A 53,137-nucleotide genomic window follows, 5' to 3' on the forward strand; every position below is an offset into this window, starting at 1 on the left:
ACGTTCAGCTCCAGCTCGTCTCCTACCACGCGGCGAAACTGCTCGACCGACCGATCGACAAACCTCGAAACCTCGCAAAGAGCGTCACGGTCGAATGACGCACTTTCGGTTCCGCTGAGTGATCGACTTCGAAGTGCCATGTTCTCGAACTGATATCAGCGTTTCTCAGCTACGGCTGTCCTCGAGCAACGTGCTCGACGATTCCCTGAAATTGGGGATTCGGCCTACAAGCACCACAATACGCTTCGAATAGTGGTTTCTGTCGTCTCGAGCCCTTCGAGACGGAGTCACAAGGTTGCGAAGAGCCACGCCGATATCATCGGTCTGCGGATAACTGTTACCGATCACACCCGCTGAACTCACGTCGCGATCAGTCTGCTACAGGTTAGCGTCTACGACAACCAGCGAGACTCGAAAGAAGTCGATTCCGACACGAAGCGTATCGTCGAACAACACGCCCGTTCAGTTCGCACACGTGAATTTACGATGCCGTGCGGATCGACGTCGGCGCGACGCGAGCCTGACCCGACGGTGATTAGCGCCTCTTCCGTCGAAACAGGCACAAAACCTCGCCGTCGGCGGGTGACGCCCGACTGCTTGAGGGAGCTTCGGCCCCTCTCCGTTCACGGCACAGAGAATGTCAAAGAAGACATTACTGACGCTTATTACTTCCGCAGAAATCAGTGGGTGGAACCGTAAATAGGATTGGACGGGGAGAGGAAATCTATCCGATCAGCGAGGAACGGCGATAGTGTGTGGAAAACTGCGGCCAGGCCGATCAACGGCTGGCCAAACGCAAACCACCGTCACGCCGGTTACTCCGGTTCGAGTTCGAGCGTGATCTCTTCGTCGTCGCCGTCTATCTCGACCGCTTGTTCGACTTCTTCGTAACCGTCCGCCTCGGCTGTAACGATATATTCCCCGTTTTCGCGTTCGAATTCGGCTTCGCCGTCGTCATCGACGTCCTGATTTTCGCCACTGAACGCACCGAAGAAGTCGTCGTTGGCAACTTCGACCGTTGCATTGTCGAGCGAATCGCCATCGTCGTCCTCGACGACAGTCGTCAGGGTGTGTGGCCCTGCTTCTTCATCCTCATCGTCGTCCTCCGCCTCGAGTTCGATCGTTATCGATTCGTCGTCACCGTCGATTTCGATTTCTTCGTCCGCTTCCCCGTACTCGTCTGCGGAGGCAGTGATGGTGTACTCTCCGTTCTCGATGCTGAACGCCGCTTCGCCATCGTCGTCGGTCGTCGTCTCCGCGGTAACGCCGGGCCCGCCGTCGACCTCAACAATGGCGTCTTCGATTCCGTCTCCGTCATCGTCTTCGACCGTGGTCGTCAGCGTCTGTTCTTCGTCTTCGCTCTCGTTGGCTTCGTCTTGGCTATCGGATTCGTCCTCGTCATCGGATTCGTCAGCGTCGTCCTCACTATCGTCCTCATCTGATTCGCCATCGCCGTCGTCCTCATCACCCCCGTCGTCCGCTTGTTCGACCTCCGTATCGTCTCCGTCACTCTCGTCGCCGTCAGCTTCATCGTCATCTGCCGGCGGAGAGTCACCAAACCGGTCACTGACCGAATCGATCGCACTGTTGACCGATACGCCGCTGGCAGCGAATACGAGCCCTGTCAGCAACAGGAGGACACCGACGACTGTCAACAGAATTTGAATACTACTCTGGATCGAACGGGTATTTGAACCCTGTTGTCGAGCGTTAGGAGACATAACTCTCGGTGGCGATTACCGACTCAGACGGTTTCCCGTCCGTGAACTCCCGCCCCAATTCATTTCGAACGCAAGGCAACCTGAGAGTGCCGATGGAACCGCCCGTCGCCATCTGTTTTCCAGCCACTGGTCTGAGACTGAGTGTCGAAACTTCGACCGAACCCCCGGTTCGATCGGCGATGGCGTAGATGGATGCATTACGAATATGGTTTCTCCTCTGGGCGGTTCACTATACTGAATATAAGACCGTTCCAAACGGACAACAGAATCTAATCCCGGCGGATATTGCCAATAGAAATATCAACAATGGCCATTTCAGGGCTCTGTTTCCGTCATTTCACGACTTTGCAAGACACCGTTGTGAAGAGAATTAAGTGATGAGCAAACGAGCATGTTAATTCCAATAGTTGCAGCTGTCCGGCAGTGAAGTATCGTCTCCCTCGTTCTGAAACCTCGTTGGGCGTTTAACAGGTTCATATTATCGGTGATAGATGGACTTCGTTCAACTATGAGTGACTATACGCTTGCTTTCAAACCCGCAATTGGTCTGTACGGGCAACACGACCCTAGCGCAGTCCTCTTCGAAGACGAGACACCCGTGTTCGGTGTCGAAGAGGAACGTCTTACTCGACAAAAACACGCCCCCAACACCTTTCCGACGAACGCGATCAATGCCTGTCTGCGTTACCGCCAGCTCGATCTCAGCGACCTTGAGTCAATCCTCCTTCCGTACGATCCCAGTCTTCGATCTCACATCCGATCTCACTACTTCGGCGATGCGATTCGTGCACCGGGAATAACGAGAAAGATTTCCGCGCTCGAAGAAGCCGTCGTCACCGAGTTTCAGAGTCAATTGTTCCCGACCAGAAAGATCGAATCCCGGCTCGAAGAAATCGGCACGCCCGTCCCACCGATCGAACGACTCTCACACCACCGATGTCACGCAGCAAGCGCATTTCACCCATCAGGATTCGACGAGTCACTCGTCCTGACAATCGATGCGAAAGGTGAGTATGACTCAACTGTCGTCTGGCGGGGCGGTCAAGGGGGTCTAGAACGCGTCAAGACCTACGAACATCCGAACAGCCTCGGACTATTCTTTGCGATCATTACGGAGTATCTCGGCTATCGAATGTTCAACGGCGAAGGAAAGGTGATGGGATTGGCTCCCTACGGGAGTGAGAACCCACAGATCGAACACACGTTACGAACCCTGATCGACGTCGAAGAATCATACGACGTCACCGAACTCACGAAGCGATGGGGAACTGGCCACGGCGTGGAACTCCTAGAGGAAGTCTTCGACCGACCGCGAAAAGCGGAGCCGGAATCGTTCAACCAGTGGGAGAAAGACCTCGCCTACACCGCACAGAAACTGCTCGAGGAGATCGTTCTCGAGATCGTACAGACGCACACGAAAACCGTCGGCTCGAACAATCTCGCACTCGCCGGCGGTGTCGCCCTCAACTGCAAACTCAACAAGCGTATTCGGGAAGCAGAAAGCGTCGATAACGTGTTCGTCCAGCCGGTCGCAAACGATGCGGGACTCGCGCTCGGGGCTGGATGGGTTGGCCAATCACCAGCTACCGTCGACCAGCTATCTACGGTGTACCTCGGCCCCCAGTACGACTCCGACGAAATCGAATCACAGCTCCGGACCACCAAGATCGACTACAGCGAACCGGACAACCTCGAGCGGTACGTCGCCGAACGACTCGCCGACGGTGCGCTGGTCGGATGGTTCCAGGGACGAATGGAAATGGGTCCGCGAGCGCTGGGTTCCCGAAGCATTCTCGCAGACCCTCGAACTATCGATTCGCGCGACCAGGTTAATCGGTTCGTCAAGCACCGTGAGGAATGGCGACCCTTTGCACCCTCTTTACTCGAAGAAGCGGCTGAGGAGTATCTCATCGACGGGCAGCCGTCTCCGTTCATGATCGAAGCGTTCGACATTAAGCCCGAGAAAGAAGACGAGTTGGGTGCCGTCGTTCATCCCTCGGATAGTTCGACCCGACCACAGACCGTTCGAGCGGATCAACACGAACGGTATTACAATCTGATCGAAGCATTCGGTGATATCACGGGTGTTCCAGTCCTCCTGAACACGTCGTTCAACGACAACGGCGAACCGATAGTCAACACGCCGATCGAAGCGGTCAAAGATTTCTACGGGATGGGACTCGACCTCCTCGTGCTCGAGGATTACATCGTCGAAAAAACGTCCACGCAATCGCACCAATCACAGCATCTGGCTGAACCAGCCAGATCCCGGTCAGAAAACTACAGTTCGGGGCACGAACAGACGACACCATTACAGAACTGATGACAAGCGTCCCGTAGTGACCTCCGCCTCGCCGTAAGCGGAGAGAGCTTCGCGCTCTCGTCATCAAGCGTAACCGACGTTTCGCGGACAGCGAGGGATCTCCGATCCCTCGAGCAGTCGGCGTAAAGCGCCGGCGACCTCGCGGAACTTCGTTCCGCTCCTCGCAAAATCTCTGATTTTCGAACGACATTGGGTAGCATCCAGTACGGTCACCGGTCACGTGAGCATATCGTGCAGCGATTCACGCCCGGTCGTCAGACTACGTCTGACGGGCAATCAGAAATCTCCGATTTCTGATGACGGCGTGAACGCTGGGATTCTCTTGCCGAAGAAGATGCGAATTACTGATCAGGAGTCGGATGAGAGACGTTGATACCCCCTCGAAACGGATATCTTCGGTCGAAGCGTAGTATCTGCATGAGGATTTCTTCACGGGCCAGTTCGAAACGAACTCCGTCATGGAGGCGGCAGTTGGCAACCGCTATTCTAGTACTTGCCGCGTTCGGGGCACTCTATGCCTTCATTGCGGCAGTTTCATCCGTCTTGACCGCAGGACCCGAAACGTTCGTCGTCGAAAGTTGGCGCCTATTCGGCTTTCTCGTGTTCGCCGGATTGTTCCTCCTACTAGCCTATCGCCCCAATCAGTATCCGGGCGTCTGGGAACTGGTTATTTTTCACAAAGCTGCGATCGCAATATTTCTCGTCGTCGCCGGAAGCGATGCCGTCGACGGGACGGCGACCGCCGTCACCGACGGCGTACTCGCGATCGGGCTCATCGTCGCCTATCTGCTCGTCGAGGGGTATCGAAACTGGGACGTTCCGAAATCTAGCTCCTGAGCGGAGCGTCTGATGCGAACGTGGACCAGAGCCGAAGACGGCACGCTCTGCGAGATCATACCCAGAGTGTCGTGTCCCCATCGTGCCCAATCGAACCCGAAACGGGTGCCTCGAGAGCGAAACCAAGCAGTTGGGTGAGTGCCACTATCCGTCAGGTACTGCCATTCTGTGCACTACCGTCGTTCACAATATTGGTCGCAATAGAAGTGCTCCGACTGGGATTCGAACCCGATGCAAATTCTCGCTTCACTCGGATTTCCGCAATTCGAACTCAGGGTCGCATTTACGACTCACCGTTTGTTCGTCGTAAAATGCTCCGACTGGGATTCGAACCCAGGTCATTGCCGTGAGAGGGCAATATGATTGGCCGGACTACACCATCGGAGCGCGTACATATTCCTACTGCCGACTGTTGTTTAAGCATTCCGTTTCGATACAGGAGTGGCGTCCAGTACCACGCGTCAAGCTTTGTCTATTCGTCGAACGGCGACTTCGTCGCCTCCGGCTCGTGCCCCTCGAGACTGATGATGTTCTCTCGGCCGACGCGAAGTTTGCTGATAGTTCCACTGTCTTCCATCTCCGACAGGAGCATGCTTACCTTCGATTTCGACCAGCCGGTTTCGTCGACGATCTGGACCTGTTTCATTCGACCACCGTTTTCCTCGATAAGGTTCACGACGCGGTCCTCGTCGGTGAGAAGTTCCGTTTCCTGAAGCCCCTCTGTAGGCTCCGTACTATTCACACTTGCAGCCGCCTCTGTCGGCCGTGGTTCTTCCTCGACAGTCGATCCCCTCGATCCGTCGGCCGTATCCCGGTATCGGACGAACGTCCCGGCACCGATCAGCACGACGATAATGACAATGATAGCAAAAAGCGGACTGACAGTTCCGTTCTCGAGCGTCTCGAACGAACTCAAGAATCCGCCTTCATTGGATTTCTCCGTATTGTCGAGAACGATGCGCGGTTCACCGGGGATAAACTCTATCTCCCCGGACCAGGTGACCTTGTTCGCATTCTCGAGTGACTCCCGGTTATATCGACCGTCTTCCTGAACTGATTGGAACTCGAGGGCATCGTCGGTACTAACGGTCAGTCGTTGATCCTCCAGAAGGACCCATTCATCGAATACGTCACCGGCTCGCACGGTTCCATCATCGTCGATAGCCGCAAACCCTTCCCAGACGAACGACATTTCGACGACGCCTGTGTTGTTTCCGGTCTGGCTGATTCCTTCCTGGTCGACGTAGGCTTCGCGCTCGAAGTTCGTTGCCGCTCCCTCTCGGCCGGAGCTTTCGACGCCGGATTCGGTCAGGTTCTCCGCCTGGTACTGGAACCCGTCGTAGAGATCGGTGTTTTCAGACTCGAACTCCTCGGCCCATTCTTCGAACTCCTCTCGCTCGTCGTCTTCGAGGGCGCGTTCGTACTTGAACGTCCAGGTTGCGCTGCCGTTCTCGTGGATCGTTATCTCGAAGGCAGTATCATCGAATTCTTGGCTCGTTCCAACGGAATCAGTACCCGGCTCGACGCTCTGTTCGGTCGCCGCGTGATCGGCCTCTGGATTGGCCGTGGCCGCCGTCGTACTGCTTACCAACAGCGCACCACTGCCACTCAGAGTACCTATCACGACAAAGAGGACAAGGAGTCCTACCAAGGGCGACCGAGTCATTCGTCTATTACTTCGTGCCAGTGCTAAAAATCCTTGTGAATAGCAGTCTGTGTACACTCATAGTATCCTATTCATCTGCTTCGAATTCAACTCGAGTCAGTTGGAACGTGCTCAAAAACGCTACTGCTTGCCGAGAAAACCGACTCAGTCGGGAACGTCCATCCATCTAATCGAGTCAGCATTCAATGAGCAGATCAAGTAACCGATGTCGACATACACAACATGGACCAACACGTATTCCCGGTATGGTCGAAAACCTCGCCGAAGGCGTCCATGCATTCACGAGCAACGTGTTCCTAGTGACGGGCGAACGAACGGTCGTGGTCGATACCGGTGCAAATTTCGATGCGGTCTCCGAAATCGAATCACGCGTCGACGATCTCGACGCCGTTATCCTCACGCACACCCACAAAGACCACGTCGGGAATCTCGAGGCGATCAAAGACGCCTTCGACGTCGACGCGTGGGGATTCGATTCATCAATCGACGGTGTCGATCACGATATCGTCGACGAAGAGATCGTGACGCTCGGTGACCACGAGTACGTCGCGATGCACACCCCGGGCCACAAAAACGACCACCTCTGTTTCTACGCTCAAGAGCCTGGGATCCTTTTCGCGGGGGATCTCATCTTCCAGAAAGGAAGCTACGGACGGACCGATTTGCCGGAAGGGGATCACGGAAAGTTAGTGCTGAGCATCCACGACGTTTTCGACCGCATCGACGAGGATCTTCAGGCCATGCACACGGGCCACGGTCCGAGCGTCACCGAACGACCGTACAAACACGTCGAACTCACGGCGGGTATCGTCCTCGACGAAGCGGAGTGAGTCCCCTTACGGACGATATCCGGCCGTCTCGAGAAGTCGGTTGTAGGCCCGCTCGTATGCAGTAGCAACCGCTTTTGGATCCTGGCGTTGCACTTCCGGCAGCGGGGATAAGGGCACACGAGCGACGGGATCGATCGATCGGATCACGTCGGGAACGCGTTTCTCGAGCGTTCCCTCTCCCGGACTCGAACTGGCGACTGTACAGGCACGGTAAAACCGGGCGCCTCGATAGATCCGGACTCGACCGGGTTCGACGACGGCAACCGCCGAGATAACGTCTTCGTCGAGCGACTCGAGCGGTCGAGCGATGTCTCCGTAAGATTCGACGACGGCCAGGTCGGTTGACGTGATTTCGTCCGCCAGCGTTTCGAACGCCGGAAGATAGCTCTCCCGCATCACTTCGTTGAGTTCCTCGACCGACTCGACGGCTACCGAATCGGCTAACGGAAGCGCCTCGGCGACGGGGTCGGGAATGTCGGTAGTCCCATTGTGAACGAACAGCGGTTCGTCATCACCGGGTCGGCTGATTCGATCGACGACGAACTCTCGATCGTCTCGTCCGAGCATGCCCGTCGAACCGTCGGGGGCCGGTTTCCACAGCCTGTGAACCGAATTGAGAGCTTCGGGGGGCCTATCGGCTCCGTCCGCGTTGGACAGTTTTGTCGCGTCTTTCCCGTACAGTCGACCGTCGGCGAGCGCGTCGAGACAATCGTCGTGATCGAACCAGTAGTCGTTGCCCGCTCGAGGTTTGTACGCAACCCCACCGGTTCGTTCGACGAGGCCAGTCGAGAACGTTGTTTTTCCTGCATCCACGTGATCCGAACCAACGACGAGGAAAATCATCGGTCGCGGCTACACCCCGTTATCGTCTCTTGAATACCAATTCGACACGAGAAATCGCACTGATCGGCAGACTCGAGTCGTCGTAGCTGGGTCATACTGTAGTCCGTACTCCCGACTCTGTCGGCCGACGTGATCAGTCTTTCAGTCCGTAATAGCCCGGTTCGTCCTCGTCTCGCGGCTCTGCGACGACGAGTTCCTCGGCGTTCGTCATCACCCACGGAATCGCCCAATCGAGAAGAATATCCTCGGTGTCTCGATCGATATCCGCGTCGACGTCGAGTCCTTGCAGGAGACGCGCGATTTCGTAAATCGTGTACATTTGATCCGTCTCGAGAAGTTCCGTTGGCGTGTAAAAGTCACAGGGCGGTAAGCTATCGAACTCCGATTTTGGGACAGGCATACCTCGCCATAGGTCAGTCTCGCGGGTAAACTGTATGGTTTGTTTCTAAACGTGACGGAGGTCTTTTCGAGAGTGGGAAGCGGTCTGGAGGCGACGAACCAACTGCTGAGGGGAAGTGAACTGCGCCGCAAAAATAAACGGTGTTACTGGCGACTTACTCGAAGTGGTCGAGACAGGTTTCGTACTCTTCTGCAGCGCTGTCCCAGTTGACGACGTCGAAGAAGCCGTCGATGAAGCTTCCACGATCTGGTCCGTAATCGTAGTAGTAGGAGTGTTCCCAAACGTCCAGTGCGAGGATCGGGTGCGAGCCCCAGAGTGCGCCCTGGTCGTGTTTGTCGACGGCGACGTTACGGAGCTGTTTTGCGACCGGATCGTACACCAGTAGCGCCCAGCCGCCCGCTGCGCCGGCAGCCGCCTCGAATTCGCCTTTCCAGCCCTCGTAGGAACCGAAGTCTTCTTCGATTCGGTCGGCGAGGTCGCCCGACGGTTCGCCGCCGCCGTCGGGGGACATGTTCTCCCAGAACAGCGTGTGGAGATAGTGCCCACAGCCGTTGTGAGTGACGTTGCCGAGTGCGCCCGGCGTCGAGCCGAAGTCACCGTTTTCGCGGTTCTCCGCGAGTGTTTCTTCTGCGCTGTTGAGACCGTTGACGTATCCCTGATGATGGGTGTCGTGATGCCAGGTCACGACCTGTTCGGAGATCGCCGGTTCGAGTGCGTCGTAATCGTATGGAAGTGGTGGAAGTTCGTGATCAGTCATAATTGCACACCTCTAACTGGTCTGTCGGTCGCTCACCTGTTAAGTTTTAAGGAGTGAAACGATACCACACCTCACGAAACGCTTGGTAGTAGTATCACAGGTGGTCACTCCTGAGGGAATCAACGACGGTCGTTCTGTTAAAGCTTTCAGGGAAATGTCGGTCCCGATTGTACGATAGGTCTCTGGTTGACGGAACGGACAAGATGCCCGAGGAGACTCACTGGTCGATGAACTCCTTGTGATGTGCATGCTCGAGCCACTCCTCGAGCGTCGGTTGTTCCCAGTAGCGAACGGTATCGCTGCGAGCATCGTATTCCAAAATTCCCGCGTCCTCGAGTCGCGGTAAATGAACGTGTTGCAAGGCCGTTTGAATCTGTAATCGATTGTCGTCTCCACTCTCATCTTCTCGCGTGTAAATACTGTCGACGAGTTCGTCGAACGTCGCGATTCCATCGTTCTGATCGGCGAGGTGATACAGCGCATACCGCCGTCGCCGGACCGAAAGTAGGTCGAATACCAGATCTAACGATGGTGCTGACGTCGTTTCGACGGCTGTCGGTTCACGTTCTGTTTCACCCATCCATCAACCACCTACCGTACGTTACCATTCGAAACCACCACTAGCCCTTATTGCAGCCGACACATTAGATGTTACGCTCTTCGAGAATATTATGTGTTAAGAACAATACCATTCAAATAGTAAACCATTCGGAGAGATATTCCCAACTGAGGGAGTTCACAGCTATGTTTTGGGTTCCCAATTCGGAACTTCTGGCACATATTAGTCGTGACCTGACCTATCAATAGAGATGGTTGTTTGAACCTGGTTCGAAAAATAAACACCGAAAACGAGCGATCAGCTGTCCCGGCGACGGCTAGATTACTCGTACAACCAGCCTGCGTCGTGCTGATCGTACTCGATCAGTTCGTCTTCGTCGAAGTGAATTCCGATCTCTCGCTCGTTTGCACCGTCGTCTTCGTGGTCAGCCGCGTGGACGACGTTTCGACCGAGATCGAGCGCAAAGTCTCCGCGGATCGTTCCCGGATCAGCTTCGAGCGGATCGGTCTCGCCGATCATCTGACGGACCTGTCGGGTTGCGTCTTGGCCCTCCCAGACCATCGGGACGACCGGACCAGCCGTGATGAACTCGATGAGCCCATCGAAGAACGGCTTGTCCGTGTGCTCGGAGTAGTGCTCTTTTGCACGCTCTTCGGGCATGTTGATGACCTTAATTCCGACGAGTTTGAGGCCGCGATCCTCGAGGCGGGAAACGACGTTTCCGACGAGACCACGTGCGAACGCGTCCGGTTTGACCATTACGAACGTGCGTTCGTGGTCGCTCATTGGTCGTCCTCGTCTTCCTCGGCGGGCGATTCGTCAGAATCGGCTTCGTCCTCGGCGGTTTCCTTCCCGCCAGCGGTGCCCTCGAGCTCCCCTTGGGCGGCCGCTTCGGCTTCACCTTCGACGGTCTCGCCTTCGGCGACCGCTTCGTCGCCTGCTGGCTCGGAATCGTCTCCGTCCTCGGTCTCGAGTTCGGATTCTTCGACGAGGTCTTCGTCCTCGCTCGCTTCGACCTCGTCGCCGGTTTCGGTCGTCTCTTCGGCGGGAGTCTCAGCCTGAGCGGGCTCCTTGCCGCGTCGACCTTCTTCGGTCCACTCGAGGTCGCGCGGTTCACGACCGAGCTTGTAGTTCTTCTCCGCTTTCGAGTCGACGAAGTGGAGCACGCTGCCGTCGTTGCGAACGTACATGATGCCCGTTCCGGGCTCGATCTCTTCGCCGGTGTAATCGCAGGTTCGTTTCTCGACCATTGTTACTGTCCTCCAATCGAGTCGGCCTCGCGGGCGGTCTCGCGGAGTTGGAGTATGTCCCCTTCGCGGACCGGTCCGAGGCAATTTCGGGTGATGATGCGACCTTGGTTCTCGCCCTCCTTGATTCGGCACTTGACCTGCATGGCCTCGCCATGCATTCCGGTCTTGCCGACGACTTCGATAACTTCGGCGGGCGTCGAGCCGCTTTCTCCCTCTTCAGCACTCATCTTGAGTCACCTCAGTCGAGATCCTCGATCTTCCCAGCGATGTCCTCGACATCGTCTCCGGCTTCGCCGGCGTCGACGATTGCCGCGGCGGCCGAGCCGACCTCGAGACCGGCGGCGTGTCCGACGTCGTCCTGCGTTTCGACGAAGACGACGGGGATGCCTTTCTCGTCTGCGAGTTCGGGGAGGTGCATCACGATTTCCTCGGGGGTGACATCCTCCGCGACGAAGACGAGATCGGCGTTGCCGCGTTCGATCGCTTTGGTGGTTTCGTTCGTTCCTTTCTTTACACGTCCTGTGTCTCGTGCGACCTCGAGCGCCTCAAGGGCGTCGTCGGCGAGGTCGGCTGGAATTTCTGTAGTTACGTAAACTGCCATTGGTTGTTCACCTCTCCTACGCGCGGGCTCTCGCTCCCCTGCCGTCCGGGCGCTGGGTCGCTGTCGAAGTATCGGTTGTATCCGATCCCCTGACAACCCGGGCCGGTCGATCCGGCGAAAGTCCTGTGGGGCTAGGAGCATCATCAACCCCGCGTAGGGTGTACACTCGAGTAGCGTAGCCCCCCTTAAAAGCGTGTTCAAACGAACGGGGCTGTGCCAGCCACTCGCAAGCACTGAGTCGGACGGGACGCGGAGTCCGCGGTCGGGAGCTTTTACCCCGGCGAACGCCACAGCAGAACCATGAACGCCGTCTCTCTCGCGAGCGCACTTCGCCGCGAGGCCAGCGCGACTAACGAGCGGCGGGCACTCGTCCTCGCCGGCAACCGCGAGCGCGGCTACGAGGCCCTCGAGTCGATCCTCGACGCGCTCGAGGTTGGGATCACCGAGACCACTCTCGTCGGTCCCGAAGATCGGCTTCGCTGTGAACAGCGTTCGCAGGTCAACGCGGACGAACTCCTCGGGACGACGCGGGAGGTTATCGTTCTCGACGCGCATGACGATCTTCAGCCGAACGCCCTCGGGCAGATCGTTGGTGCCGTCAACGGCGGTGGCCTACTGATACTACTCGCTCCCGACCGGGAGGAGTGGTCGAACCGCCGCGGTCGATTTTCCCGATCGCTCGCAGTTCCGCCGTACTCGCTCGGGGACGTGACGGGCCGGTTCGTCGACCGTCTCGGCGAAACGCTCCTCGCCCACCGGGGTATCGCCGTGCTCGACCTCGAGGCGGACACGATCGAAGACGACGGCCTCCTCGAGCCCGCGCCGAACCGGTCGGCGGTCTCGGGGCGAGCCGCTACGGACGCAGATGGCGCCCGAACGCAATCATCGATGAACCCGCGGTTTCCAGCGGCCGCCTACGAGACCTGCCTTACCGACGATCAGGCCGATGCGGTTGCCGCGCTCGAGTCGCTCTTCGAGACCGAACAGGCCGTCGTCCTCGAAGCGAATCGAGGGCGGGGCAAATCGAGCGCGGCGGGAATCGCAGCCGGTTGTTTTGCACTCGAGGGACTCGACGTGCTCGTCACCGCACCCGACGCTCGGAATACGATGGAACTGTTCGACCGCGGGCGGGAACTCGTCGAATCGGTCGAGGACGACCGGATTGACCGAACCGAAGACGGCCAGATTGACCAAACAGCGGGCGACGGGACGCCCGAGACGAGACGAAGCGATCGGGAGATTCGAACGAGTGCAGGCGGTCGCGTCCGATACCTCGAGCCGAGCGCCGCCGCCGAGGCGATTTTGGGCGCGAACGCCTCGCTCACTTCTGACTCGAGGTCGCACTCGAGCGGAGATTTCGATCCCGACATCGTCGTCGTGGACGAAGCCGCCGCCCTGCCGGTCTCAGTGCTCGAGGGGTTCCTCGACGCCGACCGCGTGGCCTTCGCAACGACGATCCACGGCTACGAAGGTGCGGGCCGAGGGTTCTCCGTCCGATTTCGCGACCGACTCGAGGAAAGCAGACACGACGTAACCGACTGTTCGATGGCGGACCCGGTCCGCTACGCCGCCGGGGATCCGATCGAGGTATGGTCCTTTCGCGCCCTCGGGCTCGACGCCCGTCCGCCCGTCGACCAACTCGTCGCAGAGGCAACGCCGGCGACGGTCGAGTACCGCCGACTCGAGCCGACCGACCTCCTGACGGACGAGTCCCTGCTCCGCGAAGCGTTCGGACTGCTCGTCCTCGCCCACTACCGAACGGAGCCGAACGATCTGGCCCGCCTGTTGGACGCGCCGAACCTCAAGGCGCGTGCGCTGATCCACGACGGCCACGTCGTCAGTATCGCGATGCTCGCCAGGGAGGGGAACCTCTCGAGTGAGACGCGCTCAAAAATGTACGAAGGGAGCCGCGTTCGCGGGAACATGCTTCCGGATATTCTCACCAGCCAGTTTCGCGACGAAGATGCCGGACAACCGGCGGGGGTTCGCGTCGTCCGGATCGCGACCCACCACGCCGCCCGTTCGCGCGGGCTGGGATCGGAACTCCTCGAGCGAATTCACGACGAGTTCGAACCCGACGTCGACTGGCTCGGCACCGCCTTCGGCGCGACCCCCGGACTCCTCGAGTTCTGGGCCCAAAATGGGTACGGGTCGGTACACCTGTCGGCGACGAGAAACGATACGAGCGGCGAGCATTCGGTGCTCATGCTGTCGCCCACGAGCGATCGCGGACGAGCGCTCGCGAAACGGCACGCCCGTTGGTTCGCAAAGCGATTCCCAGCTATCTGCTCGGACTCGCTCGCCGCCGTCGATCCCGATGTCGTCCGTGACGTCCTCCAAACCGTCGACGCGACCCCGGAACTCGATCTGTCCGATCACGAGTGGCGAGTGGTCGCGGGGGCCGCTTACGGCCCGGGCCGATTCGACGTGAATCCCGGGCCGTTTCGAGAACTCGTTCTTCGACACGCCGTTGCTGACCCGAAGCAGGTCGAACTACCCACGCGAGAAGACCGTCTCCTCGTCTCCCGAGCCTTGCAGGGGCTGGAGTGGGAAACGATCGCCAAGCGCCTCGAGTACCACTCGGCGGGCCAGTGTCGACGCGCCCTCGGAGACGCCCTGGTTCCGCTGCTCGAGGAGTACGGGACGGAGCCGGCACTCGAGGTTCGGGATCGGTTCTCGAAATCCAACGCGGGCCACTCACCCAAATAAACGACGAAGCACGAACTCGGGTAACAGCTTGACGACCCACGCGACCAGCCGCCAGCGGCGGGTGACGTAGGCGTGGCGCTTCTCTCGTCGAACCGCGCTCGCGATCTGACTCGCCGCTTTCTCAGGAGACGCCTTCCAGAACTCGCCCATCGTGAGCTTCGTGTCGACGTACCCGGGTTCGATCGTCGTGATCGTCACGTCCGCATCACGACCCGCCTGGCCGTATCGAAGCCCTTCGAGGTACCGCGAGACGAACGCCTTCGAGGCGTTGTACGCCGGAATGGCCCCGTTTCCGAGGTGGGCTGCGACCGACGAGACGCCGACCAACTGACCGTCTACTTCTCCCTCCGGCGTTGGATTCGATTCGAAGTACTCCAGTGCCGCAGTCGCGAGGGCGACGAAGCCGCTGACGTTCGTCTCGATGGTTTCGCGTTCGGGGTCCCACTCGAGGTCTCGGTTGACGACTCCGACGCCCGCGTTGACCACGACCACGTCGACCGAATCCATCGCCTCCGCGAGTTCGAAAAAGCCCTCACGGGCGTCCTCGGTGTCCGTGACATCCATCGTCGCGACGTACGATTTCGTCGGAAGCTCAGCACCGATCGCTTTCAGTTTCTCGGTCCGACGCGCCGTCAATCCGAGTTCGTACCCCTCGCTCGCCAGTTCTCGAGCGAGCGCTTCCCCGATACCCGACGACGCGCCGATCACGATCGCTCCTTTCGTCATACCCGCTGATTCTCGCTCGAGCGTATAACGGTACGGGAGGACGACCGGACGAGCTCAGAGACTCGGACGGGCGATAGTACTTTGTCGACTCCCACCTCGATCCGAGTATGGTCGACGCGCTCGCGCTCATCGCGGTGGCGTTGCTGATCGGCGGCGTCGTCGGAACGGTCGTGCCGCTCGTCCCCGGAGGAGTGCTCTCGCTCGTCGGCGTCTATCTCTACTGGTGGCAGTCCGGCTTCGCCGAACCGGGAACGCTCGCGCTCGTCGTTCTTACCGTCCTCGGCCTCCTGACCGTCCTCGCGGAGTTTTTCGGCGGCGCAATCGCCGCTCGTGCTGGCGGTGCATCGTGGAAGACGACCGCGCTGGCGGCCGTCGTCGGCATCCTGTTGATGATCGTCACCGGCCCGCTCGGACTGCTGGTCGGGCTCTTCGGAACCGTCTTCGTCCTCGAGTTCGCGCGGAACGGTGCGCTCGATCGAAGCGCTCGCTCAGCGACGTACGCCACCGTCGGTATTCTCGCTTCGACTGCAGTACAGGTGTTGCTCACGGCGTCGATTCTGTTTGGATTCGCCGTCGCGGTGGTCCTGTTCTAACCCATTTCGGGGGAAACACTGAAAGTGTGGCCGTTATTCTCTCACATATGATCTGTTCAGAAGACGAGTGCGACCAAATCGCCGCGGTCGTGTTGCACATTCCCTGGGATGACAACCGAATCGTCTGCGCCCCACACGCGCGCGTGCTCGGCAGAGAAGACGGTATCGTCACGGACCCGCTGCCAGACAGCGCCGATGATTTGATCGAGTAACCGGGCGAAAGCGGGTGCAAAAACAGTGCAAGTCGACCCGAACCGACGACTACGGGTGCGCGTAGTAGGTCACGGTCTCGTCTTCCTCGTGACGATCGATCCGTGCGAAGCCGACGCGTTCGAACTGAACCATCTCGTCGGGCTCGAGTTCCCCGACGGCCGGTTCCGCGCGGCCGGTGACGTCGCCGTCGATGGTCCGCATGCGAACCGGGACGCTTTCGGCGGCGGGCACCCAGTGGATGACGTCGACGTCGCCCTCTCTCACCACGTCGATATCCTCGCCGGTGTACTGGAGCGTGTCTCGAGTGTACTGGAAACAACCCAGTCCTTTGAGCCAGATGCGTTCCTCTCGGTCCGGGAGGTCCTCGGGCTCGAGAAGGACCGAGTCGCCGACCGGGATCTCGCGAACACCCCGATCCTCGTGGTTCGGGTGAAGCGGCGGGTTCGCCTCGTCGGGCGGACTGCCGCCGAGGGGGATCTGGTTACCGTCGCGAACGAGGAACCGGCGGTCGGTCTTCTCGTCGATCCGATCCCGGTTTGCCGCGTACACCGAACTCATCGCGAGGTCGACGTCGCTCGTCGAGGTACCCAACTGCACCATCGCATCGGTGATCGCCTCGCCGCGGATTCCGCGCCGTCGGAGACTCTTGAGCGTCGGTGCGCGGGGGTCGTCCCAGCCGTCGAGCTCGCCGTCCTCGATCAGTTGCTTGATCGTCGACGTGCTCATCTGCAGATCGTACTCGTCGACGTTGACGTGACCCCAGTGGAGTACTTCGGGATACTCCCAGCCGAAGTACTCGTAGACGAAACGCTGGCGTTTCGCCGAATCCTGCAGGTCGATCCCGCGGATGATGTGGGTGATATCGACGATGTGATCGTCGATCCCCGACTGGAAATCGAGCATCGGCCAGCACCGGAACTCCGCGGCCTCCTCGCGGGGATGTGGGGTGTCGACCATCCGGAACGCGACCCAGTCCCGAAGCGCTGGGTTCTTGTGTTCGATGTCGGTTTTGACCCGGAGGACCATCTCGCCGCTGTCGTAGACGCCCGCGATCATGTCCTCGAACTCGTCGAGCACCGTTTCGGTGTCCTTGTCCCGGTGGGGACACGCTTTGCCGTTGTTCTTCAATTCGCTGAACTCCTCGCCGGAACACGAGCAGGTGTAGGCTCCGCCCATCTCGATCAACTTCCGGGCGTGGTCGTAGTAAATCTCGAGGCGGTTGCTGGCCTTGAACGTCGCGTCCGGTTCGAACCCGAGATACTCGGTGTCCTCGAGTATCGCATCGTAGGCGTCGAGATCCGGTCGTTTCGTCTCGGGATCGGTGTCGTCGAAGCGGACGCAGAACCAGCCGTCGTATCGCTCCTTGTAGGTCCCGATGACCGCAGGCATGCGTGCGTGACCCATGTGCCACGGACCGTTCGGGTTCGGCGCACACCGCATCCGGATCTCGTCGTACTCCTCGACGTTCGGCAGGTCCGGGAGCGGGTGATCCTCCCCCTCGTCTTCGGCCTCGATTTCCGCCAACTCCTCGGGTGCCAGCGTCTCGAGTCGGTCCCGGCGCTGGTCGTGCTCGAGTCCGTTGACCTTGTTGATGACGCCGCCGATCACGCCGGGTATCGAATCGGCGTGTTCTCGGAACGCCGGATTCTCGCCCATCAGCGGTCCCATCACCGCACCGACGTTCGCATCGCTTTCGTGTTTGACCGCGTTCAGTAGCGCGTGTTTCTCGGCTTCGCGCTCGACGCGTTCGCGTAGATCGTCGTCCATTAGGGAGACGTATTCACGGCCGACCCAAAACTGTCGCGGTGTCGGTTCGTTGGCGGTTGCTCTCCTGAACTCGGCGAACTGCGCCGCTAGTCGATGACTGTCGAGGAAGAAGAATAGCTCGCAAAAAGGCCGACGCGTTAGTAGCCGCGCTCGATCAGGTAATCGGCGAGGTCACACAACTGCTCGCGCGCCTCGTTGTCCGGCAGTACTTCCAGCCGGTTCTTTCCCTGTTCGACGAGATCTCTGGCCGTTTCGTTCGCGTACGAGATTGAACCGACGTCTTCGAGCTCGGCGACCGCTTCGTCGATTTCCGCTTCGGTCACGTTCTCGACTGTCACCGTATCGACCAGCCCTTCGATGTCGACACCCTGTTCGCGGGCGTGGACGGTGATGAGCGTCTGTTTGTTTTCGACGAGGTCGCTTCCTCGCTGTTTGCCGAGTTTGTCGCTCGGAACGGTGAGGTCAAGCACGTCGTCTTGAATCTGAAACGCCCGACCGATGTCCAGTCCGTAGCCATACAGAGCGTCGACGGCTTCCTCGTTAGCACCCATTAGCACGGCCGGAAGACACGCCGAAGCGGCGTACAGCACTGCGGTCTTATGCTCGACCATCTCGAGGTACTCTTCGGGCGTCACGTCTTCGCGTTGCTCGAAGGTCACGTCGAGTGACTGACCCTCGCAGATCTTCGTACAGGTCGTCGCGAGTATATCGAGCGCTTCGACGGTTCGGTCCGGCTCGGCACCCGCCTCGAGCATGATCTCGAACGCTTTCGAGTACAGCGTATCGCCGGCAAGGATCGCCGTCTCGACGTCGTACTCCTTATGGACCGCCGGGACCCCGCGTCGGAGGTCGTCGTCGTCCATGATATCGTCGTGGATCAGGGTGAACGACTGAATCACTTCGACGCTCACGGCGGCTGCCATCATATCGACGACACCGTTCGTCAGCGTCGGGAACTCCCGGTACGGTGTCGAGAGGGGGTCGACATCTGCGAGCGCCTCCGCAGTGATCAGCAAGACCGCGGGACGGAGTCGCTTGCCACCCGCATCGATCAGGTACCGGGATGCTTCGTAGAGTCGTTCGGGGCGTTGAACCGGTAGTTCGTCGGGAACTGCCTCGTTGACCTGTTCGCGTCGCTTGCGAATCCCCTCGAGCACGGCTTGTTCTCTCGCCTCTGAAGTGGTCATATCAATCGACTAGCTGGATGAGGTTCCCGTTGCTCGAGACGTGGAGATCTCGACCGAGTTTGTAGCCCTCGCTCTGGCAAAGGTCGACGTATCCCGACAGCCCTTTGAGATTCTGGTGGGCGGGGATGATGTTCTGTGGCTGGAGCGCGTCGAGCATCGTGTAGTGGCCCTCCTGGTTCAGGTGACCGGAAACGTGGATGTCGTCGTAGATCCGAGCGCCCTGCATGCCAAGCAGGCGTTCGGCCTGGTAGCGCTGTCCTTCGTTGGTCGGTTCCGGAATAACGCGAGCGGAGAACACGACCTTGTCGCCGCCGTCTAGTTCGTACGGCGTCTCGCCGCGGGCCATCCGGGTGAGCATCGCGCGTGGCTCGCCCTGGTGGCCGGTGACGACGGGAAGGAAGTTCTCTTTACCCTCGTTCATAATTCGTTTGAAGGTTCGATCGACGGACTTTCGGTGACCGAACATCCCGAGGTCGTCCGGGAAGTCGACGAAGTCGAGTCGTTCCGCGGTCCCCGAATACTTCTCCATCGAGCGGCCGAGCAGGACCGGCTGACGGCCGATGTCCTTGGCGAATTCGACGAGGCTCGTGACACGTGAAATGTGACTCGAGAACGTCGTTGCGACGATGCCGCCGTCGTAATCCTCCATGCTGTAGAGGACGTCCCGCAGGTGTTCGCGAGCGACGTTTTCCGACGGCGTCCGTCCCTTCTTGTTCGCGTTGGTACAGTCCTCGATATAACAGAGGACGCCTTCGTCCTCGCGACCGATCTCTCGGAACCGCTTCATGTCGATCGGGTCGCCGACGACGGGCGAGTGGTCCATCCGTTTGTCGAGTCCGTAGACGATCGCGCCTTCGGGCGTGTGGAGGACCGGGTTGATCGCGTCGATGATCGAGTGGGTGACGTTGACGAACTCGAGTTCGACGCCACCGTCGCCGATGGTCATCGTCTCGCCGGCGCTCATCTTCACGAGGTCGTTCTCGACGCCGAACTTCTGCTCGCCTTCGATCTGTTGTTTGACCAGTTCGATCGTAAACGGCGACGCAACGACCGGCGCGTTGTATCGGTGTGCGAGTTTCGAGATCGCACCGATGTGGTCTAAGTGACCGTGAGTCGGGACGATCGCTTGAACGTCGCCCTCGAGTTCGGACATGATCCGGTCGTCGGGAATCGCACCCATGTCGATCAGGTCGAGGCTGTGCATCCGTTCGGTCTCGACGTTGTCGTGGATGAGAACCTTCGAGAGGTTCAGGCCCATGTCGAAGATGACGACGTCGTTCCCTGCGCGAACGGCAGTCATCTGCCGTCCGACTTCTTCGTAACCGCCAATAGTTGCAATTTCGATTTCCATGATTGTAGCACTGAAAGTCGTGTGGACTCTCATCGAAACGGTCCGCGGACCCCTTTTCGTCGGCCCCGGCGTCTTACAGCTCGTCGGCCATCCCGCTATGCGCTCGCGGAGGTTATTTCCTCCATCCGACTCACAGCACCGCTGTGAGACGCGAACGCACTTGCCCGCGGGTTTCGCTGTTTGGGTGTACACGCCCGGGTGTTAAAAACGCAGTGGGTTAGAAACAAGCGTGCTCGAAACGCCGACAGCCGTGAGCTGTCACTCTCGAGCCAGCCCGTCCCCAGAAGAACCCAATGTTTGTCTAACTTTTCTCGAAATTAGTTACTCGATCGTACTTCCGCCGACGTTCTCCAAACACTCAATTCCGAAATCCGAACTTTTCTAACCCACCGTCCGAAACGTCCCCGTATCTAATGACGAAAGACCTCGAGCGGGACCTCGGACTTTTTGCCGTCATCGCAATCAGTATGGGCGCGATGATCGGCAGTGGTATCTTCATCCTGCCCGGCATCGCGATGGCGGAGGCGGGACCGGCCGTTATCCTGGCGTTCATCATCGCGGCGATACTCGTCGTCCCGGCGGCGCTCAGTATCGCCGAACTCGGGACGGCGATGCCGGAAGCGGGAGGTGACTACGTTTTTATCGAACGGGGAATGGGTCCAGCCGTCGGGACCATCGCGGGCCTAGGGACCTGGCTCATGCTCATGTTGAAAGGATCGTTAGCTCTCTACGGCGGCATGTTCTACATCAATTTCGTCTATCAACTCCCGACCTGGGAACTCGCGCTCCCCGGACTCGAGTTCGTCCTGACGATTCCGGGTGTTCGAGCCCTCGGGATCACGTTTGCGATTTTGCTCATCGCCGTCAACCTCGTCGGTGTCAAACAAACGGGCGGACTCCAGTTGATCATGGTAATTGTTATGCTCGTGATCCTCTCTGGGTTCGTTATCACCGCGATCACGAGCGTCGAGGCCGCCAACTACGACCCGTTCTGGCCCGGTGACGATCAGGAGGGCGTTCTCAGCGCGACCGCTCTCGTGTTGGTCTCCTATGCCGGCGTGACGAAAGTCGCGGCCGTCGCCGAAGAGATCGAGAATCCGGGTCGAAACCTCCCGCTCGGCCTCCTCATCTCGCTGATCGCGACGAGTTTTCTCTACGCTCTGATCGTGTTCGTTCTGGTCGGCGTCGTCGAAGGAGAAGCGTTGCAAGGAACCGAAGAACCCATGGCCGAAGCGACGGAGATTCTCTTCGGCGGTCTCACCGCTACGATTCCGGCGATCGGTGGGGAGTTCCCGGTCGGCTGGGCCGCGGTTATCGCGATTGTCTTAGCTGCCCTCCTCGCGCTCGTCAGCACCGCCAACGCAGGCATCCTTACCGCCTCGAGGTATCCGCTCGCGCTCAGTCGTGACAACCTCTTCCTCCAGAAGTTCGAGTACATCCACCCCCGATTCAACACGCCCTTTATTGCCATCCTCTCGACGGGTGCGTTCATCATCTTCATCGTCGCGACTCAGGACGTCGACGAGATCGCCAAGATGGCCGGCGCGTTCCAGATTCTTGTCTACATTCTCGTCTGCGGCGCGCTGATCGCGTTCCGCGAACGCGACCTCGAGTGGTACGATCCGGACTTCTTCACGCCCGGCTATCCCTGGGTGCAGTTGTTCGGGATCGTCTCGGGGGTCTTCATCATCACGCAGATGGATCCCCAGGAGATCCTCGGAACGATCGGAATCGTCATCTTCGGCTTCGTCTGGTTCAAGGTGTACGCCGAGAGCCGCGTCGAACGCGAGGGTGTCGCGAAGGGCCTCGCTCGGCGCGAAGCCGGGAAACAGTTCGTCCGGGACACCGAGGAACAACTCGAGGCCGACGACCGATACGAGGTCCTCATCCCGATTCGACAGGACGTCACGCGCGAGCAGGAGGACGCGCTGATCAACGCCGCTGCGCCGATCGTCAATCGCCGCGGCGGACGCATTCGCGTGGTTCGATTCGACGAGGTTCCGGATCAGGTCCCGCTCGATACGGCCGCCTCGGAGCTCACCGAAGGGGATGTCGAGTTCGAAGAGCGAACCGACGAACTCGTCCGGTACCTCGAGGCACCGGTCGAAGTCGGCGAAATCGTCAGCCACGACACGCGCCACGCTGTCGTCAACTTCGCGGAGCGGACCGACGCCGATCTGGTCCTCGCACGGGAAGAGCCGACGAGCCGACTCGGGACGCTGTTCGGCCGGGACACCGACTGGATCATGGAACACGCCCCGTGTGACGTGGTGTTCGTCCAACACGAGGAGCCCGTCGACGTCTCCGAAATCGCTATCGTCACCGATCGGAGCCCGTTCAACGATCCGCTCAAGGTCGAACTCGCCGACGCGATGGCCAACTCCGTCGGAGCGAGCATCCGATTCGTCTACCCCGTCGGGGAGGACGCTCCGGAGGAGCTACTCGAGACGGTCGAGGAGTATCACGACCAGCTCGACGACCTCTGTACCGTTCCCGTCGAATCGACGATCGTTCGCGCTGACGACGCCGTCGAAGGCCTCCAATCGGAGCTCGAGACCGCCGACGTCGTCATGTTGAGCACGGTTACGCACAGACGGCTCCCGGACCTGCTCGTCGAACAGCGATCCGACCGAATCGCCGCCTCGCTCGACGCGCCCGTCCTCCGAGTTCACTCGAAAGAGACTCGACGTGGATCGTTCCTTCGACCAATCCTCGATCGAGTTCTGTTCGACTGAGTGGCGGTCCAAGCCTGAACTGATGGGTGAAATCGATGGCGTGTTCCCGATTTCACTCGTCAGTCGACGCTTGGAACGGTACTAAGCGATCGTCGGTTCTCGTCGACCGCATCTGAGAAACAAGTCTACGAAACGCGAGTGCAGGACGAACGAGTCAGGACGTGTTATTCGATGCTCGTTCCAACAGCTTCGCCGGTAAGGAACGCGTCGATCGACTCCAGTCCGAAAATCGAGGCCGGGACATCGAGCTCGAGCAGTGTCCGTACCTTTCCTGCCATGCCGCCGGTGACGTCCGTCGACTCGCTTTCCCCGAGAACCGAGTCGACATCCTCGAACGACGTGATTCGATCGACGACCTCCTCGTCATCGTCGAGGACGCCGGGAACGGTCGAACAGAGGCCGACGCTGTTTGCCTCGAGCGCCTGAGCCAGTTCTGTAACCAGTTCGTCGCCGCTGACGATCGTCGCTCCCGCACCGGCGTTTGCGACGAGATCTCCGTAGAGCACGGGAACGAATCCCTCCTCGAGCATCGTTTCGATCTGTCCGATCGGCAGGTGAAGCGTTCCGGATTCGTCGCGATGAGCCACAGAAAACGGGTGCACCGGGATCGCCGGAACATCCTGTTCGTGCAGCCGAGAGAGGACGAACTGATTCAGCGTTTCCATTGCGCCGTGAATATCCATTGCCGGTCCGATCTCGGCCGTTCCCTCGGTCGTCGTGACGCCGTGCTCGCTCGCGTGATGGTGGCCGAAACTGCCGCCCCCGTGGACGATGACGAGGCCGCCCTCGAGCGAGCCGTCGGACAGCGCCGATGCGACCGAAGCCGCCGATCGCTCGAGCGCCGGTCCGTCGAGCGTTTCGGCGCGATCCTTGTCGGTGATGACGCTCCCGCCGAGTTTCAAAATCGTGGCGCTCATTCTAACCGGCACACCCCGTCGTCGGCAAGTTCCGCACGAAACGCGTCTTCGCAACCGGGCGTGAACTTCAACGCCGTTTCGGTCGCGTCGGTGGGATCGAGCGCGACGATACAGCCGCCGCCGCCCGAGCCGGTCAGTTTCGCGCCGGAGGCGTCGGCATCCCGCGCCGCCCAGACCATCGCATCGAGCGAGCGCGAGGAGACGCCCAGCGCCGAAAGCAGTCCGTGATTAAAATTCATCAGCCGACCGAGTTCCTCGATATCTCCGTTCTCGAGCGCTTGTTCGCCGTTTCGAACGATATTCCCGATCGAGTCGACGGTGTCCGACGCGAACTCGTACTCTTCACGCAGGTCACGAACGTCGGAAACGAGCTTTCCCGTATCCCCCGCACCGCCGTCGAACCCGATCACGATGGGGAGATCCGGTGCATCGATCGTACGACAGTCGTCGCCTTCGACGCGGACCGCACCGCCGGTCGCCGAACAGAACGTATCCGCCCGCGAGGCTTGCCCCTCTTGGACCACGTACTCGGTCTGGAACGCCCGTTCCGCGACTTCCTCGATCTCGAGCGTCGTGCCGAGCTCTCGCGTTCCCGCGTCGATCGCGGCGACGGCGACCGCGGCCGACGAGCCAAGACCGGCTCCGAGCGGAATGTCGCTCTCGATCGTGACGTCGAAGCCGACTTCGTCGTGGCCGGTCACGGACCGCACCTGCGAAATCGCTTCGTCGACGTATCCCGTCGCCGCCGCGAGCAACGACTCGGAAACGTCGATGTCGGGATCCTCACCGTTCTCGTCGCTGTACTCGACGGTGAACCCGTCGAGGCTGAGATCCTCCGCTTCGACCCGAATCTTCTCGTCGTCTCGCCGTTCGACGCCGACTCGCGCCCGTTGCTCGATCGCACACGGTACTGCAGGTTCACCGTAGACGACTGCGTGCTCCCCGAATAAATACACCTTGCCGGGAGCGCTCGAGAGTGCCATTACCGACAGATTCGCGTGTCTCGGCTTAATACCTGTCCTCTGGAAGCCCCCTGCAACTGATCCGCACGCCGAACGGTTTCGACTGTTGCTAGCTCGGCGCTATCGTCTGGTACCAGCGTTAGAGAATCAGTGCAGCCAGGAGCTGATACGCGATTCCGATCGCGAAGATTGCGAACAGGACGCCCGTCGCCAGTATGACGGCTGGCGGCATCCGCTCTTTCTCGAAGGTGAAGAGGTACTCTCTCATACGCGTACTGTCTCTTCTCGGTAGGTATGTCTTTCGCTGCCCGTCCCATCGACGGCATCACAGGTCCCAAGCGGTGTAGTCGAACTTATGGCACTGTCGCCACTACCCTCGAGCAAATGTCGCTGGTCCTGCCGAGCGAACTCGTCGTCGACCGATTCCTCCCGACCGTCCGAGCGATGCTCGCGACACGGCTGTCCGAACGCGGGATGACTCAAAAAGAGATCGCCGCCAACCTCAGCGTTACGCAGGCTGCGATCAGCAAGTACGTCGCCGGAGAAGCGAACGGAGACGAACGCTTCCGAACCGATCCGGACACGGTAGCGACGGTCGATCGGCTTGCGGAGGGGATCCACAGCGAGGAGATGGACGGCTACGACGCCCTCGCTGAACTGCTCGCGCTCGTCCAACGACTCGAGGATCGGGGCCCAATCTGCGAACTCCACGAGGAGGAGATGCCCGAACTACAGGGACTCGGCTGCGATCTCTGCGTTCGGGGACTCGATACGGACGTTCGAGCCGAACGCGACGTGCTCGCGAACGTCCGGTCGGCCGCACGCACGCTCGCGACGATTCCCGGGATGGCCGAATACGTGCCGAACGTCGGAACCAACGTCGGGATGGCGCTACCGGATGCGGGCGACGAAACCGACGTCGCCGCGATTCCCGGCCGAATTTACTCGATGAGCGGCCGCGTCGAGGTTCCCGCCAATCCCGAGTTTGGGGCCTCGAGCCACGTTGCAACGGCCCTTCTGGCTGCGAGCACGGTCGACCCGGAAACACGCGGCGCGATCAATATCGCGACCAACGACAGTCTACTCGAGGCTGCAACGGCGCTCGGCTACGACTCCCTCGAGTTCGACGCCAGTTACGAAGACCGCGCGGATCGCCTCGAGACACGCTTCGATGAGACCGATGGCGTTCCCCGCGTCGTGTATCACCGCGGCGCGTTCGGCATCGAACCGATCACGTTCGTGTTCGGAGCGACGGCCTCGGATGCTGCCGAACGCGTCCAGGAACTGGTCGAGATTGCCTCGAGCTAACTATCGATACTGGACGACAGTTCAAACTCTCTCTGCCCACCCTTCGGTCACCACTCGAATCACACAGCGACGAGTGGGCACCGCAGCTCTTTCGAAAAAGTACCGACTTCGACGAGTTACAGAAACGAGAAAATTCGTGCTACCTTAGACCATACTCTCGAAGTCCTCGAGAGAGTACGACGGTTCGGCACCGCGTTTGTCGAGGACTTCGTTCGCGAGCAACCAGTAGACGACCGAGAGCGCCTTTCGGCCCTTGTTGTTCGTCGGAACGACGAGGTCGACGTTACTGGTCTGGTTGTTCGAGTCACACATTGCGATGACGGGAATCCCGACGGTGATGGCCTCCTTGACGGCCTGGGCGTCACCGATCGGGTCAGTAACGACGACGACGTCGGGTTCGATGTAGCCGTCGTACTTCGGATTGGTGAGCGTTCCCGGAATAAACCGACCCGTTCGCGCTCGAGCGCCGACGGCTTCGGCGAACTTCTCCGCCGGGAACCGACCGTACTGGCGACTCGAGGTGACCAGCACCTGCTCGGCGTCGTAGTTCGAGAGGAATTCCGCGGCCGTTCGGATGCGGCCGTCGGTCTTCGAGACGTCGAGGACGTAGAGCCCGTCGGTTCGGACGCGGTGGATGAACCGCTCCATGTCCGCGGTCTTTTGCTGGGTACCGATGTGGACACCGGCACCGAGATAGTCCTCGACGGGGATGAGCAGATCCGCTTCCTCGTCCGACATCACGTCGTCGTCGAGGGTTGGTCCTGCGTCTTCCTCGGTTGATTCAGCCTCGGCCGATTCGTCGGCGTCAGCGGGCTGTTCGTCTACTGGCTCGACGTCGTCGGCGGGATCGGCGGCGGGGCCAGCCCCTTCGGCTGGCTCCTCGTCGATCTCGTCTTCGGCAGCGTCGAGCCCTTCCTGTTGTGCGTCGTTTTCAGTCATGTCGCGTCGTCTGCGATTCTGATTAGCTCGTTGAGCTTTGCGGTTCGCTCGCCGCCGACGGCACCCGTCTTGATGAACGGGGCATCGGTCGCGACGGCGAGGTGTGCGATCGTCGTGTCTTCGGTCTCTCCCGACCGGTGGGAGACGACCGAATCGTAGCCGTGCTCGGTCGCGAGTTCGATCGCGTCGAAGGCGTCGGTGAGCGTCCCGATCTGGTTCGGCTTGATCAGGATGCTGTTTGCCGCGCCGCGATCGATCCCGGTTGCGAGTCGCTCGGTGTTGGTGACGAACAGATCGTCACCGCAGACGAGCGTTCTGTTTGCTCGCGGGCCCTGCCCGCTCGCACTATCCGCGGCGTTACGCGCCGCGCTGCCGACTCGGTCAGTTAACTCCGCAAACGCGTCGTAGTCGTTCTCGTCGAGGGGATCTTCGACGTAGACGAGATCGTATTTGTCGACGAGCGTCGCGATGTATTCGATCTGTTCGTCCGTATTACAGGTCGTATCGCTGTACTCGTAGACGCCCTCGTCCTCGTCATACATCTCCGCGGCGGCAACGTCGAGCCCGAAGCCGATCTCGAAGCCGACCTCCTCGGAAACGGCTGAGACGGCTTTGTCGACGAGTTCGAACGCTTCGTCGTCGTCGATCGACGGTGCCCACGCGCCTTCGTCGCCTTTTCCGCAAGCGACGCCGCGTTCTGCGAGGAGATCCGCGACCTTCTCGTGGACGGCCGCGTTCGCGAAGACGGCATCTGCGACGCTCGGCGCGCCGACGGGTGCCGACAGGAACTCCTGAATGTCCGTCGCGTCGGCGGCGTGTTCGCCGCCGCCGACGACATTACCGAGCGGAATCGGGAAGTTCTGTCCGCGGAACGTTCCACCGAGATGCTGGAACAGTGGGGCACCAAGCACGTCGGCACCCGCTTTCGCCGCGGCCATCGAGATGGCGACGGCGCTGTTGGCACCGATCTTCGAGAAGTCGTCGGTGCCGTCCGCGGCGCGGAGTGCACCGTCGACCTCTCGTTGGTTGCCTGCGTAGGTTTCACCGACGAGCCGTGGAACAGCATGTTCCCGTGCTGCTGCGATCGCCTCACTGGCTGGCCGTTCGATCGCCTCATACTCGCCCGTACTCGCTCCCGACGGAGCTGCAGCACGGCCGAATCCGCCGCTTTCGGTTAGCACGTCAGCCTCGACAGTCGGGTTGCCCCGCGAGTCGAGGATCCGGCGGAGCCGAACGTCGGTGATCAGCGTCATTGCTTCCCTCGTTTGACCGTAAACGGCAGTGCATCGGCGTCGTACTCTTCGGCGGCGACGAGAATCGGCTCGGTCTGGTCGGTGTCGATCAGAACGGGCGCACCGTAGGACACCTGCAGGGCTCGAGCGCCGAGAATTCGTGCCTTCTCGTATCGGTTATGGTGTTGCTGTTGCATTACTGGTATGGTGAGACGACGTCGACGAGGTCACGGTGGGAGACGAGCATGCGCCGACAGCAGTAGCGCTCGACCTCGAGTTCGTCCAGCACTGCTTCGGGATCTTCGTCTCCTTCGTTGGCTCGCTCGTCGAATTCTTCCCAGTGTTCGGCGACGACGTTACCACACGTGAAACACCGGACCGGTACCATCATATCTGAATCACCTTAGCGGTACGATTTCTGGTAGCGGGCCCGAGCGCCCGGGCCGCCCCACTTTTTGGGTTCGGACTGTCGAACGTCGTTGACGAGCAACGATCGATCGAACTCCAGGTACGCATCGCGAAGTTCGGCATCGTTCGAGTGCTGGACGATACCGCGTGCGATGGCGGTGCGGACGGCGTCGGCCTGTCCGCTGATTCCGCCACCCTCGACGCGAACGTCGATGTCGACCCCACCTCGGAGGTCGTCACCGGCGATACGGAACGGCTCGAGCATTTTGAGCCGTGACATCTCCGGCTCGACCAGCTCGACCGGCTGGGAGTTGATTCTGACACGACCTTCGCCGTCCTGTACGGTTGCGCGAGCGACGGCAGTCTTCTTTTTACCACTTGTGTTCGTTACCATGTGACGTTAGCACCTAACTGTTCTGCGACTTCGTGAAGGTGAACGAAGCGGATGTTCGAGAGTCGGTCAAGCGACGTATCCTCGAGAATCTCCGCCTCGTGATCGTCGTTGTGTTCGTAGGGGTTGCCGACGTAGACGCGAACGCTTTCGAACGCCTCGCGACCGCGCGGCTTCTTGTGCGGCAACATCCCTCGGATGGATCGCTTGAAGATCATGTCCGGACGACGTGGGTACGATGGATCCTTATCCGAACTGAGCTGGGTCCGCGTCCGGTAGTTGTCGAAGACATCCTCTTTGCCGCCGGTAATGACCGCATCTTCGGCGTTGACCACGGCGACGGTCTCGCCGTCAAGTGCACGCTGTGCGACCTGACTGGCGACGCGACCGAGGATACAGTCTCGGGCGTCAACGACGACGTCTGCATCGAACTCTGCGTAGCTCATGCAATCACCCGGACATTGCTTCCTTCTGGGTTTTCTTCGAGCACTTGCTCGAGCGATACTGGCTCGCCGACCTGGTCGATCTTCGTCTCTGCCGACGACGAGAAGTCGACGGCGGCGACGGTGACGTTTTTCTGCAGTGCGCCCGAACCCAGCACCTTGCCGGGAACGACGACTGTCTCTTCTTCTCGTGCGTATCGTTCGATGCGCCCCAGGTTCACTTCCGCGTGACTCCGTCGGGGTTTCTCGAGACGATCCGCGATATCACGCCAGACATCTGCGTCCGCGCTACGCGAGGCGGACTTCAGCTCGGCGATAAGATCGTTGAGCCTCGGATTGGTTTTACTACTCATTGGTGTCCTCCAAATACTGCAAAGCCGTGACTCTCGACGTGAGAGTCTCAAAGAAGTGATGCAGGGAGCAGGATTTGAACCTGCGGACTCCTACGAGACAGCGCCCTGAACGCTGCGCCGTTGGCCTGACTTGGCTATCCCTGCCCGCACTTCCGTCTACCCCTCGCCCCTTCAAACCCTTTTCGATTCGAGTGACTACAGGCGCGCCGCTCTCGTAGCGTACGGCGTCGGCGGCCATCGTCTGGGTGTGAGGGAGTTGGGGTAGTGTCATCCGTTGATTATAGCTGTACTGCTTCTTCGAGTTGCGTCGCGCGAACCTCGAGCGACTCGACGGCTCGCATGACGAGTTCGTCGACGGTGAACGATCCGTCGGTCTCGACGTGGAAGACGAAGGCGTTCGGCACGTCTTCGACGGTGACTTCCTTGCCGGGATATCGGTTGGACAGATCGTCGTCGAACTCGCTCGTCGGGACCAACTCGCCGTCGTCTTCGATCACGCCGCGAACGATCTGAGATCGTTCGTCCTCGAACTCGGGGAGGTCGCCATCGACTTCCACGCGCTGGAGATGTCGGTAGCCGACCGCCACGCCGCCCTGATGTTTGGCGTGGTCTTTCCCGCGTTCGACGATGGCATCGGCTTCGGCCTCGAGACGCTGGTCGTCTTTGAGGTCGATGATCGGGACGTTGTCCTCGGCCGGTTGGACGAGGCTGTCACTCGAGACGAGATCGCCCGAGTATGCGGTCCTTGGCCCTTCGACGTCGATCGAGAGCGTGACGGTGTCGTCGTCGACGAACTCGCCTTCTGGCGGGGTCGTCAGCGGGACGAGCCCGAGTCGAAGTGCGATCTGTTCGTCGAACATCACCGACGAGTTCTCGATGAACCGCACTTCGTCGATAGCCATCGTCGGCACGTCGGCAACCATCGCTCGACGGAGGCCGTTTGCGAACGCGGGGGTGACCCCGCGAACGAGGAATCGGGCTTTTCGATCCCCGGTTTCGACGAACTCGACGTCGTACTCTTCTGTCATGGGTTTAGTAACCGCCTTTGCCTTTCGGTGCGCGCGATCCGTCGTGTGGAATCGGCGTGACGTCTTCGATGCGGCCGATCTCGATTCCGGATCGGGCGAGCGCCCGAATCGTCGCCTGTGCGCCAGGACCGGGAGACTTCTGCAAGTTGCCACCTGGGCCACGAACGCGAACGTGAAGGCCCGTGATGCCGGCGGCTTTGACCTCTTCGGCCACTCCTTCGGCCATCTGCATGGCCGCGTACGGCGACGCTTCGTCGCGGTTTTGCTTGACCGCGGTCCCACCGGAGGATTTCGCGATCGTCTCCGCGCCCGTGAGGTCGGTCACGGTCATAATGGTGTTGTTGAACGATGCGTGTACGTGGGCAACGCCCCATTTTTCGTCGTCTGCCATGTTATTGTTCCTCCGCTCGTTCCGGATGCAGTTCGTCCGCGAGTGGACTGTTCTCGTCGAACTCGATGTCGTCCTCTTCGTCGATGTCGACGACATAAGACGGCACCGTGTGTCGGCGAGGGCCGACCTTCACGTGACCGTGACCGATGAACTGGCGCGCCTGCTGTGGCGTGTTCGCCAGCCCGTTTCGGTAGACGAGCGTTTGCAGGCGACGCTCGAGGACATCTTCGATTTCCAACGAGAGGATGTCACCGAGCTCGTCCGCTTCGTCGAGGTAGCCGACGCGGGTGAGCCGACCGAGGAACTCCTCGGTACGGCGGGCGACGGCTTCGTCATCTGCAGACTGGGCGAGTAGGTCACGAGCCTCGCGCCGATAGGAGCGAAGCTGGGACTGTGCGCGCCAGAGTTCTTCTTTGTTTGCCAGTCCGTAGCGGTCGAGCAGCGAGTGTTCGCTCGCGATGCGCTCGCCCTGATACGGGTGGTTCGGCGTTTCGTAGTTTTTGGTGTTGATTCCGAGTGGCATTATTCGTCATCCTCCTCGGCAGCGGCAGCTTCCTCTGCCTGCTCTTCTCGGATCTCTTCGACGTTGACTCCGATCGTCCCTTCGGTACGACCCGTGGACTTGGTGCGCTGACCGCGAACCTTCTGGCCCCGCTTGTGACGAGAGCCCTTGTAGGAGTCGATCATCTTCATCCGGTTGATATCTTGCTGTCGAGTCAACTGGAGGTCGTTGCCGATCTCGTGTGTCGTTTCGCCGGTGTAGAAGTCGCGCTGGCGGTTCGTGAGCCACTCAGGGACTTGTTCGGCGTAGTTTTCGACGAGTTCGACGACCTCTTCGATGACATCTTCGTCGAGTCGACCGAAGGTTGCTGTCCGGTCGACCTCGGCTTCCTCCGCGATGATACGGGCGGTCCGTCGACCGACACCGTTCAGTTCGGACAGGGACCGTTCGACGGATTTCGTCCCGTCGAGGTCGGCCTGACCGATGCGGACGAAGTACTGAAGATCTTCATCGTCCTCTTGTTCTTGTGGTTCTTCCTCGCTCATATGTCGTGTTATCTCTGTCTTTCGTGCGCGTACTGCGGACTGACGCAAGCGCGTCAGTGATGTGTGTCCGACGTCGTGGCGGGGATTTGAACCCCGGAGGCTTGACGCCACATGGTTAGCAACCATGCGCCTTGGGCCGCTTGGCTACCACGACACCGTGTCTTGTATCTTCGCCCTTCCGGACTCGGGGACTCGTCCCCTACACGTATCGCATTGGTTGGTACCCTCGTCGGGTACTTAAGGGCAACGAAAGGAACTGCCGGAGGGACTCGACCGCTCGAGGCGAGTTCTTGTTCAGCCGCAGAAATCGATCGATCCGACACTGATGTGAACCGATTGAACTTATTGTGGTTGACCCGAAAGGCGCAGTAACTGGTGTCCCGAAACGATCTCGCCCTTCGAATCGGTGCCGCGCTCGTCGCCATCGTCGCGATCGGGCTGGCCGCTGCCACTGTCCGGTCTCCCATCGAAACCGGCGGGTCCGGTGGCTCCGGCGGCGGAAGCGGACCCGGAACAGGAACCGGAACCGAACCACCGCCGGAGCCGGATGTGGGCGGAGAGGGTGTTCCGCAATTTTTCGAGTACCTCGTCTACGCGTTGTTGGTCGTTATCGCGATCGCACTTGCCTGGTATTTACTCGTCCACCGGCGAGAGTTCCTCCGATTGGCCGTCGTTGTCGTCGCATCGTGCATCGTTCTGGTCGTACTGGTCTGGCTGTTTATCGAGTTCGGTCCGGAACCGAACGTGGAGTTTCCCAACGGAACAGCCGAAGAACCACTCGAAGAAGGCGGCGATCCCGGTGAAGGGGAAGGGGACGGCGACGCTTCGCCGATCTCTATCGCGCCCTTGCTCGGCGTGTTGGGAGTTATCACTGCCATCTTCGTCGGGGCACTCGTCCTTACGAATCGCCAATCCGACGAGGACGATCTTGCCGCCGAGATGGAGACATTCGAGGCGGAAGACGACGCCGAACAGGCGGCCGTCGCCGAAGCGGCCGGGCGAGCGGCGACGCGAATCGAAGCGACCGACGAGGACGACGTGGATAATGAAGTCTTCCGCGCGTGGGAGGAGATGACCGGGCTTCTCGAGGTCGACCGTCCGGAAACGAGCACGCCGCGGGAGTTCGCGGATGCTGCGATTGATGCAGGGTTAGCCCGACATCACGTCGAGGATCTCACCCGGTTGTTCGAAGACGTCCGGTACGGTGGCGCGGAGACGACCGACGAGATGGAAGCGCGTGCCGTCTCGGTCCTCCGACAGATCGAAACGGAGTACGCCGGAGATGGAACCTCGAGCGAGCATTCGAACGGGGGCGCCGGGGCGACCGAGACGGAGTCCGGGGGCGAGCACAGATGAGCGTTCGAACCGGCTGGCTCGCACTCGGCGTCCTCACGTTCCTCGGCGCGTTGATCGTTCTCACTGGAGTCTACAGCATCGATATCGGTCAGGGGGCGCTCATCGTCGTCGGCTGTGGACTGTTGCTCGGCGGACTCTCCGCGCTCTCTCGTCGACGCGGTGTCAGAGAACAAACCGGAACGCCGGACCCCGAACAGACGTATCACGTCCCGGCGCCGGGAACCTCGATCAGAGAAACGATCGGGCAGTTCCGTCAGGCGACGGGAGACTACACGGTCATGAGCCGGCGGTTCGTCGACGGGCTCCGCGGGGGAGTCGTTGCAGTTCTCACGCGGTTCGAGGGCCACTCCGTCGAGGAGGCGACGACCCAGCTTGACACCGGCGAGTGGACGGCCGACCAACAGGCGGCCGCCTTCCTCTCCGAGTCGGTCGACCGACCGTCGCGTCCGCTTCGGAAACGACTCGCGGCCGCGTTGGATCGGGACACGATGTTCCGGGTCGGTATCCGCCGGGCTGGTGCGAGCATCGCCGCTATCGGGCACGGGACGGAATCGGATCGCGCAATCCCGGATTCACTCCCGAAATACGAACGATCCGATGCCGACGAGAACGAGCGAAGCCCACGAACGACGGCGAAACGGGTAACGGGAACCGAACAGTCCCGTCGACGATCGACCGAGTACTGGACCGGCGTCGGCGCTGTTGCCCTCTTTGCGGTCGGTATCGGCGTTCTGGCAGAGTCCCCTGCCACCGTCCTCGCCGGCGTCGTCGGCGTCGGCTACGCGGGCTTTTCCCGTGCGTTCGAACCGCCGGCTCCCCAAATCGATCTCGAGCGGACGCTCGAAACGGAAGAGCCGGAGCCGGGCGACGAGATCGACGTCGAGCTCACGGTGACAAACGAGAGCGGCCGGTTGCTTCCGGACATCAGACTTGTCGACGGCGTTCCGGCGGGCCTCACCGTCACCGACGGACCGGCGCGGATCGGGACCTCGTTGCGCCCGAGCGAATCGGTTACCCTGGAGTACACCGTTACCGCCCGCCGTGGGACGCACGAGTTCGACCCCGCGCTCGTGCTGACCCGCGATCTCTCCCGATCAGTCGAACGCGAGTTCTACGTCGAGTGTGAAACGACGATCGCTTCGAACCCCGCAATGCGTTCCATCGCATCCGGGGTCCCACTTCGCACGACGGCGGCGTCGTTTCCCGGTCGCCTCCAGACGGCCGATGGCGGGTCCGGGACCACCTTCCACTCCGTCAGGGAGTACCGCCGAAACGACCCGCTCAATCGGATCGACTGGAATCGACACGCACGGACGGGGGAATTGGCGACACTCGAGTTCCACGAAGAGCGAGCGGCCAGGGTCGTTATTCTGCTCGATACGCGACAAGAGTCCTACCTCGCACCGACGCCCGACGAACGACACGCCGTCGATCGATCGGTTGCCGCGGCGGGACGGACGGCGGCGACGTTGCTGGAGAACGGGGACACCGTCGGACTCGCTGCATTGGGTTCTACCACTTCGACGAAAACGGACGGTTCCTCGAGGCACGATCCGTGCTGGCTGGCACCGGGAGCGGGACGCCACCACCGAGTTCGATTCGAACAGTTGCTCGCATCGCATCCGCAGTTCTCGACCGTTCCGCCGGAACGAGGGGCGAACTGGTACGGTCAGCTTCAAACGCTTCTTCGACGGTTTTCCTCGGAAACGCAGGTCATCCTGTTCTCGCCGCTGTGTGATCCGGAAAGCCTCAAAATCGCCCAGCGACTCGAGGCACACGGACATCCGGTGACCGTCGTCTCACCGGATCCGACGGCGGAGCGGACGACCGCCCAGCAACTGGCTCGAGTCGGCAGGCGCATCAGACGGTTCGACCTCCAGCGGGCGGGCATCCCCGTCGTCGACTGGAGTTCCGAGGAAACGATCGACGAGGTGTTCGCGCGAACGCGAGCGAGTGGTCGGCTGTGAACGAACTCACTCGCCGGCCCACGACGCTCTCCGGATCGGTCGCGGTCAGCGGTGCGGTCGTCGCGGTGCTGGCCGCCGGTATCGGATCGGTGTACGGACTCGTCGTCGGGTTCCTCGGATTGGCCGTCCTCGCGTTCGGGCTCGCACGAGGTGGTCGCGATGCTATCGATATCGGCTCGCTAACGATCTTTGCCGGCGTCGTCGTCAGCGGATTACAGGGTGAGTCGGTCGAATTGACCGTTCTCGCAACCATCGGTGCCGTTCTCGCCTGGGATCTCGGCCAGGACGCCGCGGATCTGGGCGAGCAACTCGGTCGGGACGCCGAAACGAGACGACTCGAGGGCGTTCATATCGTCTCGAGTCTCCTGATCGGCCTCGTGGCGGCGACGCTCGGCTACGGGGTCTACGTCTTCGCATCCGACGGCCAACCCGTCGCCGGCGTCGTCTTGTTGGTCCTGACGGCGGCGTTTCTCGTCGTGGCGCTTAGCTCGAGTCGCCGGCGAAACGACTGGAAGGGAAGAAATCGATAGCTTCGCAGGAAGCGGGTTCGACGGCGATTCAGCTAATCACTTGCAGTTGACACGTCTGGACCGTCGTCCAAGTACTTCTCGTTGACGACCCAGTGTCCGTCGTCGTTTTTGACCATGTACTCGCCGTAGTAGGGAACTCGACTGTCGACGACGTCGTGAAAGGCGTCGCGGATTTCGGGTTTGGACATTTCGCCCATCGGCTTGAGGTCGTCGTTGCGATTGAGACAGCCCTTGAGATACCCCTCGTGGGTCACCCGTACTCGATGACAGTTCGCACAAAACGTCGGGTTCTCGACGGGGTCGACGATTTCGACCATTCCCCGGCCGTGTCCGGATGAACTTGCGCTCCCGTCGCCCGAGTCCTCGTTGCTAATCCAGTAGCGTTTTCGGTCGTGCATCTCTCGGTGTTCGATCTCGTCAGCCTGCTCTTCGAGCCAGCCGTGGACGCGCTCGATGTCGATCGCCCACTCCGGCTTGCCGGTCAGTTCAGGCATGTACTCGATGAGTTGGAGCTGAAGGCCTTCGTTTTCGGCGACGTGGTCGACCATCTCGGGGACGTACCCCGCCGTGTGTTCGAAGACGACCATGTTGAGCTTGACCGGGTCCAGTCCGGCCTCGAGCGCCGCGTCGACACCCTCGAGGACCTTGTCGTAGGCTCCGCTCTTAGTGACCGCGGCGAAGTCGTCCGGATCGAGCGCGTCCTGGGAAACGTTGACCCGTTCGAGTCCCGCGTCGACGAGGTCGGGCGCGCGGCCGGGAAGAAACGTGCCGTTGGTCGTCAGCGAGACTTCCATCGAATCGGGCGTCCGGGAGATTATTTCCTCGAGGTCCTGGCGAAGCATCGGTTCGCCGCCGGTGAACTTTACCGCGTCTACGTCGAACTCCTCGGCGACTTCGAGAAACCGAACCACGTCGTCGGTCCCCATCTCGTCGTCCTGTGGATCCATCGGCCCACGGGTATCGCCCAGCCCCTCGTTGTGACAGTAGACACAGTCGAAATTACACCGATCGGTGAGTGAAACGCGAACCCCAGTTACGTCGCGTCCGAACTCGTCGGTGAGCATAGTCACCTCTTGCAGACGGATCCGCTTAAAGACGCCGGGAAACTCCGGAGGATGTAACCACAATCGGTTTCGCGTTTCAAAAAACGGCGACCGTTCGCCAGGGGAGTCCTTCTTGAGTGTGGTCGTTGTAGTTCACTGCATGAGTACGATTGCGGAACTAACGGTTCCTGCCGACGAATTCGCGCTCCGCGAGACGCTCGAATCGGTCGACGACGTCTCGGTCGAAATCGAGCGCGTCGTCGCTCACGGGCCCGATCACGTCATGCCCTACGTCTGGATCTCCGGGAGCGAATCGTCGATGTCGAACATCGATGAATTGCTCGAGGAGGACTCGAGCGTCGACGAAACCGATCTGCTGACGGATCTCGGGGACGAACAGCTGTATCGACTCAACTGGATCGACGACGTAACGGTGATCGTCCATATCCTCACCGAAGAAAAAGCAACGATCTTACAGGCCGCAAGCGAGGGGCGATGGTGGCAGTTTCGGGTGCTCTTTCCCGAACGCGACTCGTTGGCGAACACCTACGAATTCGCGACCGACCAGGGGTTCTCGCTGGATATCCAGAAGATTCATCAGTTAGACGAGGGCCGAAAGGGGAGATACGGGCTAACGGACGCCCAGTACGAAACGCTCGTCGCGGCGCTCGAGGGCGGCTACTACGAAATTCCCCGGAACGTCGATATGGAATCTCTCTCGAACGATCTCGGCATCTCGCACCAGGCCTTGTCCGAGCGGCTTCGACGCGCGCATCGGTCGCTCGTCGAAGAGGCGGTAACGATCGGCCACGAAGAGGACGAGTCAGAGAACGTCGAGGGCATCGAACCCGATGCAGCCAACTAGCGAGAAAGTGCAGTGGGAGAGTCCCTCGACACAAGACATACCATCGAACGGACCGAACGAGGCAGTATGGACGAGGATATGCTCGAGGATCAGCGCGAACTCGTGGCCCTGCTAAGCGAGCGAGGATGGGACGTCACCGACGTCGAACTCTCGGCCTACGACAGCCCGTGGGAAGATTCGAACGATCCCGAAGCGACGATCACGCTCACGGCGCGGAAACCGTACGATACCGACGACTCGGAAAGTGCGAGTGCGGGCTCGAGCGACGGTGACGACGAAGACGATAATCCCTTCAGAATACAGTGACCGCATCGAACACGTCTGGACAGTCCGAATTGGCTCGACCGTCAGCGGGAACCGATTCGGCGGCCAACACGGCAGTTCCGGTAGTGTCGATCGCCGTCCGTTATTCGGCCATCGAATCGAAGGTTGCGTCGGCGTCTGCTGGCACGTCGAAGTCGTGGAAGTTTTCGCCCTTCTCTTTCGAAAGGATGTTCAACGCGGCCGCAGCGCCGTCGCCCGCGGAGATTACCGCCTGCCACTCCTCGGGTCGGCCCATGGCCCCCGTCGCGTAGGCGTCGTCGACGCTCGTCTCCATTGTGATATCGACGTCGACGACGTCGCCGTCGAACTCGACGCCGAGCGAGGAGGCGAGGTCGCGGTTCGCACCCGTCGCGAGCACAACGTAGTCGGACTCGAACGCTTCGGCTTCGGTCTCGACGACGAATCCGTCGTCGGCCTCGGACACGTCGGTCACTTCCTCGCCCTGTCGAAGCTCCACGCCGAAACTATCGACCTGCCGGCGGGCGGTCTTCATGAACGCCGTCCCGTCCTCCGACCCGATTCCGAGGTAGTTGAACAGGTGCGCCTTGTGCATCCACGTCGCGTCGGTGTCGAAGACGGTCGTTTCGAGACCGTTTTTTTGCGTGAACAGTGCCGCACTCAGGCCGGCGGGACCGCCGCCGACGACGATTACGTCTGTCATAGCAGTTGCTACTACAGGCCTCATCGCGGTTAGCTGTTGGCGTCACCACCACAGCCTGCCGCATGGGGACGGGTCGGGAGAAAGAGGGTATTCCGACGATTCGGCGGGCGATCGGACGACCAGAAATCGCCTTACGGACCGCCGTAATCCGGTTTCCAACCGCGTCGAGTCGGTTCGCCGTCGCTCGAGCTGAACACGCGGTATAAGATATACCCGAGGACGGCAACCGGGAGCAGTGGTAACAGCAAAATAGCGATCAAGATTGCGACGATATACCCGAGAGCCGACATCTCGAAGTTCGATGTGTATCCCGTCGATTCGGATACGTCGGTGGACATATGTGACAGTTGGAACTCCACCGTAATCCCCCTTTCGAAGCCAGCGAGCACTCGCGGTCGTCGTTGTCAGGGAATAGGTTCGGATTGGGTGTCGTTGCAACCGCTTACTATCCCGTCTCGAGCCCCTCTCGTCCCGATCCGTCCCCGTCGAGTACGTCGCTCGAATCGTCCTGCGGGCGATACTCGAGGCTCATCAGCGTCTCGGACAGCGACAGGAACCGATCCGCGTTCTGCGAGATTCCGTGGGCCACCACCGGCGACTCGGAGAGCGCGCTCGTCGCCGCCTGGTGAATCACTCGCCTGCAGTCCTCGGGGCTCAACCACATCGCGCGGGCGTACCGTTCGCCGGCGCCGTCGCGTTCGTCGCATTCTTCGCGAAGCTCCTCGCGGGTGAGGAGCCACCCGATGCGGAGGTGGACGACGTCGATCCCCTCCCGTGCGGCGTAGTAATCGCCCATCGCCTCGCCGAAGACTTTCGTTACTCCGTAGTAGGTGTCCGGGTCCGGCGGGTCGTCCGGTCGGACGATAGTCGGATTTCCGACGGTCGATTCCGGACGGATCGGCGAGACGGTATTTCGCATGTTGACCGCGTGGTTCGAACTCGCGAAGACGACGCGCTCGAGATCGTTCTCTACTGCGGCTTCGTAGGCGTTGTAAAGTCCCTCGATATTGGGCCCCGAAACGTCGTCCCACTCGGCCCGCGGGTCCGGGTTCGCGGCGAGGTGGACCAACACGTCCTGGCCTGCGAGGGTGTCGACGAACGCCGATCGGTCTTCGATCTCGAGCGGCGTCGTCTCGAGGTCCTCCGTTTCGCTGTGGGAGAACAACGTCAGTGATTCGTCCGGAAACGCCTGCAGTGCTTCTCTGCCGACGCGTCCCGACGCACCCGTAATTGCAATATCTGTCATAAAGCAGCGACGCCCGCCACCGCAAAAGAGGACGGGTTGGCGTATGCTGGGAACGATCTGCCGATTCCAGCAACAGGCATTTTGCTCTCGTCCCGGTCATAAACAGTACTCGTGACCGAACCCACGATCTGGACGGTCGAACTTCGAATCCCGGACGCGGCCGATCTCGACGCCGCGGGCGAGTCCCGCACGCTCGAGGTTCGGGAAGACCAATCGATCCTCGCCGCCGCCCGGTCGGCCGGCATCTGGTTGTCCGCCGACTGCCAGCAGGGGTGGTGTATCACCTGCGCGGCAAAACTCCTCGAGGGCGAGGTCGATCACAGCAATGCGAAGCGCTACTATCAAAACGACGACGATGCCGGGTTCGTCCTTACCTGCGTCGCACAGCCCAGATCGAACGTCGTTCTCGAGGTCGAACAGTACGACGAATTCCTGAGACACCGCGCCGAACACGACAAGCCGCCGGGCCGGTCGAAGCTCGGGTGAGACGACCGCGTCCGAATCATCACCAGAACTCACGTACCATGTCAGAACCCACGATCACCGGCATCCTCCTCTACGACGGCGACTGTCCGTTCTGCTCGGCGGCCGCCACGGCGATGCGTCAACTCGAGTCCGTCGGCGTCGTCCCATGGGACGATCCGACTGCGCAGGCGTTTCTCGAGGCGCAGTTCGAGGACACTCCGTTCGCCCTGTTTTTCGTCGATGGCGACGCAGAGACGATCTGGGCGGGTCGAGCCGCGGCCAACGAACTCTGCCACCGCGCCGGCATGCCCGTCTTGGTCCAAGATATCGTCGACGAGAATTACGAACGGTTCGCCGACGCGATTCGGACCGGTTCGGGACTCGACCGCGATGTCGATCCCTATCACGGCGAGTATCCGCTAACGGAAGCGGCGACGATGTCGTTCGACGAACTAGCGGCGAACGGAAATCGGACTCACATTCCGAGCGGATAGCGACGCCCCTCACTGGGGAAGATGCGGCTCAGCAGGGGGACAATGCGGCTCACCGGGATACAATGCCGCTTGTTAGGTGTCGCCACCTCGAGAACCGCGGCGACGAATCTTCGCCGCGTTCGATCAAGAACACTGACTTACCAGTGTTCCAATTAACAAACATATCTAAGTAGCGGCTAGTGGCAGGGGTCCGTGACATGTCCGACGACAAACCACACGCTGCGGGAGACGTAGATGCAGGGGACACGAGCGAGCGGGTCGGGATGGCCGTGCTCCGCGAGCGGGGGCTCGATCCCGAGGAGCTTCGGGAGAAACTTCTCGACGCAATCGGGGCCGAGTTCACTACGTACTACTACTACACGAACCTCCGGATGCACCTCGCGGGCCACGAAGACTACAAGGAGATCACCGAGGACGCACGTCTCGAGGACCGCGCGCACTTCGAACTGGTCGCCCCTCGGGTGTACGAACTCGGCGGCTCGCTCCCGAACGATATTCGGGACTTCGCCGACCGAGCGTCCTGTCCCGACGCCGAGATGCCGGTTCCCTACGAAACGGAAGGGTTCGAACTCGACGAACTGACCGCCGAATCGATCCTCGAGGTACTGCTCGAGGCCGAGCGGTGTGCGATCAGGACCTGGTCGGAGATCTGTGATATGACCCATGGCGTCGACCCGCGAACCTACGACATGGCCCAGCGAATCCTTCAAGAAGAGATCGAACACGAGGCCTGGTTCGTCGAACTGCTCTCGATGGAACGCGACGGCGAGATCAACCCGGCCGGCCACTTCGTCCGCGGAGAGCCGGGTGACGCCCCGCTTTCGACGAACCGCCGGTTCAACGACAGCGCCTAACGTCGCCCCAACCTACTCCCCGCTCGACAATCGGCTGACTGCCCCGCTCGAGCACTCGGCTGACTCTCGCAGTCGTTGCTAGGCGACAGGCGCATACCTTGCTGGGTGCTAGCCTACAGCATGTTCAATATAGAGGCGTTCGAAGAGATCGACGCCCCGCCCGAGGTCGTCTGGGAGATCCTTCTCGAGTTCGACGCGTATCCGGAGTGGAACCCGTTCGTCCGTTCGATAACTGGACTCCCCGTCGAAGGCGAGCGACTCGAGGTCACGATCCGGCCGCCGGACTCTCGAGTAATGACGTTTTCGCCCGAAATCCTCGCCGTCGAACCGAACAGACGACTCGCGTGGCGCGGTCGACTCCTCGTCCCGTTCGTGTTCGACGGCTACCACGAGTTCCATCTCGAGCCCGTCGGTGAAGACGAACAACGGACTCGATTTCTCCAACGGGAAACGTTTCGCGGGGCACTCGTTCCGTTTCTCCTCAACGAGAAGCGCATCGAACGCGGGTTTAGAGAGATGAATCGCGCGATCAAAGAACGCGCAGAGTGTCGACTCTCCGTCGAGCGTCAGCGAAGTTCGACAGCCGGGACATGAACTGACCGTTACAACCCGGCGATTGGAACCCGATGTGACCCCGACATTCAAATAGGGGAGGGGGGCCAAACCGGGTGATGAGCCCCCACTTATCGTTGTCCGTCTGTATCGGAATCGACCACCTGTGTCTCCAGGAGACGAATGGGTCATAGAGCGCTCGTCGCCTACCGGCGTCCCGATCACCTCTACGACCTCCGGTACAGTCACTGGGGGGCGGCCGACCTCGAGTTGGCGGACCGAATCGACGCCGACACGCCGCTGGGCTCCGGAGCAGTCGATTCGTCGCTTCTATCCGATTCGGTCGCGCTCGATCGCGTCCTCACCAATTACCTTGATCCCTGCACGCACGAGGCCCTGTATCTCGTCTCCACGGAGTTCGACGTCAAATCCTACCGCGTCTGCTGGCTCGAGTGGGGCGACGGTCGGCAAAAAGGACGGGGAGCAATCATCGAACTCACGCCCGGCGCGTCGGATGACGAGACGGTACGCTGGTTTCGCGCCACGAAGACCGTCCTGGCAGATATCATCGAGATGGGAGCGCTCTCGAGGCGAGCGGCCCAGTCGTATCTCGAGGCCCGAATCGCCGAAGAGAAAGACGGCCACGTCTACACCTATCACGGAACCGACGGAGAAGCCGACGACGAGGGGTACACTCCGACGCCGGACCAGTGGCTCGACGAAGACGAATGGTGACACGAAACGGCGAGTCTTCCCCGCTTCACTCGTCCCATCGTGCATCCGCGAGCGTCCGCTGAACGACTTCGTCCCCGACGGCTTCGGCGAGCGTTTCGAAGCCGCTCCGCTCGGTTCGGTCGGTCGCGTTCGCGACCAGCCTCGAGACGATGAACTCCGGCGTCGAGCGTCCGACGGTGTTAAACCGCGGCTGATAATCGACGAGCAACTCGAGGTCAGGATTGAGCCCTTCGGCGAAGATGCCGTCGACGCGAGCCGCAGTCGGGAGTGGCTCCAGGTCATCGGCGAGGTGGGTGACGAACACGCCCATTGCGTCCCTGTCGACCGAGAGCGTCACCAGCCCGTGCAACAGATCGGCCGCGCTCCCGGGTTCGGTGATCGCTTCGAACTCGTCGACGAGCATCAGCGTCCGCCCGCCCGAAGACAGCGGCGGCACGATCGATTTCAACGTCGACTCAAGCACGCCCGCGTTGAAACTCGCGTGTCGCCTGTGGAAGACGAGCGAATCGACGGGCGTCACTTCGGCCCGATCCGCGGGGACCGGCAGCCCCATCGACGCCAGTAGCACGACCTGGCAGAGCGTCTCGAGAAGCGTCGTCTTCCCGCCGCTGTTGGCTCCCGTCAGGACGGCGACGTCTTCCTGTCCGGGAACGGAGCCGACGTCGTCGGGTACTGCCGTCACGTCGTGATCCCCGAGCCCGTAAGTGACCGCTTGAACCGACTCGTCCTCTCGAGCCGCGAGCGAAAGGTTCCGCGCGTTGATAACCGAAATCGCGTCAGCGTCGCTCTGTTTGTTCTCGTCTCCGACGAACGTTGGTCGCGTACAATCGTAGGCGAGTGCGAATCGGGCGAGCGAGAGGTGTAACGCGATCTCGTCGACCGCGGAAACCGCCTTCTCAACGGCCTCACTCGCCTCTTCGAGCGTATCTTCGTACTCGGTCGCGACGGTCTCTTCGCGTTCGTCGACGGCTTCTGTAAGGTTCGATCGGAGCCCGCGAAGCGTGCTCCCGACGAAATCGTTCGCGTCCGTCGCGTCCGTCGGCATCGCCTCTCGAACCTGCTCGATCGTCGCGTCCGTCTCGCTCAGGAGTCGGTCCTCGAATGCGTCTCGGAATCCTTCGACGTCGTGAACGCCGTCGTCTCGAAGTTCCTCGATTAGCTCGAGCGCGTTCGCGTCCATGTCCTCGACCGCACCGAGCGCGGTCCGAAGCCGATCGAGTTCGTCGTCAGCACCCTCGCGAACCCGGCCGCCAGCCAACGCGCCGAGTGCGTCGGCCGCATCTTCGAGCGTCTCCCGTTCGAGGTTCGCGATCGCCTCGAACGGTCCCGAGTCGACCTCCGCCTCGAGCAAGGCCAGGGCGGTCTCGACGGCCGCATGTTCGCTCTCGTCTCGCTCGTCGTATCGCTCGTAGGCCTCGAGAACGCGGTCCCTGTCGTCGTCCTCGAGTTCGGCCCAGGCGTCCCGCGCGGCCAGCACTGAGTCGAGACGCTCGTTCATTTCCGCTCGGTTCGTCTGCGGTGTGAGGACTCGAATCCGATCCGCGGCGCGCTCGGTGACGGCGTGCTCGACGGCGAGATCGAGCAGTTCCTTGTACGCCTTGCGGGCGTCGCTGGTCGCCAAAATATCCATCCCGGCACCGCCGGTCGCCCGTCGGAGAATCCGGGTCGCCCGGCCGCGGGGTAACCCGGCCTCCGAGAGCGTCCGAACGTCGCCGCTTTCGATCGCCCTGATCGCTCGTTCCCTGCCGAGTTCCGCGACCAACGTCTCGCGGGTCTTCGGCCCGACTCCCCAGTACTCCTCGAGTCGCATACTCGAACGTTCGAGGGAACTGCCTTGAACACTGTGGCACCGCTCCGGGATTTGCCAGTCAGTCGGGCTGGCCTCGAGTGGCGACAACGCTCGTCATCCGATAACAAAAACGGCGACTGTAGCAACTTACAGCAACTCGAGGATAGTCAGCGTCTCGAAGGGGAACGATTCGTCGGCGACCGCGACGGCGCTGAACCCGTTTTCGCCGGCTCGTTCGACGACTTCCTCGACGCCCGTGAGGCTGCTCACGAGCAAGAGAACCACCCCGTCGGGGGCGAGAACGCGGCCGACGTCGTCGAGAAACGGATCGATGACTTCGCGGCCGTCCTCGCCGCCCGAAAGCGCCCGCTCCATCCAGTCGTCCCACTCGGTTTCTGCCTCCGTCGGCAAGTAGGGAGGGTTGAAGACGACCGCATCGAAGGCGTCGTCTTCGAACGGGGTCACCAGATCCGCCTGCACGGGTTCGACGCCGCCACCGCGCGCTTGTGCCAATGCGTGTGGATTCACGTCGGACGCGATCACTCGAGCATCCGTCTCGTCCGCGATTCGGGTTGCGACGTGTCCGGACCCGGTCCCCACTTCGAGAACGAGATCCCTGTCCCCGAGACGCTCACAGGCCGCTTCAGCGAGTAATTGCGAATCCTCGGCCGGCTGGTAAACATCGGTCTCGAGTCCGCGTTGGTCTGTCAGATCCATCTAATCGTCCTCCTGGCTGGCTACCCGTTCGCCTTCCGGATCGGAGCCGGATTCGGCGGCGGACTCGGACCTCGAGTCAGAGTCGGTCACGGAACTCGTCTCGGCGCTGGCATCGTCTCGTTCGTCGTACTCGGTCGATTCCCGCTCGCTCGAGTCGCCGTCCGGATCGGAATTGCTGTCGGCGTCGGTCGGAGACGCACGCTGGTCCCGGCCAGCAATTTCGAATCCACCGCGTTCGGTTCGCCCCGAGAGTTCGCGCTGTGGGTAGGGGATTTTGATGCCTTCTTCCTCGAACGCGTCCTTGATCGCTCCGATGGCGTCCGTCCGGGCCTGCCATCGTCGACGCGCGCTCGGCTTGTCGATCCAGAATCGCGCGCTCAAAAGTACCGCAGAGTCACCGAAGCCCTTCGAGACCACCTGCGGGGCTGGAGCCGCCTGTGCGAGGTCGAGGTCCTCCATCGTCGCTTCGACCAACTCCGACGCTCGCCCGACATCGGTCGCGTAGTCGATGCCGATCTCGATCTCGACGCGGAGTCGGCCGCGCTTCGAGCGGTTGGTAACCATGCTCGAGGCGATGAGATCGTTCGGGATCATGATGTACTCGCCGTCGAACGATTGCACGCGCGTATTGAAGATCGAAATGTCGGTAACGGTCCCCTCGTTATCTTCGACTTCGATCCAGTCGCCGATCTCGAACGGACGGGCGAACATCAACACGAACCCGGCGAGGATCGAACTGATCGTCTGTCTCGCCGCCATGCCGAGCCCCGCGCCGAACAGTCCCGCGCCGACGAGCAAGCCGCTCAGATCGTCGATCCAGACGCCGAGGACGACGAGTAGGGTGATCGACCAGACAGCTACCTGTGAAAGGCGGTGTGTTACCTCCCGCTGGTGGTCGGTGACCGCCGTCGACGAGGCGAACACTTCTCGAATAACCCGCCGGGTGAATCTATTGACAATAAGCCCGCTCAGGAGGATAATGGCCGAAATGACGACGCGGGCGACCGCCGGCGCACCGAGGCCGAGTTCGAGGTAGATATCTCGGACCTCCTGGGTTTGCTGCCAGACACCCAGAATAATCGCCAGCGTGAGGATGCACGTTCCCACGAGAATTGCCATCGTGATAATATCGACGTACAGTGGCCGAACACGGTTGCAGAGCCAATCCTGAACCCGTCGGTACGACAGCAGAACGGCTAGCAAAATCCCGACCGCCGCGGCCGTCACTGCGAGACGCTGGTTTGAGGTTGCGAACTGTTCCCCTAACCAGTCGAATCCGAAGAGTACCTCGAACATCTATTCACCGTTGGACCGAATCGTGGTTGCACCCACCTGTATCCGTCGGTCGAGAAAGGCGTTCGAATGACGACTAGGTGCCCCACAGATCGTTCGTCTACGGGCCGTCTGCGGTGCGTTACCCGTCATCAGTTATTCGCGTCACGTCCGTCGCGAGTTCGGCGAGGGCGGCGAACTCCGTTGGCGTCACGGCACCGGCGCGCTTTCGCAGGAGGTCTTCGTCGGCCGCCTCGACGACCGCGTCGGGATCCTCGAGTTTCGAGATGTGTCCCGTGTTTCGGATCGCGTTGCGCATCGTCTTCCGGCGCTGGGTGAACAGCGCCTTGACGAACCGAAGGAAGAACTGCTCGTCTGCGACCTCGTAGTCCGGATCCCGCGGCGTCGCGCGGACGACAGCGCTCTGGACGGCGGGCGGCGGAGAAAAGGCCTCCTTCGGGATCGATTCGACGAGTTCGACATCGGCGTAGTGCTGGGTCGAGACGGACAGCCTGCCGTACTCGGATGTTCCGGGTTTCGCGACCATCCGCTCGGCGAACTCCTGTTGGAACATCAATACAAGCGGTCGCGACTTCGGCAGTAGCCGAAACGTGATCTCGCTCGAGACGCCGTACGGAAGGTTCGAAACTGATGCGGTGAAATCGGGCAACTCGACCTCGAGTGCGTCCCCCTCGACGACCGTCAGTCGGTCCGCCTCGATCTCGTCGGCGAACTCCTCGCGAAGAAACGCCGCCAATTTTCGATCGCGTTCGACGACGGTCACCCGCTCGCCCGTCTCGAGTAGCCGATCGGTCAACGCCCCGGTCCCGCCACCGATCTCGAGCAGGTGGGAGGTGTCGGCGTCGGTTTCGGATAGATACGTCGGCAACCGATCTAGCACGCGATCGTCGATCAAAAAGTGCTGATCGCGGTCCGGATCGCCGCGGACGCCGGCCCGGGCGATCAGACCGTCTGGGTCTCTCATTGCGCGCCGCTATGGGGCCGTCGAGTGTAAACGCACCGTCTCGGCTCGAGAAGAATCGACTGGTTAGGATTCGTCGCGTTGACCGACGAACGTCTTGTACTTCAGGTCGTCGTCGCGCAACTCCTGAATGATCCGTTCGACGAGGATTTCGTCCGGATCGTGTAGTCCCGAGACGCGATCCTCGAGGTCTTCGAAGCTATCGAAGGGCTTTCGCTTGCGTTCGTCGAGGATCCCGTTTCGTAGTTTCTTCCCGATACCCGGCAGGAGGTTTAACTGGTGAAGACGAAGCGTGATCGGCTGGGCGTCGTTGTAGAAGTCGACGAATCGCTCTTCGTTGTCCTCGACCAGATCCTGGACGACGTACTCCAGTTCCGACTGGGCACCAGAGGAGAGTGTGTCGTAGTCGACCGGATGTGCGTCGACGACGATTTCGCGTTCTTCGTCGGGCTCGACGACGACCTCGCTGCCGATCGTCAGCCGCTCGTCTTCGTCGAACGCAACCTCGTAAAGCCCAAAGTCCTCGATATCCATCGCGTATCCCGCAGGAGACTTCGCGTACTGCGGGCGACCGTCGTCGGAGAGGCCGTGTGCGAGGTAATCAAGCACAACCGTACGGCGAACATTCGTCTCGTCGCGCTCGGCTTCGCTCATTAGGTTCCGATACGGTGACGGCGTACTTAAAGAGTCGGCTCGCTATCACTCGGCTCGGAATTTAAGCGTACTGGGCGACGGTGTTGAGAATGTCGTCGAGTTCGTCTCCGTCCAGCGAGTACCGCTGCTGTGCGTAGACCGATCGCAGTTCGTCGCGGTCCTGTGGGAGGAGATTCGTGATCTTGTACGCCGTTTCCTCGTCGACCTTTTCGTGGTCCTGGAGGTCATCGACGAGCGCTCGAGCGTCTTCGGGCTCGAGGACGGTGAACCGATTGACGTGCTCGATGGTGCGGGCGAGCTCGTAGCGAAGCTCGCGATCCTCATCGAGCGAGCGTTCCGTTTCGATGTCGGCGAGGTGTTCTTTCACTTCCGAAACCGTTAGGAACTCCTCGTCGACGATCGTTTTGAAGATCGTCATTCCTGCGCGCTCATGTGAGCGGCCGAGACGAGTACGATCTTGTCCTTGCCGCCGTCGGTGATCTGAACTTTGAACGCGTCGCCTTGCTTTCCAGTGACGCTACCGGTCTGGCCGTCGAACCGAGGGTGGAAGCGACCGTCTGGAATGCTCGGGTCGATCTTCAGGTGGACTTTCTGGCCCTCGTCGTACTCCTGAATCGCACGCTGTGGCGGCGACGTTCCGCGGTCTCGAGGGTTGTTTGCGAGCTTTCTCCGAGTTCCTTGGCGTGGCCCATTAGATTTCGGCATAGTCGTACGAGCCTTTTGAGCGGTGATGGTTATAAAACGCACGTCTTATCGCCACGGGTTCGATCAGACAGCAGTCATCGGCCGACCGACTCACCGACACCGAACGACTCCTATCAGTACCGAACGACAGCGGCGTCCTCACCGAGTCGCGATCCTCGAATCGCCACGTCGCACACAGACGACCCAAGACGGGAATTTCTTGACGAGAAGTCGAACGAATACGTTAATTATCTCTTATTGATACGAGTGAGTATGGATCGCCCTCCTCGAGACGACCCGCCGTCCGACGGCTCCAAACCGAGCGGTGTCGAGTCGTCTCGTCCGTCCGCAGGAAACGAATCGGCTTCGAACGATGCCGTTTCAAACGGGACAGATTCGAACGGTCCACCGTCTACCGGTACCGTTCCCTCGAGACCGCCGTGGCCTCGTTACCTCGCGATAGCCCTTCTTTGTCTCGTCGGGCTCGCGCTCGCCGTTTCGTTTACCGTCGTGGTGGCCGCCGGAGACGACCTAACGTTTACGGCGGAATCGTTCGATCCCGAAACGGAGCCCGCTGAGGCGGCGACAGCACCGGAAGTGATCGACCTCGAGCAACGCGCCGAAAACAATCCTGACGGCGTCGGCGATGCCTTCGACAGTGCGGCCGAAGAAGGCATCTACGACGAACCCGGCAGCGAGCATCCGGACGAGTTGGTGTTCGTCGCCGACGACAATGATCGGTACGAGTACGCCGTCTACGGCGGCGAGTACTACGAGTGGGAAAGCGCAGTCGGCGACAGTTCTGATCACGTCTTGATCGAACTCGAGCTCACGACCGCTCAGAGCGTGATGGACAGCATCGCGGTGCCGTACGACGAAGCCTCGAGCGAAGCCCAATCCGCGGTCGGCGGCGAGGAAGTGACCGGCTTCGACGTTTCAGAGAAGATCGTTGACGACGACGGAACGTACTACGCGGTGTCGATGGAGAACTCCGGCGCGTTCTTCGTGCAGTTGCTCGTCGCGCCGATCACCGCTGTCCTTCAGTCGGTCGGCGTCGCGTTTCTCGTCGTCGGCGGCTGGCTCCTCCGGAAGGCCGTCGGCGGCGTCTCGAGACCGTTGTCAGCGAAATCGATCGCTGGTATCGCCGGGATCGCGGGTGTCGCGATGGCCAGTATTAGCGTGCTTTCCTCGTCGTTCGGAGCGTTTTCACTCGTTTCGTTACCCGCGATCGCCGCCGCAGTATCGGCGCTCACGCTCGTCGGATTCTTCGCACGCACGCGACAGTTTGGACCGCTCGCCGGCGTGTTGTTCGCAGTACCGATCGCCACCATCACGCTCGCTGGACTTTCTCACGCGATCTTTGGCGGAGCCGCCGGCGGGCTGTTCGGCGGCGTTCTCACGCTGATCGCGCTCGTCGGTGCCGGGCTCTTCGGGTGGCCGCTGATCGCGTACGGCTACTGGTTCACCCCGAGGCCCGACCCGGCGTAATTCGTTTCGGACACGACGGGTCTCGTTTTTCGCGTGTGGTTTGCACGCTCGTTTTACCAGGCCGTTGGCACAACAGTAATCCGCCCGGGCGACGCGCACACGCATATGGATAACTCGAGCGAGGAGGACGGCACCGAGGACGACTACAGCATCGAAACCAGATCGATCCACGCCGGCCAACACCCCGACGAGGAAACGGGTGCCCTGATGACGCCCATCCACGCGAATTCGACCTACGAGCAGGATGCTCCCGGCGACCATCGAGGATACGAGTACTCCCGAACTGGAAACCCGACCCGGACGGATCTCGAGGCAAACCTCGCGAGTCTCGAGAACGCCGAATTCGGCCGCGCGTTCTCGAGCGGGATGGCGTCGATCAACACCGTCTTGAACCTCCTCGAGTCGGGCGACCACGTCGTTACGGGCAACGACGTCTACGGCGGAACGCACCGCATCTTCACGCAGGTCTACGAGGAGTACGATATCGAATTTTCCTTCGTCGATATGACCGATCTCTCGGCACTCGAGGGCGCGTTTCAGGAGAACACCGAACTGCTCTGGCTCGAGACGCCGACGAATCCGCTCATGTCCATCGTCGACATCGAGGGGGCGGCCGAGATCGCCCACGCCGAGAACGCGATCTGCGCCATCGACAACACCTTCGCGACGCCGTACCTCCAGCGACCGCTCGAGTTGGGCGCTGACGTCGTCTCTCACTCACTTACCAAGTACCTCGGCGGACACTCCGACGTCGTCGGCGGCGCGTTGGTGACTAACGACGAGTCGCTGGACGAACGATTCGGATTCTATCAAAACTCCGTCGGCGCGACGCCCGGCCCTTTCGAGTCATTTCTCGTCCTTCGGGGGACGAAGACGCTCCCCGTTCGAATGGACCGCCACTGCGAGAACGCCCGCGCGATCGCGACGTGGCTCGAGGACCACCCCGACGTGGAGCGGGTGTACTATCCAGGCCTCGACTCGCACCCGGGACACGAAATCGCCGCCGACCAGATGGACGACTTCGGGGGCATGCTGAGCTTCGAACTCGACGCCACGCTCGAGGAGGCGGGCGCGGTCGTCTCGAACACCAACGTGTTCACCCTCGCGGAGAGTCTGGGGGGCGTCGAGAGCCTGATCGAACAGCCGGCGCCGATGACCCACGCGGCGATACCGCGAAAAGAGCGCCTCGAAGCCGGGCTGACGGACGGACTTATCCGCGCGAGCGTCGGGATCGAACACGTCGACGACCTGATCGCCGATCTCGAGGGGGCGATCGACGACGCGCTGTACTGATACGGTTTACTGTCAGTCATTTCCGGCGTAACCCCGTCCAGTCCTGCGGTTGTGCCGGTGGACTCGCTCCGCTCCTCCACCGAGGCTCGTCTCACACGGTTCGACTCACCGCCGGTAAATCGGTACAGTAATCCGTATGAACGCGACGGCGCGCGGTTCGTCGAGTACCCCTTCTCGACTCTCTTTCCTGTACGCATTTGATCCCGCGGTGCGAACAGCGGCACATGACACCACCGGAAACGGACGCAGGGGTTCACGCACTTGCACTCACGCTCGAGTTTCACGGCCGGGAGCTGACGATCACGCCGACGGTCGTCGAAACCGATCGGGGGCTGATCCTCGTCGACGTCGGTCCCGAGGGCGCGGTCGATCCCCTCGAGACGGCGCTTGCCGATCTCGGATTTTCCGTGTCCGATCTCTGGCTCGTCGTGTTGACCCACCACGACGGCGATCACGCGGGCGGTCTCGAGGAGCTCCGTTCGCGCGTCGATGTGCCGGTGGCTGCCCACCCTGACGAAACGCCGTACATCACCGGCAAAGAGATGCCGATCAAGGGCGACGGGGATCGGTATCCGCCGGAATCTGTCGATATCGAACTCGTCGGCGGGACTCGACTGTCGACGGCCGTCGGTCCGATGGAACTCCTCGAGACGCCCGGTCACTCGCCGGGTCACCTCTC

The 53,137-nt window shown here is 60.9% G+C and carries 61 protein-coding genes and 3 tRNA genes (2 of these 64 cut by a window edge); 22 read left to right on the plus strand and 42 right to left on the minus strand.

Going from position 1 to position 53,137, the window contains the following annotated elements:
- Positions 1-98, plus strand: partial view of a glutamine--fructose-6-phosphate transaminase (isomerizing) gene (gene glmS, locus ACZ5C7_RS18310; RefSeq protein WP_464377708.1) — the end only. It extends 1,711 nt beyond the left edge of the window; the window shows 98 of its 1,809 coding nt (coding positions 1,712-1,809); its start codon lies beyond the left edge, outside the window; it ends in the stop codon at positions 96-98.
- 717 nt (positions 99-815) lie between these two features.
- Here glmS and ACZ5C7_RS18315 read toward each other — a convergent pair.
- On the minus strand, positions 816-1,655 hold the full coding sequence (locus ACZ5C7_RS18315; RefSeq protein WP_464377709.1) for a carboxypeptidase regulatory-like domain-containing protein: 840 nt from the start codon (positions 1,653-1,655) through the stop codon (positions 816-818).
- 574 nt (positions 1,656-2,229) lie between these two features.
- Here ACZ5C7_RS18315 and ACZ5C7_RS18320 point away from each other — a divergent pair.
- Both ACZ5C7_RS18320 and ACZ5C7_RS18325 read left to right on the plus strand, forming a co-directional pair.
- Positions 2,230-4,044, plus strand: a complete 1,815-nt coding sequence (locus tag ACZ5C7_RS18320; RefSeq protein WP_464377710.1) for a carbamoyltransferase family protein — start codon at positions 2,230-2,232, stop codon at positions 4,042-4,044.
- A 471-nt stretch (positions 4,045-4,515) separates the two neighbouring features.
- A complete protein-coding gene (locus ACZ5C7_RS18325; RefSeq protein ID WP_464377711.1) occupies positions 4,516-4,881 on the plus strand; it encodes a hypothetical protein in 366 nt (121 codons plus the stop codon).
- A 312-nt stretch (positions 4,882-5,193) separates the two neighbouring features.
- Here ACZ5C7_RS18325 and ACZ5C7_RS18330 read toward each other — a convergent pair.
- Positions 5,194-5,268, minus strand: a tRNA-Glu gene (locus tag ACZ5C7_RS18330).
- 85 nt (positions 5,269-5,353) lie between these two features.
- Entirely contained in the window at positions 5,354-6,547 is a 1,194-nt protein-coding gene (locus tag ACZ5C7_RS18335; protein ID WP_464377712.1) for a helix-turn-helix transcriptional regulator, read from the minus strand.
- A 245-nt stretch (positions 6,548-6,792) separates the two neighbouring features.
- Between ACZ5C7_RS18335 and ACZ5C7_RS18340 the strand changes: the two genes are divergently transcribed.
- Positions 6,793-7,377: an MBL fold metallo-hydrolase gene (locus tag ACZ5C7_RS18340; protein WP_464377713.1), complete on the plus strand. Its 585-nt coding sequence runs from the start codon at positions 6,793-6,795 to the stop codon at positions 7,375-7,377.
- A 6-nt stretch (positions 7,378-7,383) separates the two neighbouring features.
- Here ACZ5C7_RS18340 and ACZ5C7_RS18345 read toward each other — a convergent pair whose 3' ends face one another.
- The 8 genes from ACZ5C7_RS18345 to rpl7ae all read right to left on the minus strand — a co-directional run bounded on the left by ACZ5C7_RS18345 (position 7,384) and on the right by rpl7ae (position 11,787).
- Entirely contained in the window at positions 7,384-8,220 is an 837-nt protein-coding gene (locus ACZ5C7_RS18345; protein ID WP_464377714.1) for an ATPase, read from the minus strand.
- A 133-nt stretch (positions 8,221-8,353) separates the two neighbouring features.
- On the minus strand, positions 8,354-8,620 hold the full coding sequence (locus ACZ5C7_RS18350) for a DUF5827 family protein (protein ID WP_464377715.1): 267 nt from the start codon (positions 8,618-8,620) through the stop codon (positions 8,354-8,356).
- Between the two features lie 154 nt (positions 8,621-8,774).
- A complete protein-coding gene (gene sod, locus ACZ5C7_RS18355) occupies positions 8,775-9,377 on the minus strand; it encodes a superoxide dismutase (protein WP_464377716.1) in 603 nt (200 codons plus the stop codon).
- Positions 9,378-9,594: 217 nt separating this feature from the next.
- Positions 9,595-9,957, minus strand: a complete 363-nt coding sequence (locus tag ACZ5C7_RS18360; protein ID WP_464377717.1) for a DUF7344 domain-containing protein — start codon at positions 9,955-9,957, stop codon at positions 9,595-9,597.
- Between the two features lie 300 nt (positions 9,958-10,257).
- Complete coding sequence (gene ndk / locus ACZ5C7_RS18365) at positions 10,258-10,722, minus strand: nucleoside-diphosphate kinase (protein WP_464377718.1); 465 nt, start codon at positions 10,720-10,722, stop codon at positions 10,258-10,260.
- Complete coding sequence (locus ACZ5C7_RS18370; RefSeq protein ID WP_464377719.1) at positions 10,719-11,186, minus strand: 50S ribosomal protein L24e; 468 nt, start codon at positions 11,184-11,186, stop codon at positions 10,719-10,721. The genes ndk and ACZ5C7_RS18370 overlap by 4 nt, the downstream gene beginning before the upstream one ends.
- 2 nt (positions 11,187-11,188) lie before the next feature.
- Positions 11,189-11,413, minus strand: coding sequence for a 30S ribosomal protein S28e (locus ACZ5C7_RS18375; protein WP_255167422.1), 225 nt, complete (start codon positions 11,411-11,413; stop codon positions 11,189-11,191).
- Positions 11,414-11,424: 11 nt separating this feature from the next.
- A complete protein-coding gene (gene rpl7ae / locus ACZ5C7_RS18380; protein ID WP_049952968.1) occupies positions 11,425-11,787 on the minus strand; it encodes a 50S ribosomal protein L7Ae in 363 nt (120 codons plus the stop codon).
- 300 nt (positions 11,788-12,087) lie between these two features.
- Here rpl7ae and tmcA point away from each other — a divergent pair, with 300 nt between their 5' ends.
- Positions 12,088-14,496: a tRNA(Met) cytidine acetyltransferase TmcA gene (tmcA, locus tag ACZ5C7_RS18385; RefSeq protein WP_464377720.1), complete on the plus strand. Its 2,409-nt coding sequence runs from the start codon at positions 12,088-12,090 to the stop codon at positions 14,494-14,496.
- On the opposite strand, the gene ACZ5C7_RS18390 is transcribed toward tmcA, so the two are convergent.
- A complete protein-coding gene (locus tag ACZ5C7_RS18390; protein ID WP_464377721.1) occupies positions 14,485-15,222 on the minus strand; it encodes an SDR family NAD(P)-dependent oxidoreductase in 738 nt (245 codons plus the stop codon). The genes tmcA and ACZ5C7_RS18390 overlap by 12 nt on opposite strands.
- Positions 15,223-15,329: 107 nt before the next feature.
- Between ACZ5C7_RS18390 and ACZ5C7_RS18395 the strand changes: the two genes are divergently transcribed.
- The gene (locus ACZ5C7_RS18395; RefSeq protein WP_464377722.1) at positions 15,330-15,815 is read left to right on the plus strand and encodes a DUF456 domain-containing protein; all 486 of its coding nucleotides are present in this window, start codon (positions 15,330-15,332) and stop codon (positions 15,813-15,815) included.
- A 47-nt stretch (positions 15,816-15,862) separates the two neighbouring features.
- A complete protein-coding gene (locus ACZ5C7_RS18400; RefSeq protein ID WP_464377723.1) occupies positions 15,863-16,027 on the plus strand; it encodes a hypothetical protein in 165 nt (54 codons plus the stop codon).
- 49 nt (positions 16,028-16,076) lie between these two features.
- Here the strand turns inward: ACZ5C7_RS18400 and ACZ5C7_RS18405 are convergent, their stop codons facing one another.
- From ACZ5C7_RS18405 to ACZ5C7_RS18415, 3 genes are all read right to left on the minus strand, one after another.
- Positions 16,077-17,795 (minus strand): glutamate--tRNA ligase, encoded by a 1,719-nt coding sequence (locus ACZ5C7_RS18405; RefSeq protein ID WP_464377724.1) that lies wholly within the window; start codon positions 17,793-17,795, stop codon positions 16,077-16,079.
- 137 nt (positions 17,796-17,932) lie between these two features.
- Positions 17,933-18,982: a geranylfarnesyl diphosphate synthase gene (gene idsA3, locus ACZ5C7_RS18410; protein WP_464377725.1), complete on the minus strand. Its 1,050-nt coding sequence runs from the start codon at positions 18,980-18,982 to the stop codon at positions 17,933-17,935.
- A gap of 1 nt (position 18,983) precedes the next feature.
- A complete protein-coding gene (locus tag ACZ5C7_RS18415) occupies positions 18,984-20,333 on the minus strand; it encodes an RNase J family beta-CASP ribonuclease (protein WP_464377726.1) in 1,350 nt (449 codons plus the stop codon).
- A gap of 413 nt (positions 20,334-20,746) precedes the next feature.
- Here ACZ5C7_RS18415 and ACZ5C7_RS18420 point away from each other — a divergent pair, with 413 nt between their 5' ends.
- The gene (locus ACZ5C7_RS18420) at positions 20,747-23,068 is read left to right on the plus strand and encodes an amino acid permease (RefSeq protein ID WP_464377727.1); all 2,322 of its coding nucleotides are present in this window, start codon (positions 20,747-20,749) and stop codon (positions 23,066-23,068) included.
- Positions 23,069-23,232: 164 nt separating this feature from the next.
- Here ACZ5C7_RS18420 and ACZ5C7_RS18425 read toward each other — a convergent pair whose 3' ends face one another.
- From ACZ5C7_RS18425 to ACZ5C7_RS18435, 3 genes are all read right to left on the minus strand, one after another.
- Positions 23,233-23,985: an isopentenyl phosphate kinase gene (locus tag ACZ5C7_RS18425; RefSeq protein WP_464377728.1), complete on the minus strand. Its 753-nt coding sequence runs from the start codon at positions 23,983-23,985 to the stop codon at positions 23,233-23,235.
- A complete protein-coding gene (gene mvk, locus ACZ5C7_RS18430; RefSeq protein ID WP_464377729.1) occupies positions 23,982-24,968 on the minus strand; it encodes a mevalonate kinase in 987 nt (328 codons plus the stop codon). Before mvk ends, ACZ5C7_RS18425 begins: the two co-directional genes overlap by 4 nt.
- A gap of 118 nt (positions 24,969-25,086) precedes the next feature.
- Entirely contained in the window at positions 25,087-25,215 is a 129-nt protein-coding gene (locus tag ACZ5C7_RS18435; protein WP_464377730.1) for a hypothetical protein, read from the minus strand.
- A gap of 116 nt (positions 25,216-25,331) precedes the next feature.
- On the opposite strand from ACZ5C7_RS18435, the gene ACZ5C7_RS18440 reads away from it, so the two are divergent.
- Entirely contained in the window at positions 25,332-26,255 is a 924-nt protein-coding gene (locus ACZ5C7_RS18440; RefSeq protein ID WP_464377731.1) for a thiamine-phosphate synthase family protein, read from the plus strand.
- Positions 26,256-26,399: 144 nt separating this feature from the next.
- Here the strand turns inward: ACZ5C7_RS18440 and rpsB are convergent, their stop codons facing one another.
- The 13 genes from rpsB to ACZ5C7_RS18505 form a co-directional block, all read right to left on the minus strand.
- Positions 26,400-27,194 (minus strand): 30S ribosomal protein S2, encoded by a 795-nt coding sequence (gene rpsB / locus ACZ5C7_RS18445; protein ID WP_464377732.1) that lies wholly within the window; start codon positions 27,192-27,194, stop codon positions 26,400-26,402.
- Complete coding sequence (eno, locus tag ACZ5C7_RS18450; protein ID WP_464377733.1) at positions 27,191-28,447, minus strand: phosphopyruvate hydratase; 1,257 nt, start codon at positions 28,445-28,447, stop codon at positions 27,191-27,193. Before eno ends, rpsB begins: the two co-directional genes overlap by 4 nt.
- Positions 28,444-28,623: a DNA-directed RNA polymerase subunit K gene (locus tag ACZ5C7_RS18455; protein WP_050050698.1), complete on the minus strand. Its 180-nt coding sequence runs from the start codon at positions 28,621-28,623 to the stop codon at positions 28,444-28,446. Before ACZ5C7_RS18455 ends, eno begins: the two co-directional genes overlap by 4 nt.
- Positions 28,623-28,817: a DNA-directed RNA polymerase subunit N gene (locus ACZ5C7_RS18460; protein ID WP_464377734.1), complete on the minus strand. Its 195-nt coding sequence runs from the start codon at positions 28,815-28,817 to the stop codon at positions 28,623-28,625. Before ACZ5C7_RS18460 ends, ACZ5C7_RS18455 begins: the two co-directional genes overlap by 1 nt.
- Before the next feature lie 12 nt (positions 28,818-28,829).
- Positions 28,830-29,228, minus strand: a complete 399-nt coding sequence (locus ACZ5C7_RS18465; protein WP_464377735.1) for a 30S ribosomal protein S9 — start codon at positions 29,226-29,228, stop codon at positions 28,830-28,832.
- Complete coding sequence (locus tag ACZ5C7_RS18470) at positions 29,222-29,671, minus strand: 50S ribosomal protein L13 (RefSeq protein ID WP_464377736.1); 450 nt, start codon at positions 29,669-29,671, stop codon at positions 29,222-29,224. Before ACZ5C7_RS18470 ends, ACZ5C7_RS18465 begins: the two co-directional genes overlap by 7 nt.
- Positions 29,668-30,021 carry a 50S ribosomal protein L18e gene (locus ACZ5C7_RS18475; RefSeq protein WP_464377737.1) on the minus strand — a complete coding sequence of 118 codons (354 nt, stop codon included), beginning with the start codon at positions 30,019-30,021 and terminating at the stop codon, positions 29,668-29,670. The genes ACZ5C7_RS18470 and ACZ5C7_RS18475 overlap by 4 nt, the downstream gene beginning before the upstream one ends.
- Before the next feature lie 59 nt (positions 30,022-30,080).
- Positions 30,081-30,165, minus strand: a tRNA-Leu gene (locus tag ACZ5C7_RS18480).
- Positions 30,166-30,299: 134 nt separating this feature from the next.
- Positions 30,300-31,049 carry a DNA-directed RNA polymerase subunit D gene (locus tag ACZ5C7_RS18485; RefSeq protein WP_464377738.1) on the minus strand — a complete coding sequence of 250 codons (750 nt, stop codon included), beginning with the start codon at positions 31,047-31,049 and terminating at the stop codon, positions 30,300-30,302.
- Between the two features lie 4 nt (positions 31,050-31,053).
- Positions 31,054-31,440 carry a 30S ribosomal protein S11 gene (locus ACZ5C7_RS18490; protein ID WP_283835330.1) on the minus strand — a complete coding sequence of 129 codons (387 nt, stop codon included), beginning with the start codon at positions 31,438-31,440 and terminating at the stop codon, positions 31,054-31,056.
- A 1-nt stretch (position 31,441) separates the two neighbouring features.
- The gene (locus tag ACZ5C7_RS18495) at positions 31,442-31,963 is read right to left on the minus strand and encodes a 30S ribosomal protein S4 (protein ID WP_464377739.1); all 522 of its coding nucleotides are present in this window, start codon (positions 31,961-31,963) and stop codon (positions 31,442-31,444) included.
- The gene (locus ACZ5C7_RS18500; protein ID WP_464377740.1) at positions 31,963-32,487 is read right to left on the minus strand and encodes a 30S ribosomal protein S13; all 525 of its coding nucleotides are present in this window, start codon (positions 32,485-32,487) and stop codon (positions 31,963-31,965) included. The genes ACZ5C7_RS18495 and ACZ5C7_RS18500 overlap by 1 nt, the downstream gene beginning before the upstream one ends.
- Positions 32,488-32,558: 71 nt before the next feature.
- Positions 32,559-32,641, minus strand: a tRNA-Ser gene (locus tag ACZ5C7_RS18505).
- Between the two features lie 221 nt (positions 32,642-32,862).
- Here ACZ5C7_RS18505 and ACZ5C7_RS18510 point away from each other — a divergent pair.
- From ACZ5C7_RS18510 to ACZ5C7_RS18520, 3 genes are read left to right on the plus strand one after another with little or no spacing between them, the layout of a single operon-like run.
- Complete coding sequence (locus tag ACZ5C7_RS18510; RefSeq protein WP_464377741.1) at positions 32,863-33,843, plus strand: DUF4129 domain-containing protein; 981 nt, start codon at positions 32,863-32,865, stop codon at positions 33,841-33,843.
- Positions 33,840-35,810 (plus strand): DUF7269 family protein, encoded by a 1,971-nt coding sequence (locus tag ACZ5C7_RS18515; protein WP_464377742.1) that lies wholly within the window; start codon positions 33,840-33,842, stop codon positions 35,808-35,810. Before ACZ5C7_RS18510 ends, ACZ5C7_RS18515 begins: the two co-directional genes overlap by 4 nt.
- Complete coding sequence (locus ACZ5C7_RS18520; protein ID WP_464377743.1) at positions 35,807-36,340, plus strand: DUF7519 family protein; 534 nt, start codon at positions 35,807-35,809, stop codon at positions 36,338-36,340. Before ACZ5C7_RS18515 ends, ACZ5C7_RS18520 begins: the two co-directional genes overlap by 4 nt.
- 32 nt (positions 36,341-36,372) lie before the next feature.
- On the opposite strand, the gene moaA is transcribed toward ACZ5C7_RS18520, so the two are convergent.
- On the minus strand, positions 36,373-37,404 hold the full coding sequence (moaA, locus tag ACZ5C7_RS18525) for a GTP 3',8-cyclase MoaA (RefSeq protein ID WP_464377744.1): 1,032 nt from the start codon (positions 37,402-37,404) through the stop codon (positions 36,373-36,375).
- Positions 37,405-37,543: 139 nt separating this feature from the next.
- Between moaA and ACZ5C7_RS18530 the strand changes: the two genes are divergently transcribed.
- Together ACZ5C7_RS18530 and ACZ5C7_RS18535 are read left to right on the plus strand one after the other, a co-directional pair.
- Positions 37,544-38,248 carry a helix-turn-helix domain-containing protein gene (locus ACZ5C7_RS18530; protein WP_464377745.1) on the plus strand — a complete coding sequence of 235 codons (705 nt, stop codon included), beginning with the start codon at positions 37,544-37,546 and terminating at the stop codon, positions 38,246-38,248.
- 66 nt (positions 38,249-38,314) lie between these two features.
- Positions 38,315-38,554: a hypothetical protein gene (locus tag ACZ5C7_RS18535; RefSeq protein ID WP_464377746.1), complete on the plus strand. Its 240-nt coding sequence runs from the start codon at positions 38,315-38,317 to the stop codon at positions 38,552-38,554.
- Between the two features lie 100 nt (positions 38,555-38,654).
- Here the strand turns inward: ACZ5C7_RS18535 and ACZ5C7_RS18540 are convergent, their stop codons facing one another.
- The 3 genes from ACZ5C7_RS18540 to ACZ5C7_RS18550 all read right to left on the minus strand — a co-directional run bounded on the left by ACZ5C7_RS18540 (position 38,655) and on the right by ACZ5C7_RS18550 (position 40,479).
- A complete protein-coding gene (locus tag ACZ5C7_RS18540) occupies positions 38,655-39,233 on the minus strand; it encodes an NAD(P)/FAD-dependent oxidoreductase (protein ID WP_464377747.1) in 579 nt (192 codons plus the stop codon).
- Between the two features lie 131 nt (positions 39,234-39,364).
- Positions 39,365-39,571 carry a DUF7535 family protein gene (locus ACZ5C7_RS18545; RefSeq protein ID WP_464377748.1) on the minus strand — a complete coding sequence of 69 codons (207 nt, stop codon included), beginning with the start codon at positions 39,569-39,571 and terminating at the stop codon, positions 39,365-39,367.
- Positions 39,572-39,678: 107 nt separating this feature from the next.
- Positions 39,679-40,479 carry an NAD-dependent epimerase/dehydratase family protein gene (locus ACZ5C7_RS18550; protein WP_464377749.1) on the minus strand — a complete coding sequence of 267 codons (801 nt, stop codon included), beginning with the start codon at positions 40,477-40,479 and terminating at the stop codon, positions 39,679-39,681.
- Positions 40,480-40,590: 111 nt separating this feature from the next.
- Between ACZ5C7_RS18550 and ACZ5C7_RS18555 the strand changes: the two genes are divergently transcribed.
- From ACZ5C7_RS18555 to ACZ5C7_RS18575, 5 genes are all read left to right on the plus strand, one after another.
- On the plus strand, positions 40,591-40,965 hold the full coding sequence (locus ACZ5C7_RS18555) for a 2Fe-2S iron-sulfur cluster-binding protein (RefSeq protein ID WP_464377750.1): 375 nt from the start codon (positions 40,591-40,593) through the stop codon (positions 40,963-40,965).
- A gap of 38 nt (positions 40,966-41,003) precedes the next feature.
- Complete coding sequence (locus tag ACZ5C7_RS18560) at positions 41,004-41,438, plus strand: thiol-disulfide oxidoreductase DCC family protein (protein WP_464377751.1); 435 nt, start codon at positions 41,004-41,006, stop codon at positions 41,436-41,438.
- Between the two features lie 197 nt (positions 41,439-41,635).
- Positions 41,636-42,292, plus strand: a complete 657-nt coding sequence (gene dps, locus ACZ5C7_RS18565) for a DNA protection during starvation protein (RefSeq protein ID WP_464377752.1) — start codon at positions 41,636-41,638, stop codon at positions 42,290-42,292.
- A gap of 120 nt (positions 42,293-42,412) precedes the next feature.
- Positions 42,413-42,886, plus strand: a complete 474-nt coding sequence (locus tag ACZ5C7_RS18570; RefSeq protein ID WP_464377753.1) for an SRPBCC family protein — start codon at positions 42,413-42,415, stop codon at positions 42,884-42,886.
- 141 nt (positions 42,887-43,027) lie between these two features.
- The gene (locus ACZ5C7_RS18575) at positions 43,028-43,579 is read left to right on the plus strand and encodes a DUF6735 family protein (protein WP_464377754.1); all 552 of its coding nucleotides are present in this window, start codon (positions 43,028-43,030) and stop codon (positions 43,577-43,579) included.
- Positions 43,580-43,604: 25 nt separating this feature from the next.
- On the opposite strand, the gene ACZ5C7_RS18580 is transcribed toward ACZ5C7_RS18575, so the two are convergent.
- The 7 genes from ACZ5C7_RS18580 to ACZ5C7_RS18610 form a co-directional block, all read right to left on the minus strand.
- On the minus strand, positions 43,605-45,389 hold the full coding sequence (locus ACZ5C7_RS18580) for a MutS-related protein (RefSeq protein ID WP_464377755.1): 1,785 nt from the start codon (positions 45,387-45,389) through the stop codon (positions 43,605-43,607).
- Positions 45,390-45,515: 126 nt separating this feature from the next.
- The gene (locus ACZ5C7_RS18585; RefSeq protein WP_464377756.1) at positions 45,516-46,085 is read right to left on the minus strand and encodes a HemK2/MTQ2 family protein methyltransferase; all 570 of its coding nucleotides are present in this window, start codon (positions 46,083-46,085) and stop codon (positions 45,516-45,518) included.
- Positions 46,086-47,381, minus strand: a complete 1,296-nt coding sequence (locus ACZ5C7_RS18590) for a mechanosensitive ion channel family protein (protein WP_464377757.1) — start codon at positions 47,379-47,381, stop codon at positions 46,086-46,088.
- A gap of 118 nt (positions 47,382-47,499) precedes the next feature.
- Positions 47,500-48,342: a 16S ribosomal RNA methyltransferase A gene (locus ACZ5C7_RS18595; RefSeq protein WP_464377758.1), complete on the minus strand. Its 843-nt coding sequence runs from the start codon at positions 48,340-48,342 to the stop codon at positions 47,500-47,502.
- Between the two features lie 63 nt (positions 48,343-48,405).
- Complete coding sequence (locus ACZ5C7_RS18600; RefSeq protein WP_464377759.1) at positions 48,406-48,993, minus strand: DUF655 domain-containing protein; 588 nt, start codon at positions 48,991-48,993, stop codon at positions 48,406-48,408.
- 61 nt (positions 48,994-49,054) lie between these two features.
- Positions 49,055-49,411 (minus strand): RNA polymerase Rpb4 family protein, encoded by a 357-nt coding sequence (locus ACZ5C7_RS18605; RefSeq protein WP_464377760.1) that lies wholly within the window; start codon positions 49,409-49,411, stop codon positions 49,055-49,057.
- Entirely contained in the window at positions 49,408-49,698 is a 291-nt protein-coding gene (locus ACZ5C7_RS18610) for a 50S ribosomal protein L21e (RefSeq protein WP_464377761.1), read from the minus strand. The genes ACZ5C7_RS18605 and ACZ5C7_RS18610 overlap by 4 nt, the downstream gene beginning before the upstream one ends.
- A gap of 252 nt (positions 49,699-49,950) precedes the next feature.
- On the opposite strand from ACZ5C7_RS18610, the gene ACZ5C7_RS18615 reads away from it, so the two are divergent.
- From ACZ5C7_RS18615 to ACZ5C7_RS18625, 3 genes are all read left to right on the plus strand, one after another.
- On the plus strand, positions 49,951-51,165 hold the full coding sequence (locus ACZ5C7_RS18615; protein WP_464377762.1) for a DUF8127 domain-containing protein: 1,215 nt from the start codon (positions 49,951-49,953) through the stop codon (positions 51,163-51,165).
- 105 nt (positions 51,166-51,270) lie between these two features.
- Positions 51,271-52,458 (plus strand): cystathionine gamma-synthase, encoded by a 1,188-nt coding sequence (locus ACZ5C7_RS18620; RefSeq protein WP_464377763.1) that lies wholly within the window; start codon positions 51,271-51,273, stop codon positions 52,456-52,458.
- Positions 52,459-52,682: 224 nt separating this feature from the next.
- A protein-coding gene (locus ACZ5C7_RS18625) for an MBL fold metallo-hydrolase (protein ID WP_464377764.1) crosses the window boundary here: on the plus strand, positions 52,683-53,137 show its 5' portion. Its footprint extends 232 nt past the window's final position; 455 of the gene's 687 nt are visible here — the first part of the coding sequence; its start codon is at positions 52,683-52,685; the stop codon falls past the right edge of the window.

It is taken from the genome of Halostagnicola alkaliphila (assembly GCF_055379965.1).

Excerpts from the sequence above, each read along its gene's own strand:
- ACZ5C7_RS18320 (WP_464377710.1), top strand. The coding sequence starts at position 2,230 with ATGAGTGACTATACGCTTGCTTTCAAACCCGCAATTGGTCTGTACGGG.
- ACZ5C7_RS18335 (WP_464377712.1), bottom strand. The coding sequence starts at position 6,547 with ATGACTCGGTCGCCCTTGGTAGGACTCCTTGTCCTCTTTGTCGTGATA.
- ACZ5C7_RS18340 (WP_464377713.1), top strand. The coding sequence starts at position 6,793 with ATGGTCGAAAACCTCGCCGAAGGCGTCCATGCATTCACGAGCAACGTG.
- ACZ5C7_RS18345 (WP_464377714.1), bottom strand. The coding sequence starts at position 8,220 with ATGATTTTCCTCGTCGTTGGTTCGGATCACGTGGATGCAGGAAAAACA.
- ACZ5C7_RS18350 (WP_464377715.1), bottom strand. The coding sequence starts at position 8,620 with ATGCCTGTCCCAAAATCGGAGTTCGATAGCTTACCGCCCTGTGACTTT.
- sod (WP_464377716.1), bottom strand. The coding sequence starts at position 9,377 with ATGACTGATCACGAACTTCCACCACTTCCATACGATTACGACGCACTC.
- ACZ5C7_RS18360 (WP_464377717.1), bottom strand. The coding sequence starts at position 9,957 with ATGGGTGAAACAGAACGTGAACCGACAGCCGTCGAAACGACGTCAGCA.
- ndk (WP_464377718.1), bottom strand. The coding sequence starts at position 10,722 with ATGAGCGACCACGAACGCACGTTCGTAATGGTCAAACCGGACGCGTTC.
- ACZ5C7_RS18370 (WP_464377719.1), bottom strand. The coding sequence starts at position 11,186 with ATGGTCGAGAAACGAACCTGCGATTACACCGGCGAAGAGATCGAGCCC.
- ACZ5C7_RS18375 (WP_255167422.1), bottom strand. The coding sequence starts at position 11,413 with ATGAGTGCTGAAGAGGGAGAAAGCGGCTCGACGCCCGCCGAAGTTATC.
- rpl7ae (WP_049952968.1), bottom strand. The coding sequence starts at position 11,787 with ATGGCAGTTTACGTAACTACAGAAATTCCAGCCGACCTCGCCGACGAC.
- tmcA (WP_464377720.1), top strand. The coding sequence starts at position 12,088 with ATGAACGCCGTCTCTCTCGCGAGCGCACTTCGCCGCGAGGCCAGCGCG.
- ACZ5C7_RS18390 (WP_464377721.1), bottom strand. The coding sequence starts at position 15,222 with ATGACGAAAGGAGCGATCGTGATCGGCGCGTCGTCGGGTATCGGGGAA.
- ACZ5C7_RS18395 (WP_464377722.1), top strand. The coding sequence starts at position 15,330 with ATGGTCGACGCGCTCGCGCTCATCGCGGTGGCGTTGCTGATCGGCGGC.
- ACZ5C7_RS18400 (WP_464377723.1), top strand. The coding sequence starts at position 15,863 with ATGATCTGTTCAGAAGACGAGTGCGACCAAATCGCCGCGGTCGTGTTG.
- ACZ5C7_RS18405 (WP_464377724.1), bottom strand. The coding sequence starts at position 17,795 with ATGGACGACGATCTACGCGAACGCGTCGAGCGCGAAGCCGAGAAACAC.
- idsA3 (WP_464377725.1), bottom strand. The coding sequence starts at position 18,982 with ATGACCACTTCAGAGGCGAGAGAACAAGCCGTGCTCGAGGGGATTCGC.
- ACZ5C7_RS18415 (WP_464377726.1), bottom strand. The coding sequence starts at position 20,333 with ATGGAAATCGAAATTGCAACTATTGGCGGTTACGAAGAAGTCGGACGG.
- ACZ5C7_RS18420 (WP_464377727.1), top strand. The coding sequence starts at position 20,747 with ATGACGAAAGACCTCGAGCGGGACCTCGGACTTTTTGCCGTCATCGCA.
- ACZ5C7_RS18425 (WP_464377728.1), bottom strand. The coding sequence starts at position 23,985 with ATGAGCGCCACGATTTTGAAACTCGGCGGGAGCGTCATCACCGACAAG.
- mvk (WP_464377729.1), bottom strand. The coding sequence starts at position 24,968 with ATGGCACTCTCGAGCGCTCCCGGCAAGGTGTATTTATTCGGGGAGCAC.
- ACZ5C7_RS18435 (WP_464377730.1), bottom strand. The coding sequence starts at position 25,215 with ATGAGAGAGTACCTCTTCACCTTCGAGAAAGAGCGGATGCCGCCAGCC.
- ACZ5C7_RS18440 (WP_464377731.1), top strand. The coding sequence starts at position 25,332 with ATGTCGCTGGTCCTGCCGAGCGAACTCGTCGTCGACCGATTCCTCCCG.
- rpsB (WP_464377732.1), bottom strand. The coding sequence starts at position 27,194 with ATGACTGAAAACGACGCACAACAGGAAGGGCTCGACGCTGCCGAAGAC.
- eno (WP_464377733.1), bottom strand. The coding sequence starts at position 28,447 with ATGACGCTGATCACCGACGTTCGGCTCCGCCGGATCCTCGACTCGCGG.
- ACZ5C7_RS18455 (WP_050050698.1), bottom strand. The coding sequence starts at position 28,623 with ATGCAACAGCAACACCATAACCGATACGAGAAGGCACGAATTCTCGGC.
- ACZ5C7_RS18460 (WP_464377734.1), bottom strand. The coding sequence starts at position 28,817 with ATGATGGTACCGGTCCGGTGTTTCACGTGTGGTAACGTCGTCGCCGAA.
- ACZ5C7_RS18465 (WP_464377735.1), bottom strand. The coding sequence starts at position 29,228 with ATGGTAACGAACACAAGTGGTAAAAAGAAGACTGCCGTCGCTCGCGCA.
- ACZ5C7_RS18470 (WP_464377736.1), bottom strand. The coding sequence starts at position 29,671 with ATGAGCTACGCAGAGTTCGATGCAGACGTCGTCGTTGACGCCCGAGAC.
- ACZ5C7_RS18475 (WP_464377737.1), bottom strand. The coding sequence starts at position 30,021 with ATGAGTAGTAAAACCAATCCGAGGCTCAACGATCTTATCGCCGAGCTG.
- ACZ5C7_RS18485 (WP_464377738.1), bottom strand. The coding sequence starts at position 31,049 with ATGACAGAAGAGTACGACGTCGAGTTCGTCGAAACCGGGGATCGAAAA.
- ACZ5C7_RS18490 (WP_283835330.1), bottom strand. The coding sequence starts at position 31,440 with ATGGCAGACGACGAAAAATGGGGCGTTGCCCACGTACACGCATCGTTC.
- ACZ5C7_RS18495 (WP_464377739.1), bottom strand. The coding sequence starts at position 31,963 with ATGCCACTCGGAATCAACACCAAAAACTACGAAACGCCGAACCACCCG.
- ACZ5C7_RS18500 (WP_464377740.1), bottom strand. The coding sequence starts at position 32,487 with ATGAGCGAGGAAGAACCACAAGAACAAGAGGACGATGAAGATCTTCAG.
- ACZ5C7_RS18515 (WP_464377742.1), top strand. The coding sequence starts at position 33,840 with ATGAGCGTTCGAACCGGCTGGCTCGCACTCGGCGTCCTCACGTTCCTC.
- moaA (WP_464377744.1), bottom strand. The coding sequence starts at position 37,404 with ATGCTCACCGACGAGTTCGGACGCGACGTAACTGGGGTTCGCGTTTCA.
- ACZ5C7_RS18530 (WP_464377745.1), top strand. The coding sequence starts at position 37,544 with ATGAGTACGATTGCGGAACTAACGGTTCCTGCCGACGAATTCGCGCTC.
- ACZ5C7_RS18535 (WP_464377746.1), top strand. The coding sequence starts at position 38,315 with ATGGACGAGGATATGCTCGAGGATCAGCGCGAACTCGTGGCCCTGCTA.
- ACZ5C7_RS18540 (WP_464377747.1), bottom strand. The coding sequence starts at position 39,233 with ATGACAGACGTAATCGTCGTCGGCGGCGGTCCCGCCGGCCTGAGTGCG.
- ACZ5C7_RS18545 (WP_464377748.1), bottom strand. The coding sequence starts at position 39,571 with ATGTCCACCGACGTATCCGAATCGACGGGATACACATCGAACTTCGAG.
- ACZ5C7_RS18550 (WP_464377749.1), bottom strand. The coding sequence starts at position 40,479 with ATGACAGATATTGCAATTACGGGTGCGTCGGGACGCGTCGGCAGAGAA.
- ACZ5C7_RS18560 (WP_464377751.1), top strand. The coding sequence starts at position 41,004 with ATGTCAGAACCCACGATCACCGGCATCCTCCTCTACGACGGCGACTGT.
- dps (WP_464377752.1), top strand. The coding sequence starts at position 41,636 with ATGTCCGACGACAAACCACACGCTGCGGGAGACGTAGATGCAGGGGAC.
- ACZ5C7_RS18570 (WP_464377753.1), top strand. The coding sequence starts at position 42,413 with ATGTTCAATATAGAGGCGTTCGAAGAGATCGACGCCCCGCCCGAGGTC.
- ACZ5C7_RS18575 (WP_464377754.1), top strand. The coding sequence starts at position 43,028 with ATGGGTCATAGAGCGCTCGTCGCCTACCGGCGTCCCGATCACCTCTAC.
- ACZ5C7_RS18580 (WP_464377755.1), bottom strand. The coding sequence starts at position 45,389 with ATGCGACTCGAGGAGTACTGGGGAGTCGGGCCGAAGACCCGCGAGACG.
- ACZ5C7_RS18585 (WP_464377756.1), bottom strand. The coding sequence starts at position 46,085 with ATGGATCTGACAGACCAACGCGGACTCGAGACCGATGTTTACCAGCCG.
- ACZ5C7_RS18590 (WP_464377757.1), bottom strand. The coding sequence starts at position 47,381 with ATGTTCGAGGTACTCTTCGGATTCGACTGGTTAGGGGAACAGTTCGCA.
- ACZ5C7_RS18595 (WP_464377758.1), bottom strand. The coding sequence starts at position 48,342 with ATGAGAGACCCAGACGGTCTGATCGCCCGGGCCGGCGTCCGCGGCGAT.
- ACZ5C7_RS18600 (WP_464377759.1), bottom strand. The coding sequence starts at position 48,993 with ATGAGCGAAGCCGAGCGCGACGAGACGAATGTTCGCCGTACGGTTGTG.
- ACZ5C7_RS18605 (WP_464377760.1), bottom strand. The coding sequence starts at position 49,411 with ATGACGATCTTCAAAACGATCGTCGACGAGGAGTTCCTAACGGTTTCG.
- ACZ5C7_RS18610 (WP_464377761.1), bottom strand. The coding sequence starts at position 49,698 with ATGCCGAAATCTAATGGGCCACGCCAAGGAACTCGGAGAAAGCTCGCA.
- ACZ5C7_RS18615 (WP_464377762.1), top strand. The coding sequence starts at position 49,951 with ATGGATCGCCCTCCTCGAGACGACCCGCCGTCCGACGGCTCCAAACCG.
- ACZ5C7_RS18620 (WP_464377763.1), top strand. The coding sequence starts at position 51,271 with ATGGATAACTCGAGCGAGGAGGACGGCACCGAGGACGACTACAGCATC.